Genomic DNA, 42,489 nt, shown 5'->3' with positions numbered 1-42,489 from the left:
TCCCGTGCGTCGCCGGCAGTCAATCACGACGGCGTCGGTGACGTTCGTCAACGAGTTGGAGGACTACACGGTCTCCGAGGCCGCGCTGGTCGACCCCGGGTTCTACGACGACCTCATCGCGCTCGGCCTCAATCCCAACTCGGGGCGCGGCACGGGGCAACTCCTCGCGTTGTCGCTGGACCTGCAGCACAACACGACGCCCAACCTGATCGACGCGCGTTCCGGGCATCTCTGGAGTGTTCGTGTCGAGCAGGCGGGCGGCTGGATGCCCGGCGACTTCGACTACCGGGAGTACATGGCGGAGGTGCGGCAGTACGCCACCATCGGCGGCGTGGTGCTGGCCGCACGTGCGCGCGCCGGCACGATCGACGCCGACGGTGTGCTCGCCAGGGGCGTGCCGTTCTTCAAGCGCTATTTCCTGGGTGGATCGTCGAGCCTGCGCGGCTGGGGCCGGTTCGAGGTGTCGCCGCTCACGGTGGCCGGCAATCCGATCGGCGGGCATTCGTTGTTGGAATCGTCGGCGGAGGTCCGTGTGCCGGCGTTCGGGCCGATCACGATCGTGGGCTTCGTCGACGCGGGCAACGTCTGGTACGACAGCTTCGACTTCGACCTGAGCGACCTGCGCGTCTCGGTCGGTCCTGGCCTGCGCTACCGCACGCCCATCGGTCCCATCAGGTTCGACATCGGTTACCAGTTGACGCCCATCGAAGGGCTGCTCGTGAGCGGTGAGCCGGAGCCGCGCCGCTGGCGTTTCCACTTCAGCATCGGACAGGCGTTCTGATGGTGCGACGTGGACGACGGGCGGTTCGCGCCCTCGCGGTGCTATTGGTGCTGCTGGTGGGGTTGGTCGTGGTGGGCGGCGTGCTCTCGCAGACCGCGTGGTTCCGGGAGCGCCTGCGGCGTCTCGCCATCCGGCAGGCCGACCGTGCGCTCGAAGGCTCGCTCCAGATCGGATCGATCGAGGGTACGCTCGTCGGCGGCGTCCGCCTGCGCGACGTGTCGGTGCAGCAGAACGGCCTCACCGTCGTGCGTGTCGGCACTGTGGAGTTGCGCTACTCCATCGGCGACCTGCTGTCGGACGGCCGCACCGTGCAGCACATCGCGATCGACGATGTGGCCGTCGAGGCGGTGCACACGGCTGACGGCTGGAACGTGGCGCACCTGCTGAAGCCTCGACCACCTGCCGACCCGAACGCCCCGCGCGCGACGTTCACGCTTCCCGACATCCGCGTCACGAATGTGCAGGTCACGGTGCGCGAGACGGGGGGGCAACAGACCGACGCGATTCCGCGCCGCATCGATGGCCTCGCCTTCGAAGGCGCCGTGGCGAGCAGTCCGCGCGAACTGAGCGTCGACGTCCGGCGCCTGACGTTCCGCGCGTCGCAACCCGACCTCGATCTCCGCTCGCTCGCCGGCCGCGTCGTCAGCATGCCGGCGGGATGGCGCTTCCAGTCGATTGCCGCGCGTACCGGCGAATCGGATGTGACGGTCGGCGGGACGATGACGCGCACGGGCGTTGACGCGCCGTGGACGTTCGACATGCGCGTTGCCGGGCGTCCCGTCTCGCTGCCCGAGATCGAACGGTTCGTCCCGACGGGCGGCATGGCGCTGCACCCGGAACTGACGGTCGGCGTGTCCGGCACGCTCGATGCACTTGCGCTCGACGTGGACGTCACCTCGTCCGAGGCCGGCGAGGCGAAGGGGACAGTCACGCTCGACGCCACAGGCCCGGAACGTGGCCTGTCGGGCACGGTGAGCGTGGCCGATCTCGATCTCGCGCCGATCGTCGGGTCGGACGAGGCGCACGGACGCATCACGGGCAACACGACGTTCGACCTGCGGTTTCCGTCGGCGACGGAGGGATTCCCGGTCGACGGCACCGCGACGTTCACGGGACCGCGCGCGAGTGCGTACGGCTACGACGCCACGGACGTCACGGCGAAGGTCAGGCTCGACGGTGCGCGCATCGGACTCGATGCGTCAGCCGTCGCCTACGGATCGCGAGCGACGACGAGAGGCACGATCACGCGTCCGGACGGCCGTCAGCGCGAGTGGTCGCTGGATCTCGCGGGTCGGATCGCGGGACTCGACCTCAGGAAGCTGCCCGCGCACCTCCAGGTACCCGAACTCGACTCGGACGTGACGGGCACCTACACGGCGACGGGGCCGTTGAGTGCGCTGACGGCGGATGTCACGCTCGCGGCATCGACAGTCGAAGGCGCGTCGCTCACTGATGGCACCATCGGCCGGTTCGCGCGCGCGCCGCGCGGCTTCACGTTCGGTGCGACGGGTACCGTGGCGGGCCTCGACGTCCAGCGGCTCGGCAAGGCACTCGACGTGCAGGCCATGACTGCCCCCGAACTCGCCGGCATCGTCAACGGGACGTTCGACGTGACTGGCGAGCAGCGCGGCAGCGAGGGGCTGCGCGTGGACGCAACCGGCACGTTGACCGACACCACCACGTACGGCGGCCGCATGCCTGACGTGGTCTACAGCGTGACGCTCGACAGGGATCGCGTCGACGTCACGGCGAAGGGCGCCATCGAGGGCTTCCCGCTCGAGACGCTCACGGGGACGCCGGTCGCGAGCGGCGTGCTGAGGGGACGCGTCGACGCGAAGGTCGGCATCCCCGACGTCGGCGCAATCTCGATCGACGCGATCGAGATCGACGGTAGCGTGGCCCTCGACGCGTCCTCGCTGTTCGGCGTGCCGTTCACGACGCTGACGGCGGACGTGGCAGTGGCAGACGGCAAGGCGACAGTGCGCCGGCTCGATGGTGCGGGCGATGGGTTCACCGTGTCTGCAAACGGCGTCGTCGGCCTTGCGCCGGACGTGGCATCCGACCTGCGCTACCGCATCGAAGCCGCGTCGCTCGTGCAGCCGGCGAAGGTGGCGGATCTGCCACTGACAGGTGCGGCGACCACCGAGGGGCGAGTCGCGGGAACACGCGCGGATGTCCTCGTCACGGGCACGATCGCAGGCGATCAGGTCGCGTACGAGGATCTCGTGGCGGCCGACACCGTCACGGCGCAGTACGCCGTGCGCGTGCCCGACTGGGATCCGGAGCGCGTCGACGTGCAGGCGTCCGTCGACGGGCAGCGCGTGCAGGTCGCCGGTCAGACGCTGCCGGAGGTGAAGGGCATCGTCGGCTACACCGATCGTCTCGTGCGATTCGACGTCACGGGCAACGACGCTGTGCGCGATCTCGCGGCCCGTGGTTCGCTCGCGCTCGAGGAGACGATGCAGCGACTGACGCTCGACGCCGCGGAGGTGTCGCGCAATGGCGTGTCGTGGTCGCTGACATCAGGGACCACCGCGCGCATGGACATCACGCCGGCGCAGGTGACGATCGGTGCGCTCGACATGTCGCGCGGCACGCAGCGCGTGCAGGTCGAAGGAACCATCGGGCTGGCGGCCGATGCCGAGTCTTCGGTTCGTGTCGAAACCGTGAACGTGGACATCGGCGATGCGCTCGTCCTCGCGGCGCAGGACGTCGATGCCGACGGCGTGCTCAACGTCTCGGCGACGCTGGCCGGAACGCGCGAGCGTCCCCTGGTGGATGGCCAGGTGATGGTCACCGAGGGGCGGGTGCGGAACATCGACGTGAAGAGCGCCGGCGGGCAGATCACGTTCGACGGAACGCTGGCGCACATCGATGTCGAGATCGACAAGGACGGCTTCGCGAAGGTGACGGCGAAGGGCGTGGTGCCGAGGACTGCGCTCGATGGACGCGCCGGGGAGCACGTGGCCCCGTCCGAGCAGGACAAGTTCGACGTCGCGATCGTGTCCACGCCGATCGACATCGCGCTGGCCGAGGGCGTGACGCCGCACGTGACGGGGCTCGGCGGGCAGGCGCAGGTCGACGTCCGCGTGACGGGCGCGGGTCGCGATCCGCATCTGCGGGGCGTGGTGTTCGTCTCCAACGGCGCGTTCACCGTGCCTGCGACGGGCGTGAGTTACAGGAAGCTCGACGCCATCATGACGTTCGAGGACGAGCGAGTGCTCATCTCCGAACTGGGCGTCGAGAGCGCGCGGGGGGATCGACTGTCGGCGCAGGGGGAGCTCGGGCTGAGCCGCGAGCAGGCCAACACCGTCACGCTGCGCCTGAAGGGCGAGGACTTCCGCGTGCTGAACAACGAGTTCGGCGTGCTCGACCTCACCACGGACCTGACGATCACCGGGACCGTCATCGCGCCGTCGATCGAGGGCACGATCTCGGTGTCGAGCGGACGCCTCGAGCTTGACGAAATCGTTCCGCAGGTGTCCGACACCGCGTACGCCACGCGCGCCGAGTACCAGGGCATTCCCTCCGACCGTCTGCGCGGCGCGATCGTACCGGATCTGCTCGACTCCGATGACAAACCGCTGGCGCTCGCGCCGGGCATGAACACGTTCAGTGTCGGTCGTCCGGCTGCGCCGGACCCTGACGTGCCGGCGCAGACGTCGGCCGCGGCGTCGGGAGCACCATCCACCGGGGAAGCCGCCGCCGAGCCTGCGAGTGTGTTCGAGAACCTGGCGCTCAACGTCCAGGTGCGCATCCCCGACAATCTCGTGCTGCGCGGGCAGAGCATCGAAGTGGCGCGCGCGTCGATCGGCGACATCAACGCGACGTTCGGCGGCGACTTCCGCGTGGCCAAGACGGCGGGCCAGCCCATCGTGCTGCTCGGCGCCGTCAAGACGGTGCGCGGCACGTATGCGTACCAGGGGCGTCGCTTCGACATCCTCTCGGACGGGCAGATTCTCTTCCGCGGGAACGAGGAAATCGATCCGCGCCTGGACATCACGGCGCAGCGCGTCATCCAGGGCGTGGAGGCTCGCGTGCGTATCCAGGGCACGGCGAGCCAGCCGGATCTGTCGCTGTCGTCGGACCCGCCGCTCGACAACGGCGACATTCTCGCGCTCATCGTGTTCAACCAGCCGCTCAACCAACTGGGGACCGGGCAGCAGAACTCCCTGTCGTCGCGCGCGGGCGGTATCGCCGCGGGCTTCGTGGTGTCGCCGCTCGCCGAGGCGCTCGGCAGCACGCTCTCACTCGACCAGTTCGAGGTCGAGACCACCGATCCCAACGGGCGCGTCAATCCCGCCGTCGTGATCGGCCAGCAGGTGACGCAGGATCTCTTCCTGCGCTTCCGTCAGCAGTTCGGCAACCAGCAGGTCTCCCAGTTCCTCCTGGAATACCGCCTGGCCGACTACCTGCGCCTGCAGGGTAACGTCGCCGAAGGCGACGGCCTGACAACAGGTAACCGATCGCTCACGCAAAGAATCGAGCAGTACGGCATCGACCTCGTCTTCTACTTCTCGTTCTGAGTCTCGACAGCTACGACTTCCGACGGGGTTTTGCGGGCGTTCTCTTCGTCGCCGTCGTATCTGACGGACGTGCCCTGGCGCTGCCCGCCTTCTGTGGTCCAGCCCGGCGAATGCTCTGTCCGTCCCCGGCGCCCCCCTGGAACGGCCTGGCCTCGGGCCGAGGCGTGTGTGGCGTGCGATTCAGCCGCTGGATCTCGAAGTTCCCGAGGTCCTGTGGGGCTGCCCCTCGATTCTCGTTCTTGTCCACCGTTTCGGTCCGCGTGGCCGCCGCCTTCGATGTCCCCTTGCTTCGCTTCGCAGCATCCTGAGTGGCGCCTGTCGCCGCAACGAACAGCGTGGTAGCCGCGAGGACGGTCAGCATCGATCGAATGTGCACGTGAAAGCCTCCTGTGAGACGAGACGGGATGGTCTCTCTTTCACTGGCGACATTCGGCGTGGCAACTGGTCATGACTCGCGACATCGCGGGCGGCCATCCTCTTTCGCTGCCGCGCAGCTACAGAGGGCAGGCAAGGGCCGCCCCTACATGGCAGGCGGGGGCTGGCGCGGCCCCGCGTTGATGTAGGGGCACCCCTTGTGGGTGCCCGTCCCGTTCACTCCCGCACGATGGCGTCGATGGGGGAGAGGCGGGCGGCGCGGATGGCGGGGTAGGTGCCAAAGACGAGACCGACTGCCAGCGCGGCGAGGGCGCTCACGAGCAGTGTGCTGACGCTCACGGAGGCATAGATCAAGGCTTCGGTGCGCGCCCTGATGATGGCGGTGACGAGGTAGGCGCCCGCAAGGCCGACCACCACGCCGATGACGCTGCCGGCGGCCGAGATCGCGATCGACTCGGTGAGGAACTGGGCGAGGATGTCGCGTCGTCGGGCGCCGACGGCCTTGCGAATGCCGATCTCGCGGGTGCGCTCGGCGACCGACGCGAGCAGCACGTTCATGATGCCCACGCCGCCGACCAGCAGCGAGATCGACGTGAAGGCGCCGAGCATCAGTTTCATCACGAGGATGCCTTGTGTGGCCTGCGCGAGCCGCTCGGGCCCGTGCGCCACGGTGCGCACCTGTCCGGCCCAATCGGCGCGCGTCTTCACGACGTCTTCCAGTCGCCGCCGCGCGTCGTGAGCCGCCTCGACGTTCGGCACCGTCACGCTGAGCGTCCGCGCGCGTGGCTGCGGCACGGCGACGAGCGCGGCGTCTATCGCCTCGAGCGGCACCGTGGCCATCAGGTCGCGCGCTCCCGGTCCGTCGGCCACGACACCGACGATGTCGTAGGATGCGCCACCCAGCGTCAGCGACTGCCCGATCGGCGCCGCGCCAGACGATGGCGTGACGAGCGCATCGCCAGTCTGCTTCGTGACGACGGCGACGTGCGCCGCCGACCGGATCTCCTCTTCGGTGAACCACCGGCCCTGCAGCATGGCTGGCGCCACGGTGCGTCCTGTCGCCCACACGCCGAGCAGGCGGACCGCGCGAACCGCAGGATCGGGAGCTGCCGGCAGTTCCAGGCACGATTGGCCTTCCTGACAGCCCGCCAGCGCGGTGCCCGTCACCTCGAGACGAACATCAGCGTCAGGGATCGCGGTTGCGACCTGAGTCGCGTCGGCGGGCGTGAAGATCGGGTAGTTCGCGCGCGGCACGCGATGGCCGTCGATCGAGTCGAACGTCTTCGCTTCGAGCGTGATGCGCTGCATGCCCTCGAACGCGATCCGCTCGCGCGTGAAGGATTCGGCGCCGTCGGCCAGCGACAGCACCGCCGCAAGCGATGCGGCCCCCATGACGACGCCGACGGTCGAGAGGAGTGTGCGGAGAGGATTGGCGCGCAGGGCGTCGAGCCCCGTAGCCACGGCAGCAGGCACGCGTTGAAAGACGTACGTGCATGTCGCCACGTTCCGCGTGTAGTGAGCGAGGTCCAGACGAGACCTGAGGTCTCGTCTGGAACGAGTCGAACTATTCGTAGTGCAGGGCTTTGACGGGATCCAGTCGCGCGGCCTTGCGGGCGGGGTAGACGCCGAACAGCAGGCCGACGGCCACCGACACCGTGAACGCGAGCACCACCGAGAACGGCGTGATCACCGTCGTCCAGCCGGCGAAGTAGGCGACCAGGCGCGAGATCAGGACGCCAACGACAACGCCGAGCACGCCGCCGAGGCCGGAGATGATCGTCGCTTCGATGAGGAACTGCCGCACGACCTCGGCCTGCGTCGCACCGACGGCGCGCCTGACGCCGATCTCGCGCGTCCGCTCCATCACGCTCGCGAGCATGATGTTCATGATGCCGATGCCGCCGACCAGCAGCGAGATCGACGCGATGGCCACCATCACCATCTGGAAGATGCGTTGCGTGCGCTGCTGTTCGGCGAGCAGTTCCGCCGGTACGACGAGGGAGTAGTCGCCGGATCGCTTGTGCGTCTCGTCGAGCAGGCCTCTGATCGCCTGCGCGGCCGCCGGCGACGTCGACGCCTCGTGCACCTGCACGTACATGCCGTCGATCTCGTCCTTGAAGCCGCTCGTCGTGTCTTCCAGACGCAGGATCGCCGTCCACACGGGCACGTAGATCAGGTTGTTGCGGTCGTCGGCCGGCAGGCCGCTCGTGCCGCGCGGCGCGGCCATCTGCGGGCGGATCACGCCCACGATGCGCAGCCACTGCTCGTTGACCTTCACGTGCTTGTCGATCGGCGTCGTGCCCGGGAAGAGCGCGTCGGCCACGCCGTCGCCGAGGACGGCCACGGGCGCCGCGGCCTGCGCTTCCTCGGCGTCGAAGAAGCGGCCTTCCGAGAGCGTGAGACCCGCGATGGCTTGATAGGCCGGGGCCACGCCGAACACCACGGGCATGTCGCGCGCGGGGCGCGGCAGCAGGGCCGTGGGCGTGAAGCGCTTGCGCGGCGAGATTGCCGACATCTCCGGCACGTTGGCGTCCACCAGCCGCACGTCGTTGAACGTCAGTCCAGGCGAGATGGCGCGCATCTTCTGCATGCTCTGCCAGTCAGTGGCCTCACGCGCCTCGACGATCAGGTTGCGCACGCCGAGATTCTCGATGAACGCCATGACCTGCTGCTGCGCGCCGGCGCCGATCGACAGCATGGCGACGACGGCGGCCACGCCGCAGATCATGCCGAGCATCGTGAGCAGGGAACGCAGCTTGTGCGCCAGCAGGTTCTCGAGTCCCATCCTGACGTCGGGCCCGAACCGCGACACCCATCCACGCTTCGGTGCGCGCGCGATCGCCTGTGCCTCGACGTTCATCGTGCGCCTCCCGCGGCGGATGCGGCGGCGGGCGCGTCGCCGTCGCGCACCGTGGGATCGCGCAGCGCGACGAGCGTGCCTTCCGTGAGCCCGTCGACGACCACGCGCGACTGCGTGCGCGCCACCACCTTGACTGGCGTTGGTGTGAAGCGACCATCGTCGGCGAGAAACACCGTTGGCGTGCCGTCGCGATCGAAGATGGCCTGACGCGGCAGCGACAGGACACCCTGAAGCGGCGTGCCTTCGATCGTCACGCGTGCGGTGCGTCCGGCGTCGACGGTGCCGTCGGCGCCCTCCATCCTGAACGTGACGTCGAACTCGCGTTGCGAGGACGCGCGCCACACGCCGCCGCGATCGGCCATGCCCGCCACCGTGGCGACAGTGGCGTCGATGGGGGCTCGCGTACTGCCATCGAGCTGGATCGATGCCTTCTGGCCGACCTTCACGCTGGCGGCGAGCGATTCCGGCACGCGCGCACGCACGTTGATGGCTGCCGGGTCGAGCACCATCAGCACGGGCCGGCCCGGGAACACCGTGTCGCCTTCGCGGTAGTCAGGCAGCGACATGCCGGGGAAGAACGCACCGCCGTTGGCATCCTGGTTCTGGCGGACGGCGACGATGCCGGCGAACGGCGCCGTGACACGCATCTGCTCGATGGCCAGCCTGGCGCGATCGCGCGAGAGGGTGGCCTTCTGCCGCTTCTCGTCGGCCACCGCGCGCGCGGCCTGGCTTGTCTGGGCGCGTGACTGGACGTCTTCTTCGATCTGCGCGAGCTTGCGGCGCGACTCCTCGAGCGTGAGCTGGTTCTTGCGCGCGTCGACCTCCGACAGCAGTTCGTTGGTCGTCACGTCGAGTTCCGCGCGCCTGACGTCGAAGCGGGCCTTCAGCAGGTTCACTTCGTCCTGTGCGGCCTGCACCTGCCTGTCGGCATCCAGCTTCTCGATTTCGAGCGTCGACTCGGCCACCTCGCTCTCGCTGATCTCGAGCGAGAACTCCTGCTCGGCGGTGTCGAAGCGCATCACCGTGGTGCCGGCTTCGACGCGCGCGCCCGTGGGCAGCACCTCCACGAGTCGCAGACTGCCGCCGACGGCTGGCGCGGTGACCAGTTGCGAACGGGTGGCGACGAACTCGCCCGCGGTGTAGACGTCGGCGCTGATGTCTCCGCGCTGCACTTGCGTGGTCGGCACCGATGCGTCGCCCGATGTCGTCGTGCAGGCCGTCGTCGTGAGGCCGAGTGCCGTCGTCATGAGCGTGGCGACGATCGCGCGGCCTGTCATCGTGTGCGTCCTTCCAGAGCGGTGAGGCGTTCTTCGGCGTCTGCCGGAGGTGCCACCGCCACGCGTTCCCCTGGTTCGAGACCCGCGGCCACGGCCGTCACATCGTCGTTCCTGTGCGCGATGCTCACGAGGCGCGGTTCGAATCCGCGTGACGTCACCACGTACGCCACGGTGCGGCCGCCGTGGGGGAACAGTGCCCGCGACGGCACGAGGATCTGGTTCTGGTGGCGCGCAACGGACACGCGCGCGACGGCGGTCATGCCAGGCCTGATGCGGGGGTCGTTGGCTGCCAGTTCGAGCACGAGCTCGAATCCGCGCTTCGGGGGCCAGCCGCCGCTCGTGTCCATCTTCGCAATCGTCCCGATCGACGCGAGCCGAGCCGGGATGTCGGCATCCGCCACGGCGTCGATGCGGATCGTGGCGTCCTGGCCGACGGTCAGGCGGCTGCGATCCACCTCGTCGACCATGGCCGTCATGCGCGCCGACGACAGGTCGGGCAGCTCGGCGATCTGTGCACCGGGCCACGCGGAATCCCCAACCTGGAACGCGCGCTGCCCCTGACCGAACTGTCCCGCGCGCCAGTTGTCGAGCACCACCATCAGGCCGTCTGTGGGCGCCTTGATGACGAGGGCCTCCAGGCCGCGCGACGTGCGTCCGACCTCGGCTTCAGCGCGTTCGAGCTTGCCGGTGAGCCCGCCGACGGTGGCTTTCGTCGCGGCACGTCCGCTGGCCAGCACCGTGTCGGTTTCGGTGAGCTTCTGTTCCTTGTCCGAGAGCAACAGGCGAGCCTTCTGTTCGTCGAACCGCGACTGCAGTTCGCCGGCCTTGACGTCGAGGCGTGCGCGCTCGACGTCGAACTCCGCCGTCACGCGGCCCGTGGTCAGGGCCTCGAGGTCGAGCCGGCCTTCGGCTTCGGCCCTGCTGATCTCGGCGCGCGACGCGCGCAGGTCGGACCGCTTCTCGTCGAGGCGCTGACGAAGGGACGTGGCGTCGAAGGCGATCACGACGTCGCCCTTGCGGACGGGTGCGCCGTTGGGCGCGAGTTCGAGGATGCGGAGCTCGCCGGCGTCCGACGGTGCCGTCAGGGCCTGCGAGCGGAGTGCGCGGATCTCGCCGCGGACGGTGGCCCTGTCGTCGAAGCGACCGCGCGTGACCTCCACCGTATCGACGCCGCTCATGTCGGCGCCACGGCCGAACACGTGCCAGCCACCGAAGCCGACGAGGGCGAGAGCGACGACCAGCGCCGCCGCGCGGCGCGAGGGCCGCGGTCTGGTCACGAGGGACCTCCCGCGAGCGCCACGCGGTCGCCGGCCGCGAGTCCCGACGCGATCACGGCATCCGATGGCGTGAGGGTCGTGAGCGTCACCGCCTGCCAGCGACCGTCGCGGATCACCCCGGGCCGGCCGTCCTTCCACGCGATCGCCTGTCGCGGCAGCGCCAGCACGCCTGACCACGACCCGAGACGGACGTCGACGGCTGCGGAGAGATCGGGCGTGAGGACGGCGTCGCGCCCGTCCACCGAGAACAGCGCCACGAGGCTGCGGACCTTCTCGGACATGCCGGGCGTGGCCACCGGCGCCAGGCGCTCCAGCCGTCCCTCGAAGCGCTTGTCGGGATACGCGTCGAGCGAGATGCTCGCGGGCAGGCCGACGGCGAGCCCAGCCACGTCTGCCTGATTCACCTTCACGCGCACGCGCACGGCCCCCTCGGCGACGATGTCGAGCAGGCCGAGCCCGGTCCTGACCTCTTCCCCCTCCTGTGGTTCGCCCATGCGGCCACCCTTCCACATCGAGCGCAGCACCACGAGGCCGTCGAGCGGGGCCCGCACCGACAGCCGCTCCGCGTTGGCCTCGGCGTGCTGCCACGCGCGGCGCGCCCTGTCGCGCCTGATTTCCAGTGTACGGATCTCGGCCCGCGCGGCCACCTGCTTGAGGGAGTACGTCTTGCGGAGCTGCGCCAGTTCGGCCTCGCTCGATTCGCGCAGGAGCAGGTTCTTCTCGGCGTCGATGCGCGGCAGCAGGGGATTCTTGTCCACCTCGAGGCGTGCGAGCGCCAGCGCGTTCTCGGCGGTCTTGATGGCCGTGTCGTCCCTGGCACGCGCCTCGGTCTGCTCGGCCACCTTGCGGTGGACCTGCTCTTCGAGATCGCGGAACTCCGCCTTCTTCTCGAGCGCCGTGTTCAGTTGCGCCTGGCGATCGAACTCGACGACCAGATCGCCGGCCTTCACGCGCGCGCCGTTGGGGGCGAGCCGCGTGACGACACGGGCGTTCAGGTTCTGTCCGAGGATGCGCGGCACGACCACGCCCACCGCGTTCTCGGCTTCGACCGTACCGTGCATGCGCACGACGTGCGAGACGTCGCGCTGCGCGACGGCCACGGTGGCCGGCGCGCGTGTCTCGGCGCGATCTGCCGGGACGTCGGCGCGGTTGGATACACAGGCAGCCGAACCTGACAGGCTCAGGATGACAAAGAGTGTGCGCACGGATCCGACGGCTTAGACGAGAGCTGCCGGGCAAAAGTTGGATGAATCAGTTCGCGGGGGCCCTGAGCGTCTTGATGAACTGCGCGAGAAGCTCCTGGTCGAAGTGCGACGCCATGTGCGTCGACATGAGGTGGAGGGCGTCGACGGGTTTCATGGCGCGCTGGTAGCTCCTGTCGCTGGTCATCGCATCGTACACGTCGGCGATGCCGGCGATGCGGCCGAACAGGTGGAGGTGTTGTGGCTCGAGGGCGCGTGGATAGCCATTGCCCGACAGGCGCTCGTGGTGCTGCGACACCACCACCATGCCCAGCGACCCCATGCGGCCGTCGTGCTGGAGGATGTGCTCGCCGCGCGTCACGTGGGTCCGCATCAGGGCCATTTCCTCGTCGGTATAGGCGCCGGGCTTCACGATCAGTTCGCGAGGCAGTTCGCTCTTGCCGATGTCGTGCAAGAGGCCGCCGAGGGCCAGGTCGCGCAGGTCCGTGGCGTTGCGGACGCCGGCGGCGTAGGCCAGGCCTGTGGCGAAGATGCTCACGTTCATCGAGTGGCGCACCGTGTCGTAATCGCGCGCCATCAGCGCCGCCATGTGGCCGAGCGCCTCCTGCTCCTTCACGAGCAGTTGCACGGTCTGCTGTGCCACGCGCCGCGTCCGGGGCACCGCCTCCGTGTGTCGCGGGTCTACCATCACCGACTCCAGCGTCGTCTGGGCGGCCGACTGGAGCAGTTCCACCTTGCGCGGCGTGGCGATCGCCGGGTTGGACAGGAGCGTTTCGAGATGCCGCTCGACGTAGTGCTCGTAGCGCCGCCGCTCGTCGCCCTTCAGCCAGAGGGTCTGGACGTTGTTGGCGAGCAGGCGCGCGTGATGCGTCGTGGTGAACTCGAGATCGGGCCCGCGAAAGAGGACGAAATGGCCGGGCGAGGTCTGCAGGTGCAGGTGGAAGTCGACCACGGAATCGACGACGAGGCCATCGAGCTGCACCGGGATGTACAGCGGCCGCACGTGGCCGAACGCCGCGCGTACCGACCCCTCGGGGGAGTCGGGTACTGAAACGCGCGCGCGGGCCGTCGCAGCCATGCCGGTCCCTGCATTGCAATTCCCGCACCAGGGAGCAAGGAGCACCGGCGCGCCAGAACACGTATCGCCCGCCAGCGGGATGACGGTTCTGCGGCCTCGACGACGAAAATGTGATCGCCGCTTCTGTTACGTTTGTGCGCATGGAGGAGGCCGCAGCATCGCTGAAGGGAGCCGGGGCGTTCACGGACACCTGGCGGCTCCCGCACCTGTCGGAACCCGACTACTCGCAGCCCCTGCTCGCGATCACCGACGCGCAGCGACAGCGGATGCTGGAGCTGCTCGTGCTGATGTACGGGCAGGAGGTGGCCGAGGAGACGATGCCGGATCTCGAGCGGCTGATGCGCGTGTACTACGCGCACAAGCCGCCGGCGCTGCTTGCGGCCGACGCGTCGTTCCACGCGGCCGAACGCTTCTCCGAGCGCGACATCGTCCTCATCACCTACGGCGATCTGCTCACGTCGCCGGGACGTCGGCCGCTGCAGGTGCTGGCAAGCTTCCTGCGGCGCTTCATGCGCAGTTCGATCAATACGGTTCACATCCTCCCGTTCTTCCCGTATTCCTCTGACCGCGGGTTCTCGATCGTCGACTACGAAGAGGTCGATCCGCGGCTGGGGTCGTGGGACGACATCGCTGCGCTCGCGTCGGAGTTCCGCCTGATGTTCGACGGTGTCTTCAACCACGCGTCGAGCCGCAGTCGCTGGTTCCAGCATTTCCTCAACGGCCGTCCGGGCTACGAGGACTTCTTTGTCGCCTTCAGCACGAAGGACGCCATCTCGCCGGACTACCTGCGGCTGATCCTCCGCCCGCGGACGTCCGATCTCCTCACGCCCTTCCGGACGATCAACGGCCAGCGCTACGTCTGGACGACGTTCAGTCCGGACCAGGTGGACCTGAACTTCCGCAACCCGCGTGTGCTGATGCGCGTGGTGGAGATCCTCCTGTCGTACGTCCAGCGCGGCGCCGACGTCATCCGTCTCGACGCGGTCACCTACATCTGGCGCGAGCTCGGGACCAGCTGCGCGCACCTGCGGCAGACGCACGCCGTGGTGCAGCTCTTTCGCGCGATCCTCGACGTGGTGGCGCCGCGCGTCGCGCTGATCACGGAGACCAACGTTCCGCACGCCGACAACATCGGCTACTTCGGCAACGGCTCCGACGAGGCGCAGCTCGTGTACAATTTCGCGCTGCCGCCGCTGGTGCTGCACTCGTTCCACACGGGGTCGTGCGACACGCTCTCGCGGTGGGCGCGCACCCTCACGCCGATCTCCGACACGGCCAACTACTTCAACTTCCTGTCGTCGCACGATGGGGTCGGCTTGCTCGGGGCGCGGGCGATCCTGACCGACGAGGACGTCGCGGCGCTCGTCGATCGCACGCTCGCGCACGGCGGGTTCGTGTCGTACCGCTCCAACGGAGACGGTACGCAGAGTCCCTACGAACTGAACATCGCGTGGTACAGCGCGCTCAACAAGGATGGCAACGGCGAGTCGCAGTCGCTGCAGGTGGCGCGTTTCCTCGCCGCGCGCTCGATCCCGTTCGCCATGCGCGGCGTGCCCGGCATCTATCTCCCGACGCTGTTCGGCGCCCGCAACGACACCGACGCCGTGCTGCACGGCGCCGAGAAGCGCAGCATCAACAGACGCACGTACGAAGAGGCGTCGCTGATGCGGCTGCTCGACGATCGGGAGTGCTGGGTGTCGCAGGTGGCGCGCGGCATGCGCCGCATGGTGCGGCGCCGCATCGCGCAGCCGGCGTTCCATCCCAATGCGTCGCAGGCGATCCTCGACGCGGGCACGGGCGTGTTCGCCCTGCTGCGTGAACGGCCCGGCGTGCAGCGGCTCATCGCACTCACCAACGTCACCGACCAGCGCGTGCGCGTGCGCCTGCGCGCCGAGGACATCGGTGACGACACCGTGTGGCGCGACGTGCTCGGGACGGCACGCTACCAGGTGGCCAACGGCGTGCTGTCTGTGGCTCTGCCGCCCTACGGCGTCGCCTGGTTGAGTGCGAGCTGACGGGCCGCTTACGGCGTACGGCGTACGCGGAAAGGTGAAAGGACGTCCCGGTGCCCGGTGCCCGGTCTGTTCGTGCTGTAATCGGACGATGGTTCGTGCGGTCGTCGTCGCCGTGTTGTTGACTGGCGCTGCCGTGGCAGGGGCGCAGCCGCGCCCCCCTGCATTTCTCGATTCGGCGCCACTCGGGCCCCGGCTGACCACGCCGCACCTGTTGGCCGAAGCGCGCGGGCCCGTACGAATCGGCGCTGACGGTCGTGGCTCCGTCACGATCGTCGTCACACCGAAACCGAAGATGCACGTCTACGCGCCAGACGAGAAGGGATACGTGCCCTTCAGCGCCACGCTGCAACCCGCGTCGAGGCTCACGCCGGGTAAGGTCGTGTATCCGAAGTCAGAGGTGTACGTGTTCCCGCCGACGGGCGAGTCGTCTCGCGCCTACATGAAACCGTTCACCGTCACGTACGCCTTCACGCTGACAGCGGAAGGCCAGGCGCGTCTCGCTGCCGACACGCAGATGCCCGGCGTCGTCAGTCTGCGCTACCAGGCCTGCGACGACACGGTGTGCTACCGCCCCACGACAGGGTCGTTCGTGTTCAGCATCGTGCCGTAGAGTCAGTGCACTTCGGTCGGCCGCGCGGGGACGTACACGCTGAGGTCGGCGTCGCCGAAGGCGGCGCCCACGATGCGCGCCACTTCGACGCGGGCGTCGTTGAAGCAGGCACCGCCCGAGTGGCGTTCGACGGTTGCCGGCGCCAGCGCGGTGGCCGTCTCGCCGTTCAGCGTGCTCTGCCGCCACAGGCCCTTCGGCAGGCTCACCACACCCCTGGCGATGCGATCGCTGACGTGCGCGATGCAATGGACGTCACCGAGCGCGTTGAAGACGCGGACGGAGTCGCCATCAGTGATGCCGCGCGGTTCGGCGTCGGCGCTGTGGATCAGCAGCCGCGCGACGTTGCGGCGCAACTGGCCGAACGTCGAGCTCACCGTCTTCCCGCTCGCGGGCGAGATCAGCGCGAGCGGATATGCCGGCGAGGCCGGATCGGCCTCGTAGCTGTAGAGTGGCCCGTCGGTGGCCAGTGCCTCCGGATACAGGTGAATCTTCGCGTCCGGCGTCAACGGGAACGCGTCGACCATCTGCACCGGACGCGGGCCGCACGGCGGCACGGCGGCACGCTGCTCCATCACGGCCGTCGCGATCGCTTCAGGTAGGCCTGCGCTCACGCGCAGCAGCGCGTCGGTTTCTTCTTCCTCGTCGCCCACGCCGAGTCGTGCGGCCAGTTCGCTGAACACGACGACATTGGGACGAGCGTCGCCGACGGGCTCGATCACGGGCTTCACGAGTTGCATGGCGTAGTTGCCGTAGCCGCGCGCGATGTCGTAGTGCTCGAGGAAGGTCGTGGCCGGCAGGATGACGTCGGCATAGCGCGACGTGTCCGTACGCACCTGATCGAACACGACGGTGAAGAGGTCTTCGCGCTGCAGGCCCTTGAGGATGCGGTTCTGGTCCGGCGACGTCGCGAGCGCGTTGCTGTTGTAGACGAACAGCACCTTGACGGGCGGCGTGGTCGCCGCATCGAGTGCTTCGCCGAGTCTGTTCATGTTGATGATGCGCGTCGGCGTTTCCGGAACGCGGCGCCATCGCTCCGCGTCGATGCCCCACGCGCCGCTGTTGCTCAGCGTGTAGCCGCCGCCCTGCACGCCGAACGCGTTGACCAGCGCCGGCAGCGCCAGAATCGCGAGCACGGCTTCGGTGCCGTTGCGGTTGCGCTCCAGCCCCCACCCACAGCGGACCAGAGACGGCCTGATCGTCGTGTAGAGGTCGACGAGGCGTGCGACGGCACGCTCGGGGATGCCGGTGATCGCGGCCACGCGATCGAGCGTCCATGGCTCCGTGCGCGCGCGGAACGCCTCCACGCCGGTCGCGTGCGCCGCGAGGAACGCGTCGTCGACGGCGTTGCGGGCGAAGAGTTCGCGCGCGAGACCGAGCGCGAGGACGAGATCGGTCCCCGGCCTGATGGGCAGGTGCAGATCCGCCAGCCGTGCCAATGGCGTCTGTCGCGGATCGATCACCACCAGCGTGGCGCCGTTGGCGCGCGCCGCCTTGATGAAGGGCACCAGGTGGATGCCCGACGCCGACGGATTGGCGCCCCACATCACGACGAGCTTCGCGTGTGCGTAGTCCTCATAGGCCACGCCGGGCATCCTGCCGTACATCGCCTGCGCCGCCGTCGTCGTCGGCGCGGCGCACACGGTGCGGGCGAGGCGTGACGCGCCGAGCGCCCGCCACAACTCGGCATCGTTCGTCTGGTGCGTGATCAGTCCGTTCGAACCACCGTACGAGTAGGGCAGGATCGACTCACCGCCGAACTCGTCGCGCGCCGCCTGCATGCGCTGCGCGATGAGCGCCATGGCCTCTTCCCACGTCGCCCGGCGGTAGGTTCCGAAGCCTTTGGCACCATCACGAATCTCGGGGTAGAGGAGTCGATGGTCGCCGTACAGGTGGTCGGTGAATCGGCGCACCTTGCCGCAGATGAAGCCGTTGGTCGTGGCACTGGCCGGTCCGGCATCGACCCCGACGACGCGTCCGTGCTCGACGCTGACAGACAGGCTGCACGAGTCAGGGCAGTCGAGCGGGCACGCCGTCTCGACCGTCGTCGCGTTTCGTCGTCGAGATTCGCCTGACATTCCCGGTATTCTGGCACACGATGCGCGTTTGCCTGTGCCCCGGATCGCTCCCGTTTCCCGGCTGCCACGTGTCCCGTCTTCGTGCTGTGGCTGTTGTCGCGCTGCTGCTCGGTGCGTGCGGCGGCACGCCGCCACCGCCCGCGTTCGACCTCGTCGTGCGCGGAGGCACGCTGCTCGATGGCACCGGCGCTCCGGCCGTGCGGGCAGACGTCGGGGTCAAGGGCGACAGGATCGTGGCCGTGGGCGACCTCGCGAGCCGCGGCGCTCACGAGACCATCGACGCGACGGGCCTCACCGTGGCGCCCGGGTTCATCGACACGCAGGGCCAGTCGGGGCGCCTGCTGCTCGAGGATGGAGCAGGGGCCAGCCACATCCTGCAGGGCATCACGTCGGAGATCATCGGCGAGGGCAGTACACCGGCGTTGTGGGACGCTGAGTCGGCGGACCACGACTTCCTCACGCGCCTCGGTCTCACCGTCGACTGGACCGGCGTCGATGGCTTCCTCGATCGACTCGCGTCGCGCGGCATCACCATCAACGTGGGCACGCTGGCGCCGCTGAACCAGCTGCGCGCCGACGTCGTCGGCATGGCGGACCGTCCGGCGACGCCAGACGAGATGGCCGAGATGCAACAGCGGCTGGAGCGCGCGATGCGCGAGGGCGCGTTCGGGTTGTCGAGCGCGCTCATCTATCCGCCTGGCTCCTACGCATCGACTGACGAGATCGTGACGCTCGCCAGGACCGCCGCCTCGCACGGCGGTCGCTACGTGTCGCACATCCGTGGCGAAGGCGACAGGCTCGACACGGCGCTCGACGAGGCCATCGCCATCGGCGAACGTGCGTCGATCCCCGTCGTTGTCTTCCACCTGAAGATCGCCACCAAGACGAAGTGGAAGACGATGCCGGCGGTCGTGGCGCGGATCGAGCGGTCGCGAGCGCGCGGCATAGACGTGTCGGCAACGGCGTACCCGTATCCCGTGGCGGGAACGAGCCTCGACGCGTGTCTGCCCGACTGGGTCCATGACGGCGGCGAAAAGGCGATGCTGGCGCGCCTCGCCAATCCGGCGATGCGCGCGCGGGTCCGGCGCGAGATCGAGCGCGGCCACGACGGCTGGGAGAACTTCCTGCGGGCAGCGGGCTTCGACGGCGTCACCATTGCCGCCGTGAGAGAGGGAGGAGACACGTCGGTCGTCGGCCTCTCGCTTGCCGAGATCGCGCGCCGACGCGGCCAGCCGGAGTGGGACGTCTTCTTCGATCTACTCATCGCGAACGAGGGGCGCGTCGCGGCCCTCTACGCGCTCATGGACGAAGACGATGTGCGGACGGCGCTGAAGCAGCCATGGGTGAGCATCGGCAGTGACTCCGGGGCGCAGCCGGACTCGGGTCCGCTCGCCGTCGGCCGGCCGCATCCGCGCGGGTTCGGCTCGTTTCCGCGGGTGCTCGGTCGCTACGTGCGCGACGAGGGACTGGTCCCGCTGCCCGAGATGGTGCGACGGATGACGAGCGGCGCGGCCGCGCAGATGGGCATCCGCGATCGCGGCACCGTGGCGCCGGGTGCCTTCGCGGACATCGTCGTGTTCGATCCGGCGACCATCGTCGATCGCGCAACATTCGACCAGCCGCGACGGTACCCTGATGGAGTGACGGCGGTGGTGGTGAACGGCGTGACAACGGTGCGCGACGGCGCGCTCACGGGCAAGCGTGGGGGGCGGCCGCTGCTGGGCCCCGGTGCGACGTCGATGCAGGAGCCATCGCGATGAGCGACGCGGCGCACGCTGACGCGCACGTCGCTGTCCGGACGACGCCAGGACGACGACGCGTGGTGATCGTCGGTGGCGGGTTCGGCGGGCTCCAGGCCGCGCGCGCATTCCGCTGGAGCGACGTGGACGTCGTCCTCGTCGACAGGCGCAACCATCACGTCTTCCAGCCGTTGCTGTATCAGGTCGCCACGGCGGGTCTGTCGCCCGGCGACATCGCGTCGCCGATCCGCTGGATCCTCCGCTGGCAGGATCACGTGCAGGTGTTGCTCGGCGAGGCGCACCGCGTCGATGCCGCGGCGCGCGTGCTGTACCTCGACATCGGCCGGATCACGTACGACGCGTTGATCATCGCCACGGGCGCGACGCACGCGTATTTCGGCCATGACGACTGGCAGTCGCACGCACCTGGCCTCAAGACGCTCGAGGATGCCGGCCTCATCAGACGCCGTCTGTTGCTGGCCTTCGAGGAGGCCGAGCGCACGACGGACCCTGCCGAACGCGCGAGTCGCCTGACGTTCGTGATCGTCGGTGGCGGCCCCACGGGCGTCGAACTGGCCGGTGCGCTTGCCGAACTCGCGAACCACTCGCTCGCGCACGACTTCCGCAATATCGATCCGAGCGCGGCGCGCGTGCTGCTCATCGAAGCCGGGCCGCACATCCTCGGGGCGTTTCCGGAGGACCTGCGCGCAAAGGCGCTGGCCTCGCTCGACCGTCTCGGCGTGAAGGTCCGCACCGAGACGCCGGTGGTCGGCATCGACGCGTCGGGTGTGGACCTTGCCGGTGGTGAGCGCATCGACGCGGCGACGGTGCTGTGGGCCGCTGGTGTGGCCGCATCGCCTCTTGGACGGATGCTCGGCGCCCCCGTCGACCGCGTGGGCCGCGTCATGGTCGAACCCGATCTGACGGTGCCCGGCTGTCCCGACGTGTACGTCGTGGGCGACCTCGCGCACGTCGAACAGGACGGCCGTCCGCTCCCGGGCGTGGCGCAGGTGGCCATGCAGGAAGGCGCGCATGCGGTCGAGAACATCCTCAGGCACTTCGGCAACCAGCCGCCGCGGCCGTTCCGCTATCACGATCTCGGCAACCTCGCCACGATCGGCAGGCATTCGGCGATCGCGGACTTCGGTGGGCGCTGGCGGTTCGCCGGAGCGTTCGCGTGGTGGCTGTGGCTCTTCATCCACGTTCTCAAGCTGACCGGCTTCCGCAACAGGATCGCGGTCCTCATCCAGTGGGCATGGGCCTACCTCACGCAGCAGCGGGGCATTCGCCTCATCACCGGCCAGGACCCCGCGGACGCGCCGCCGCGGTCCTGATCGCCGTCGCGACGCTCACGGCCGTCGTGCCGCTTCCCGTGCCGCTGCTGCGGCTCTGGCGAGCCGCGTACGTCGTCGTGCAGCCTGCCGTCTCGTGGGGGACGTCGTGGCTTCCGATTGCCGCGCTCGACGTCCTGATCGTCGCCGGGATGGCCTGGATGGCCTGGCGCCTGTTCGCGCGGCGCGGCCCGACGAGTCTCGCGGCGGCAGTCGTCACCGTGCTGTCGCTCGCAGCTGCCGGCTGGTTGTGGTTCCTGGCCAGTTGGGGATGGCACTACCAGGTGCCGACGCTCGAAGCGCGCCTCGACGTGTCGGCAGCCGCTGTGTCTCCAGAGCGCGGCGAGTCGTTCGCGCGCGCCATCGTCCAGCAGGCCAACGCCCTGCACGCCGAGGCGCATCGCATCGGCTGGCCCGATCGCGCAACCCTCGCCCGCACGCTGGCACCGCGTCTGGCTGCCGTGCTGCCGGTGCTTGGCGTGACGCGCCAGCCCTGGCTCCCTCGGCCGCGTCGGACGCTGCTCGATGGGTACTTTCGCGCGGCGGGCGTCGATGGCATGACCAACCCGTTCGGGCTCGAGGTGCTGCTCAACTCACGTGTGCTGCCGATGGAACTGCCGGCACTCGCGGCGCACGAGTACGCGCACCTCGCGGGTTTCGCCGATGAATCCGACGCCAGCGTGGTGGCGTGGCTGGCGTGTCAGACGGGTGAGGCGCCGCTGCGCTACAGCGCGGCGCTCGCCGTGCTTCCGCACGTGCTCGCCGGCTTGCCGCGCGAGCGACAGGCGACGGTGCTGACGACGGTGGGCGATGGTCCGCGCGCGGATCTGGAGGCGATTGGCCGTCGGCTCAGCGAGCAGCGGCCGTGGGTACACGCCTTCGCGTGGCAGTCCTACGATCGATTCCTGCGCGCCAACCGAGTGAGTGAGGGCGTGGCGCGCTACGACGCGGTGGCGCGTGTGCTCATCGCGGCCACCGACCCGGCTACGGGTTCTCTGTCGCGGCGTCCCCGTCCGCCGTTCGACGGGCGTTGACGGACACCCCGCCGTTGACCGTCTCGATCCGCAGCGTGGGACCACCGCCGTTGATGCGGCCCTCGTAGTGACGCCGGCGCCGCTCGCGGTCCTGTACCTGGCCGAATCCGTCGACGGAGATGCCGCCGTTCACCGTACGCACCGATACGTCTGCGGCGGTCGTCGACGGCATCGCCACGCCCACGCTGCCGTTGACGGTCTCGACCCGGGCACCCTGCGAGGGCAGGGCGGCGAGATCCAGATCGACACTGCCGTTGACGGTCTCGGCCTTGCGGAGCGTGGCGATTCCCCGAGCGATGATGCGACCGTTGACGGTCTCGAGTTCCGCCGGTCCCGCGACGCCGTCGACATCGACTCGACCGTTGACGTTGGTCAGCGTGACGGCCACGGTCGCCGGTACGAGCACGTCGTAGTCGATCGTGATGTGCTGGCCCATGGCGAGTCCGGAGTTCCTGGGCGTGACGAGCGTGACGCGTGTGGTCGACGCGCTTGCCTCGAGAGAGGTCCTGGCGAGCAGTTCCCGTGCGCCCTGTTCGCTGACGGCCCTGGCGGTACGCTGGGCCTTCACCGTGATGGTGGGGGCGGCGTGCGTGCGAACGTCGATGCGGCCGTTCGTGTTCCGGATCTCGAGTGTGGCGTCGGCGGCCACCTCGTAGGTCTTGTCCCACTGGTCGGAGACCTGAGCACGAGGCCCCGCGATCATCATGTCGCAGCCGCCAGACAGCAGACCGAGCGGCAGCAGCAGGGCGCCCGTGACGGGGCCGCGCGACAGTCTCATGGCATCACTCCTATCCAGTGCCGTACGTCGACAGGGCCCGGAGAGTTCCCGGCGGCGTACCGATCGACACCTGTAACCGTCCTGACGAAACTGTAAGAGCGCCGGGTGAGGCTCTGAACCGAAGCATCGCCATTTGCGCCCGTTTTCCCGGCGATTCTACCCGCGTCCGCGCGCCACGGCGATGAGGCACGGCCGTTGCCCTTGTCCAGGACATGATGTGTCCTGGCCGCGTCCGCCAGATTCGAGTCGCAATCCTGGCGGTGATCGTCGCATGCCTGGCACATGTCGGACCTGCTGTCGCGGGAACTGTCCGCCTGGCGTGGGATCCCAATACCGAGCCGACGCTGGCCGGCTACGCGCTCGTCTACGGTCCGAGTTCAGGCGTATACACCAGCACGGTGACTCTGCCGTCCTCCGCGCAGACGCACGAGCTCTCGCTGCCGGACGGCACGTACTTCTTCGCCATTCGCGCGTACGACACCGCCGGCGCGTACAGTGGATATTCCAACGAGGTCCGGGTCGATCTGGTCGGCACGCCCGGGCCCCCGGCTCAGCCGCGCATCACCACGCTGTCGCCGGCCGTCGGCCCGGCTGCCGGCGGCACGACGGTGACGATCGACGGCTCCGATTTCAGGAGCGGGGCGACCGTGCGGTTCGGCACTCAGGCAGCCACCGTGCAGAGTCTGACGAGCACGCGCATCGTTGCGCGCACGCCGGCCCACGTGCCGGGTGTCGTGGCACTGAGCGTGGTCAACAGCGACGGCCAGGGCGTCCAGCTCGCGCAGGCGTTCACGTACCAGGCTGCCGCACCGGTCATCACGTCGATCGCCCCGAGTCAGGGGCCGGTGGCCGGCAACACCGACATCACCATCACGGGCACCAACTTCCAGTCCGGCGTGAGCGTGTCGATGGACGGCCTCACGGCGCCGGTGGTCTCGGCCAGCGCCACGCACGTCGTCGTTCGCACACCGGCACGCCGGGCGGGCGTTGTCGGTCTCATGCTCACCAACCCCGACTCGCAGTCGGCGACCCGTGCGTCCGCGTACACGTATGTCGAGGGCGGGCCGGCGATCACGCACGTCCTGCCCCCGCGCGGCCCGATGACCGGTGGCAACACCATCACGATCGTCGGGAGCGGACTCGCCAGTGCGACAGTCTCGTTCGGTGGCACCGCGGCCACGGTCGTGTCGCGTACGGCCGGCATGATGGAGGTGGTCGTGCCGGCTCACGCGGCTGGCGAAGTGGACGTCGTCGTGAGCGCGGACGGCCTGTCGAGTACCGCCGCGCGCGCATACACGTTCGAGGACCCGGACGCGCCCTTCGCGCGGTACTTCGCCGAAGGCGCGACCGGTGGCTTCTTCGAGACGCGCTTCGCGCTCGCCAATCCGCACGCGGAGAACCTGCCCGTCACGGTGACCTTCACCGACACGATGGGGACGGCGACGCCGATGCAGGTGACGGTCCCGGCGATGTCGCGTGTGACGATCGACGGCAGCAACATGCCAACGCTCGCGAGCGACGCGTTCGCAACCGTGTTCGCGTCGCCGAAGGTGCTGGGGGTCGAGCGCACGATGCAGTGGGCCGGCGGAGGCATGGCGTACGGATCGCACAGCGACACGGGTGTCGCAGCGCCGCGCACCTTGTGGTTCCTGGCCGAGGGTGCGACCACCAGCAACTTCAACACCTTCTATCTGCTGCAGAACCCGACGACGACGCAGGCCGACGTCAGGGTGCAGTACCTGCTCGCGACGGGCGAACGCATCGAGAAGATGTATCCGCTGGCCCCGCTCTCGCGAGCCAACATCTGGGTGAACAAGGACGACCCGCGCCTGGCGTCGGCGGAGATGTCGGCGACGATCACGTCCCTCAACGACGTGCCCATCGTCGTCGAGCGGTCGATGTACCGCAACAACGGCAGCGAACTGTTCAGCGCGGGACACAACAGTGCCGCCGTCGACGCGCCTGCGCTGCGGTGGTTCCTGGCCGAGGGTGCCACGGGCGGCACGTTCGACGAGTTCGTCCTGGTCGCCAATCCGAACGCCGAGCCCGCCACGCTGCGCGTGAGCTACCTGCGCGGCGGCGAGACACCGCTGGTCAAGACGTACGTGGCGGCGCCGCACAGCCGGCTCACGATCTGGGTGGACAAGGAAGCCCCGGAACTGGCGGCGGCCGAGGTGTCGATCGTCATCGAGAGCACGACGCCCACGCCGGTCGTCGTGGAGCGGGCGATGTGGTGGCGGGCGGCGCCCGACGGTCCGTGGATCGAGGCGCACAACAGCAGCGGCGTGACAGCGACCGCCTCGCGCTGGCTGGTGGCCGACGGCGAGTCGGGCGGGCCCGGCAAGGCGGTCACGTACGTGCTCGTGGCCAACACCGGCGACGCGCCGGCGACGGTCAGCGTCACGCTGCTGTCGGAATCGGGTGCCGTGCGCACGGTGCAGGACGTCGTCTCGGCCAACAGCCGCTACACGATCGATGTGGCGGGAACGTTCCCCGAAGCGCGGGACACACGCTTCAGCGTGCTCGTGGAAGGCGCCAACGGGGCCGAACCGCTCGTCGTGGAGCGCGCGTCGTACACGAGCACGCCGTCGACGCCCTGGGCGGCCGGCACCAACAGTCTTGCCGTCGCGCTGCCGTGACGGCAGCGGGCGATCCCGCTCAGGATACGACGCCAGCCAGCCGCGGGTAGTGCGAGGCCACGTAGTCCTCGACCAGCCGCTGGAATTGCTCCGCCAGCTCTTCGTACGTGCCGCGCAGCGTCATCGCGTGGCGGCCGTCGATGAACACGGGGCAGTTGGGCGCCTCGCCGGTGCCGGGCAGGGAAATGCCGATGTTGGCGGCCTTCGATTCTCCGGGGCCGTTCACGACGCATCCCATCACCGCGAGCGTCATGGTCTCGACGCCGTCGTATTCGCGTTTCCAGTCAGGCATCCTGTCGCGGATGTAGCCCTGGATGCGCTCGGCGAGTTCCTGGAACGTGCTGCTCGTCGTGCGTCCGCATCCCGGACACGCCGTCACGCTGGGGCTGAACGCGCGCAGTCCCAGCGCCTGCAGCAGTTCGCACGCGGCGTAGACCTCTTCGCAGCGATCGCCGCCGGGACGTGGCGTGAGCGAGACGCGAATGGTATCGCCGATCCCTTCGTGCAGCAGCAGGCCCATGGCCGACGAGGACCACACCAGGCCCTTGATGCCCATCCCGGCTTCGGTAAGTCCGAGGTGCAGCGGTTGGCGCGTGGCCTTTGCCAGCTTCCTGTAGACGTCCACCAGATGCAGCGGACGCGAGACCTTGCACGAGATGATGACCTGGTCCTCGCGCAGGCCGGCATCGAGTGCCAGATCCGTCGACGTCACCGCCGATTCGACCATGCAGTCGTTGATGATGTCGTCCGACGACCGCCCGAGCCCCTGGTCGGTGTTCTCCTGCATCCGGCGCATCACGAGTTCCTGGTTCAGGGACCCGCCGTTGACGCCGATGCGCACCGGCTTGTCGTGCTCGCGCGCGACGGCGCAGATCATGGCGAACTGTTCGTCGCGCCGCGCGCCGGTGCCCACGTTCCCCGGGTTGATGCGGTACTTGTCGAGCGCTGCCGCGCACGCGGGGTAGCGTGTCAGGAGGATGTGGCCGTGGTAGTGGAAGTCGCCGACAACGGGCACGTCGCAGCCGCGGTCGAGGAGTCGCTGCTTGATCTCCGGGACCGCCTGCGCGGCTTCGGGCACGTTGACCGTCACGCGCACGATCTCCGAGCCGGCGGCGGCGAGCGCCACGATCTGATCGGTCGTCTTCCCGACGTCGGCCGTGTCGGTGCTCGTCATCGACTGCACGACGACGGGAGCCCCGCCTCCGACCTGGACGTGGCCGACCTTGACGCCGATGGTGCGATGCAGGCGCGCGTGACTCATGGGATGCGGTGTCCTGGCCGGACTCAGCGCGCCCCGCCTTCGAGACGGGTGCGGGCACTGCGGTGCAGGTCGAGGACGTGCGGCCCGAGCGGCTTGCTCAGGAACACCTTCGACTCCAGCACCTCGATCGGGTTGGCGACGTACTTGACGACATTGAAGTGGAGATTGGCGAGCGTGCTGCGCATCTCGTAGTGGCGGTTCTTCGTCTTGACCACCACTTCATCGAAGCCCGTGCTCACCGCCCACGCTTCCTGTTCCTCGGTGAGCGCGCGGAACTGGCCCTGTCCGCGCCAGTCGATGCGGGTGCCGCCGATCCAGCTGTAGAGCACGCGGCGTCCGTTGAAGTCCACCACGTCTTCGATCTGCGCGGCGAGGTCTGCCAGCCGCGGATCCGACTCGTTGGCGAACAGTTCGTGGCACACCTTGTACGCCACGGGTACGAGCGAACCGGGATCGTGCGACAGGGCCGCGACGGCCATGACGATGAGATGCTCACGGTCGGCGAGCCGGCCGGTGATCTCGGCCACCGTCTTGCGGCGCGGGAACTCGCCGAAGTACTCCTCGATGTACTCGATTTCGAGGGCACCCTGCTCGAGTCCGTAGTGTCGAATCAGATACTCCACGTGCGGTGCGCGCCTCGCTGCTGATGCCCAGGGGCGAATCGCGCCGCCCGGCAATCCCGTCATTCTACTCCGCACCCGTTTGCCGGGGGCTGAAACTCCTGGCCTCCATCCCACGGGACCTGAGTCTCCACGCTGGCGATGTGACGGCGAGAGTACGATCACCGGATGCGTCTCCGGAGATGGCCGTGGGTCGGCTGATGCTGCTCGTGGTGCTAGGTGTCGTGGCGGTGATGCTGGTCGCCTGGGCCCTTGGCCGCGCCCTCTTCTGGCTGCGCGCAACATTCCCGCCGCGCAGGCGATCGCGCTGACATGCGCTGACGAACGGGTTGCAGGAGCGTATGGCCGGGCGCGCAGAGCGGCCCTGCCACGAGCGGCGAACAAGGGGCGGTCCTACCCACTGCGGCGGTAGGTAGGGTCGGCCGTCCGGGCCCGACCCCAGGGGCGGACACGACCCCTACGATGCGGTGGGGTCGCTCGGTTCGGTGGTGGCGTCCGTGGGGCGGCGACGACGACGACGGCGGCGCTTGCGGGTATCCGCGGCAGCGTCGCCGCCACTGGTGGGCGAGTTGTCCGCGCCCGTATCCTCGCCAGCCGCCTCTTCGTCGGTGTCGATGGCTTCGCCGGCGGCTACGAGTTCCGCGTGGGCGTCCTCGAACAGCACGAGCCCGAACGCATCAGCGATCTCTTCCATGTCCTGACGTTCGTCGGGAGACACCAGCGTGATGGCGGTGCCCGTCGAACCGGCGCGGCCCGCGCGGCCGACGCGATGGACGTACGTCTCGCGGTTGAACGGCACTTCGACGTTGACGACAGTTTCGATCGCGTCGATGTCGAGCCCGCGCGCGGCGATGTCGGTGGCCACCAGCACGCGATGCGTGCCCGACTTGAATCCCTCGACAGCGCGCAACCGGTCCGCCTGCGTGCGATCCGCGTGAAGGGCGGCCGCGCGGATGCCCTGCGACTGGAGATCGCGTGCAAGTCGGTCGGCGCCACGCTTGGTGGCTGAAAATACGAGGGTCGGCCCCGGTGCGCGACGCAGGAAGCGCGAGAGCCACGCCGTCTTCTCGTGCCGGCCGAGCAGTTCCGCCTTGTGCGTGATCGTCGCGGCGGGCGCGTTGCGCACGCCGAGTTGCACCAGCCGCGGCGACTGCATGATCTCCAGCGCGAAGCCCATCACTTCCTCGGGCATCGTCGCGGAGAAGAGGAGCGTCTGGCGCGGGCGTCCGGCAGGCAGCTGCGACGCGATGAACTTCACGTCCGGCCAGAAGCCCATGTCGAGCATCCTGTCCGCCTCGTCGAGGACGAGCACGTCGAGTCCGCTGAACGTGGCAATGCCGGCGCGCAGGTGATCCATCAGCCGTCCCGGCGTGGCCACGACGATGTCGACGCCGGCCTTGAGGGCCTGTTCCTGACCGTCCATGCCGACGCCGCCGAACACGGCCGCGCACCGCATCGACGTGTGATACCCGAACCCCTGCACATCGTCTTCGATCTGCACGGCGAGTTCGCGCGTCGGGGCGAGCACGAGGATGCGCGCAGAGCCTTCCCGCTCCGCGTTGGCGAGCAGGAGGCGCTGCATCAGCGGCAGCAGGAACGCGGCGGTCTTGCCGGTACCCGTCTCCGCGCAGGCCACCAGGTCGTGACCCGCCGCAACGGTGTCGAACACGGCGCTCTGGATGGGCGTGGTGTGCTCGAACCGGCGATCCTCGACACCCATGAGGAGCTCGGGCACCGAGATGAGGTCGGTGAAGCGGCGCGGGTCGATCGACGGAGTGAGTGTCTCGAACCGGGCGAGCAGCTCGGCACGACGGGCGTTGCTGACCTGCGGGCGTGCGGCGGGGCGGCGTGGACCGGACCGGCCGTGGCCGGTCCGGGGACTGCGTTCGGGGCGAGGACTCACTCTTGGTCGTCCCCGAAGTCGGTGTCGGTGTCGACCTCGGTGGCGCTTCGGCTGGCCGGATCGTCGAATTCCACCGTCGGTTCCACCAGATCCTCGTCATCGTCATCGTAGAGACGGCTGACGGGCCGCTGCTTGATGGGACCGCGAGGCTTGTCGTAGGACTGCTTGCGCGCCGGCCCCTTGGCTGGACCACGTGCGCGGCGAGACTCGGGGCCCCCAGCCGGCGGCGGACCGCCAGGATCGCGTGGCATGAACGGTCGAGGTGGTCCGCCAGGCCGTGGACCACCGAAGCCGCCTCCCGGTCCTGAGGAGCCGCCCCCGTAGCCACCTGGCCGCGGCGCGCCGCCATATCCGCCCGGACGCGGCCCTGAAGGCCGTTCGTCGCGTGCGCGGGCCTCGCTCACCGCCAGCGGGCGACCGCTGTAGGGCTGGCCGTTGTGACGATTGATGACCTGCTCGGCGTGCTCACGCTCGGCGAAGTCCACGAAGGCGAATCCGCGTGGACGACCGGTTTCGCGGTCTGTCGGCAGCACCACCTGTTGCGGTTCCGCGATGTCCGAGAACAGGGCACGCAGATCGGCTTCAGTAGCACTGTAGGGCAGGTTTCCGATGAATAAACGAACGCTCACGACGTCCTCACGGGCTGGCCAGGCCTCCGTCTGGCATGAGACCGGAGCACCACGCACGCCTGCGTGCGCAACACCTCGGGCGACTCTAGTGGGTACGAAACGAGAAAGTTGGTGGGATCGATGCGGGGACTCCGCTGAAATGCGGCGCGTCAGCATCGCACATTTCTGGCCGGGCGTGCAACCGGTAGACTGGAACCGGTTCGATTCCAATGCCCAGACAGCCCTTCCCCTCACTACCGGACTCGGCGCGCCTCTGGGTGTTTGCCGCCTCGCGCCCGCTCGCGATTCATGAGCGGGACGCCCTCCTGACGGCGGTCGATGCGTTCCTCGACGAGTGGCACGCGCACCGCGTCCCGCTCGACTGTGCCTGCGAGCTCCGCTACGACCAGTTCCTGCTCGTGGGCGTGGATCAGGAAGCGGCAGGCGTCTCCGGATGTTCCGTCGACAGCCTCGTCAGGACGATGAAGGGGCTCGGACAGGAGCTGGGCGTGGAGCTCGTCGACCACGCGTCAGTGTTCTATCGCGTGGAGGATGCGGTCCGCCGCGTCTCGCGCGACGCGTTCGCCGAAGCGGCAGCGAGCGGCAGCGTCACGCCGGCCAGCATCGTGTTCGACAACACCGTGCAGTCGGTGGCGAGCGTGAGGAACGGCACATGGGAGGCCCCGGCCTCCAGCACCTGGCACGCCCGCGCGTTCTTCGACGCCTGACGACCGCCGGGCCGCCGAAATACCGGGAATGCCGGGAATGCCAGCGATGGAGCGAACGGGTTTCAACTCGTTCGTCAGGGGAACACGTCGCTGAAGAACTCGCGCAGTGCGGCGATGTAGCGGGCCGAGTCGTCGCGATTGAGATGGATGTGCCCGCCTGTCAGTGCCACGAGCCGGCGCGGCGGCCGGGCCCGTTCGAGCAGACGCTGGCCGTGCGCGAAGGGGATGACCGTGTCGTCGGTGGCGTGGAGCAGGAGTAGCGGACTGCCAATTGCCCCTATGCGGTCGCGTGAGGCGAAGCCGTTGCGGACCATCCACCTGATGGGCAGCCACGGATACAACTCGCTGGCGCGATCGTCGACGCCCGAGAACGCCCCCTCGAGGACGACGGCGCGTTCATCGACGTCCGCGGCGAGATTGGTGGCCACGCCCGACCCGAGCGACCACCCGTAGATGGCAATCGACGAGGCAGGGACGCCGGTCTCGCGCAGCCATCCCCACGCGTCGCGCGCGGCAACGCCGAGGGCTGCCTCCGACGGGGTGCCGGCGAGTCCACCGAACCCCGGATACTCGGGGGCAACGACCTGGAGTCCGAGATCCAGCAACTGCAGGTAGCGCTCGACGTTGGTTGGCGCGCTGACGGTGGCGGCATTGCCGTGGAGAAAGATCACCCATGGTGCGTCGGCGCGGTCCGGCTGTCGCAGCACCCAGAGCAGGCCTTCACCACCGCCAGGCAGCGCTCGCGAGATGTGTTCGATGCGCCGTGCGGCGTCGGCGGCAATCGGGTGAGCGGTCTGCTTCGGGACGAAGACCAGCGCGACCTCGTTGAACATCATCCACGCGACCGCCGTGCCGTACGCGAGCACGGTTGCCGCGAGTACCCCAATCAGACTCCACCGGAGGAAGCGCCGCGCCCCGTCCGTCGATACCTGTTCAGGGAACCCGCAGGGTCGTGACTTCGCTGGCCCGGACGTCCACCTGCTTGAACAGGCGGCCGATCATCACGTCGTGGCGGCCAGGGCGGAGGTCACCAATCGCGACGGGCGTGACGCCGCGCGGGCGCCCTTCCATCGTGACCGGCATGCCGGGTGGCGTCGATTCGATCAAGACGACACCCGACGTGGCCGTGACGGCGACGTCGGGTGGCAGTTGTGGTGGCGTCATCGGCGCGGATGCATCCGCTGCGGCGTCATCGACCGGCGCGAGTGTCGCGGGGATGCTGGACGTCGGCGTCAGCACGAGCACCGTGCGTCCCAGCCCCACTATCACGTCGTCTGCGCGCGCGGACGTGCCGTGCTGGCGGACCTCGATGCTGTAGGCGCCAGACGCGAGCGCCTGATCGACAGGCACCGATCCGATGACGTCGCCGTTGACGCGGACCTCGGCACCGACGGGAGTGTCGATGCGCAGACGGCCTTCCGCCGGTACGTCACGCCGGGTGTGCAGGCGCCAGATGTAGACGCCCTCGGCGATCGCCAGTCCCGCGAGGATCGCGGCGACGACCCACGGCCATGACGCGCGTGTCGACCGCTCGTCCGTGTACCCACGCAGGCGCAGTTCGGCCCAATCGGGCTTTGCGAAGCCTGGCCGTGCGTCGGGAGGCTCGCGCGGTGTCGCCTCGGGACTCTCGCTCGACACGGTATCGGCGGACGGGGAGGTCTCGCGGTTCCCGGGGCGTGCTGTCGTCGCAGGCGTGTCGGTTGCCACCGCGGGCGTCCCGTCCTGCGCGTCGACGACGTGGTAGCGATCGAGTTCGCGATCGGGCGGCGGCCACGTCATGTCCGCGGCGCCGGTGGCGCCCGTGGCGCGCTCCGCACGAAGCGAGTGCGTCCGTTTCAGCAGCGCTTCGAGGCGCGCGCTGATTTCCTCGGGCGTCGGCGTGCGTGGAGACGACTGCGGCGGAACGTCGGGATCGGTCATCGGCGGCTCAGCGAGGCTCACGGCTCAGGGCGTACGGCCTACTGCAGGAGACAAGGAGACAAGGAACAGTGACAGGGTTGAAGGCCGCGTCCATCACCGATACACGTTCAGGAACGCCGTGATGACGACGTTGTTCACGACGTCGATGAAGAACGCGCCGACCATCGGCACCACGAGGAAGGCGCGTGGGGCGGGTCCGTATCGCTCGGTGAGTGCCTCCATGTTGGCCATGGCGTTGGCGGTCGTGCCGAGCATGAAACCGATGAAGCCGCTCGACATCACCGCCGCGTCGTGGTCGCGCCCCATAAGCCGGAAGATGATCGGCGGCGCCAGGACGGCAACGAAGAGGACCTGCACGATGAGCAGCGCGGCGAGCGGGAGCGCAAGTCCGGCCAGTTGCCACAGACGCAGCGTCATCAGGGCAATCGAGATGAAGAACGCGAGCGCCACGGTGCCGATGTCGTCGATGATGGCCTGCGACACGCCGAACCATCCGGTGAGTTCGTCGACGTTGCGCAGCACGATGGCCGCGAGCATCGCGCCGATGTAGCGCGGGAGCACCACGCCCTGGGCGGAAATCCAGTCGCTGATGCCCGAGCCGACCCACATCGCGAACAGGATCAACGCGGTCGCCTTCATCAACGCGTACGCTTCGCGGTCTTCGCCGCGCGGCGTCCGGTCGTCGCCGGGCAGTACCGCTTCGACCACGTGCTGCGCGAGGTGGTCGGTCGGCGCGACCGTGCCTGCCGCGGCCAGCGCCGGGCGCACGCGCCGCTCGATGAGCCACGTGCCGACGGGTCCGCCGATCAGGCCACCGGTGACGATCCCGGCCATGGCGGCAGCGACGGCGATGGTCTCGGCGCCGGCCACGCCTGCCCGTTCAAACAGCGGCGCGAACGCAAGGCCCGTCGCGGGACCGCCGGCCAGCGTCACCGAACCCGCGAGGACGCCGAAGAGCGGCGGCTGGCCGAGCAACTGCGCCACGATCACACCAAGGACGTTCTGGAGGATCGTGAATGCCGATGACGCGGCGAGGAAGAGCAGGACGAGCGGGCCCCCGCGACGCAGCAGTCCCACGCTCGCGCCGAAGCCGACGCTCGTGAAGAACGCGATCATCAACGGGTCGCGCAGCGTGGTGTCGAACGCGAACGGTTCGCTCCCGCGAACGTGTCCGATCGTCATCACGATCGCGACGAGCAGCCCCCCCACGACGGGCGCGGGGATGTTGAGCCGATCGAGCCACGGCAGGCGTCGCCGGATGGCGTAGCCGGCAAACAGCACGACGCCGGCGAACGCCAGCGTGTGGATGGCATTGATCGCGAACACGCGGCGATGATACACAACGCCGTGATGCTCGGGAGCGCTCACGGGAGGACGGTCGTCTGTCGGCGACCGCCGACCATCGGTCACCGACCGCTGGTCATGGGCCTTCGGCCGTCGTGCGGTGCCCGACTCGATTCATGAGTCTCTCCATGCCTCACTCGAAGGTGCCGCTTTCGCGCGCGAAGACTCCCGCGCAACTGTCGCTGCCGTGGCGCGACTGCGGAGAGATGGTCATCGCGGTGCCGCCTGTGGCGGTGCCCGTGGCGGGCGCGCCCGTGTTCGTCCGCAACGGCCGCGCGCGCCGGTACATCCTGCGCGTGCTGCCCGACGCGTCGGTGCGCGTCACGATTCCGCGGCACGGATCCCGCCGGGAGGCCGAGGCGTTCGTGCGCACGCGCACGCGCTGGATTGCGGACCGACGTGAGGAACTCGAGGCGCGTCGCCGCGACAGGCGCTGGCCCGCGGGCACGACGGTCCTGTGGCGTGGCGTGCCCCATCCGATCGAGGTCGATCGCGGTGTCGGTGTGCAGGTCACAGTGCGGTGCGGCGATCTCGAAGTCAGGACGTCGCCGCGCGACGACTATCGTCCGGTGATCGAATTGTTGATGCGGACACGTGCGCACGAGGAGTTGCCGCCGCGACTGCTCGCGCTTGCGGCGTCGCATCGGCTCGACGTGTCACGCGTCACCGTCAGGAACCAGCGATCGCGCTGGGGATCGTGCTCGCGCGACGGGCGCATCGCCCTCAACTGGCGCCTGCTGCAGATGCCGGCGGCCGTGTGCGACTACGTGCTGCTGCACGAGTTGATGCACCTGCGCCAACCCAATCATTCCCCGCGGTTCTGGGCGGAGGTAGCTGCCGTTTGTCCCGACCACGCGCACGCGCGCGCGTGGCTGCGATCCGAAGGGCTGGCGCTCTGCTGATGGCGGACGCACCGCCCGAGGACGCGTCACTGGTCGACAGCACGGCACTGCTCGCCTCGCTGTACCAGGGCCCGCTGCGCGACTTCGTCGCCAGGCGGGCCTCGCTCGTCTCGCAACTGAAACGGACGGGTCACAAGGACGTGGCCGCGCGGTTGGCCTCATCGGGCAAGCCGTCGCGTGTCGCGCATCTCGTGAACCGGGTGTACTGGCGTGCGCGCGACGTCTACGAGGCGGTGCTCGACGCCGGCAGCGCCGCACGCGCCGCGCAGCAGGCGCGCCTGCTCGGCAACGTCGAGACGGCGTTGCCGGAGGTGATCGACAGGCGCGACGAGGCGATCCGCGCGGCGACGGATCGCGCGGTGGCACTGGCACGCAACGAGATGCCCGCGGCCGACACACTGCGCGGACAGGTCCGGACGTCGTTCGAGGCGCTGGCGGCACACGGATCCGACGCCCGGCTGCCGCACGGGCATTTCATCGACGACGTGGCGCTACCGGGACTCGCGGCGTTCGCCGGGCTCGTGTTGCCGCCCACGCCGGAGCCAGACGCACCTGTTCGGCGATTCGAAGTCGTCGCGCGACGAGCGACACCTCCGACGGCTGACGCCGGCACGCCGCCGGATCCGCGGCTGGCCGAGGCCGAGTCGCGTGCGGCCGCGTTGCGCGAGCGCGAAGCGGCCGTGGCCGACCGACTCGAAGCGCTTCGTCAGGGAACGGCAGCAGCCGAAGACGTGGCCGTTGCCGCCGAACGTGCAGCAACTGACGCCGCGCGGGTGGCGGCCGAGGCGCGCCAGGCGGTGGAGAAGGCCCAGGCGAGTGGCGCGGCGGTGCAGGCGGATCTGGATGCCGTGCGTGCCGCGCTCAGCGATGCGGAAACGGAGGTTCGGCAGTTGAGCGGGCCGGCGGCCGGCGCCGGCCCGCGCCCGGCCGGCTCCCGTCCGACGCCGGGGCGTGCCACGCCGCGCCCCTCAGGTCCAGGTCAGCCCGTCGAGTAGGGCATGACCACCAGCGACGATCGCCACCAGGCCACCCGCGTCCGGCGCGGCTTCCCAGCTGCTGCACCAATCGGCCCACGGCTGGCGGTCCAGGAGATGCAGGAGCAGCCAGTCGGCTGCACGTATCGAGTTGGTGAGATGACCGCGTGAGACGGGCGTACCACGGGGCGCGAGGCGGCTCAGCGCAAGAATCGCCAATCCATGGGCTGATACCAGGGATGCCAGCACTGACCTGAGTCCAGTCCCTTGGTACGCCACCCACGACCCCATCAGCCTTGTCCCGACGTACCGCGCCAGTGCGCACTCGGCCTCTGAACGGTGGAGCGGCGTGTCATCGAGCACCGGCTCCGTCAGGTCTTCAGGCCAGGCGCCGGGGCGGCTGTCCGGAGAGATGCGCGAAGTAAGCGGGCCCAGCAGGCGCTCGGACAAAGAAAAATCTGTCGTATGCCACAGAGACAACCATCTGTCGGTTCTCCGAACGGGCGGTCGGCTGAGGGTATGTAACAACGTACCGTCACCGGCCGACCATCGGCGCACGACATCCGTCCAGGCGAGCGCGCCAGCAAGCGCACAACTTGCTGACACTCCAATGCTGTGAACGGTATCAACGTATTCAACGAGTACTGTGCGTTCCCAGTGCGTGTATTCGTCGTGGCCGGCCAGCACACCCGGTCTCAACAGGGGCGGCCACGCGGCGGTCGCGTCGAGTCCTTCGATGTGCACCCGTGGGTCTGCCTCAACCATCCCGACCGTCGAGAACCCTGAAGCGCCGGTGACGATGAGGCGCGCAGCGGTAGGGCACCAGGCAGAAAATGAGAGACTCCAGCCTGTCGCGTCGTGGAGGAGCAGTCGCGGGAACTGACGACAACTGAACGGCATGGCCGCCGGGCCGAGCGACCGTTCGAGCCTGCAGCCACCTGTCGCATCGTCTGGCGCATGGAACACACACCGTGACGCGCCGACCACGGACTGATGAACCGTGCCGGCCACCCGCAACCGGCCGACAGCGGTGACGTGTTGTGTCGTTCGACCAAGAATCTGTCCGTCCGCCCATCGCCCCTCGGCGAGCGTGGTGAGGTGGCCCTCGGCGGCGGCGCGTTCGAGGAGCGCCAGCGGAGCGGGATCGATGGGGATCGGCCATCCTGCCCGACAGCAACTCCCGGCGTGTGCGCAAGCGTAGGGCGCCAGACCTGCCAGTGTGCGCAGGCGTTCACCACGAACGGGGGCGCCGGGGAGAAGCGGCAACACGTGAGCAGACCCTGTGACAGGCCCGGCGGCGGACCGCCTGGTTCAGTGATGGATGAGAGTGCTGGTGCCCGCTCTCGGACTCGAACCGAGATGCCCTTGCGGGCGGGGGATTTTGAGTCCCCTGCGTCTGCCGTTTCGCCAAGCGGGCAAGAAGGGACAGTGTAACAGGAGGTCAGGAAGAAGGAACGTGGCGCGAGGCCTACTTGATGGTCCAGAGGTAGAGCGTACGGCTCGTGCCATTGGCGTCGGTGAACGTCTCCACCTTGTCGGGCTGCCAGTCGCCCATGCCGAACTGGTGCGACACGATGCGGGAGCCGGGCTTCAATTCTGCCTGGAGGCGCGGGCGCAACTTCACGTTGGACGCAGACAGCAGGTAGAGCGTGACGACGGTGGCCTGTGAGAGATCGGCCTGGAGCGCGTCCTGCTGCCGGAACTCGACCCGGTCTTCCACCCCGGCCCTGGCGGCGTTGGCCTGACCCTCGGCGATGCGCGCCGGGTCGATATCGACGCCGATGCCCCGCGCGCCGAACTGCTTCGCGGCCGTGACGACGAGCCGGCCATCGCCGGACCCGAGGTCCACCACCGTGTCGTTCTGGCCGACCTGGGCCAGCCTGAGCATGCGCTCGACCACGTCCTGTGGTGTGGGGACGTACGGCGCCAGCGAGGGCTGACGTGTCACACCCGATTCGGCGGCGCGCACCCGGCCGTCTGTCCCGAACAGCAGGAGTCCCAGGACAGCGGCGGCCGTGGTGGCCACCATGACGCGCACCGTGCGAGTTCTCATCGTTCGATGTCCACGCCCGAGGCGGACCAGTGAGGCCTCAGGCGTCATTTGGACGCCATTGGACCATGCCTGGCCGGTATCAGGCGAGTCATCAGGCGAGTCATCAGGCGAGTCAACGGGCGCGCGCCGCGCGTTCTGCGGTATACTGGTGCGGATTTCTCGGACCACATCGCTGGAAGCTGCCGTTGCAACCATCCGAAGAGAGGGGTGCCCGTGACAGTTCAGGTCGGTGACAAGGTCATCTACCCGAATCATGGCCTTGGCGTCGTAGAGCGCATCGAGACCAAGACGATTCTGGGAACCGTGTGCGAGTTCTATCAACTCCGCATGGTGGCAAACGAGACGACGGTGCTCGTGCCCGTCAACAATGTCGACAGCGTGGGCCTGCGCCGCGCGGTCTGCGACGAGGAAATCAAGCGGCTGTACGGCTTGCTCTCCGATGGCAACATCGACAGTCATCAGAACTGGAAGGGCCGCTTCAAGGACAACTCGGATCGCATGCGAACGGGTTCGATCTACGACGTGGTCGAGGTGCTCAAGAGCCTCTGTTACCTCAGCAAGACGAAGAATCTCTCCTTTCGCGAAAAGCGCATGCTCGACAGGGCCCGCTTCCTTGTCATCTCCGAAATCTCAGAAGTGACGCATCAGACGATGACCGGCGTGGAGGTCATGGTGGACGAAGCGCTGTGCCAGTGCTTCAAGACCAAGGACGAGAGCGTGCCCGTACGCCGCTCCGTCGCTCCCGTTGCGGCCGTCGCCGCGCACGTGGCCGCGCCAAAGGTGGCGACTGCCTCGCGCGCGTCAGCACGACGCGCGCTCAACGCGAACTGAACTCGATCCAGCGTCCGACGAAACCACGATGGAGCCCGGCGGCCGAGAGGTCACCGGGCTCGATTCGTCTCTCGTCTCCGCGACTCCCTTCCCTGGTCCCGTGTCCACGCTCGTCTCCGCCATCCGCAGCTTCGCCGGCTACGCGTTCGTCATCGCTTACGTGATTCTGCTCGGCGGCCCAGGGCTCGTCTTCGCCATCGCGACGGGCCGGTACGCGCACCTGCTCGCTCTGGGCAACCACTGCATCAAGCTCGCGATGGTCATCCTCGGCCTGAGGACCATCGTGGTGGGCGACGAGCACATCCAGCGCCATCGCGCGGCGCTGTACACGGTCAACCATGCGAGCAACGTCGAGCCGCCCGTGATTGTCGCCGCCCTGAGCGACCTCGCGCCGCGCCTCAAGGTGGTCTACAAGGCCGTGTTGCGGAAGATCCCGATCCTCGGCCGTGGTTTCGACGCCGTGGGCTTCGTGCCGATCGAGCGCGAGAACCGCGAGCGCGCGACGCAAGCGATCGATCGCGCGGTCGCGAGCGTACGGTCGGGGAATTCGCTCCTCATGTTCCCGGAAGGGACGCGCAGCCGTACAGGCGCGTTGCTGCCGTTCAAGAAGGGGGCGTTCGTCCTCGCGATCAAGGCGCAGGCGCCCATCGTGCCGACAGCCATCCACGGTGCCGCGCGCGCCATGCGTCCCGGGAGCCCGCTCATCTGGCCGACGACGATCCGCGTCCACTTCGGCGCGCCCATCGAAACCGACGGCGTCCAGTTGTCCGAGCGCGACGCCCTGGCCGATCGCGTGCGCGATGAGGTGGCGCGACTCCTCGCCGAGGCGGCCGCAGCCGAGCGCGCCGCGGCGAGGACCTGACGCGAGGCGCGCCGGTCAGCTGCCCGTCGTGAAGCGGAGTTCGTAGGGCGCGAGCGGCTGTGCGTCGAACGCGGTGATACCGGGAAGCAGCCGGATCACCACCGTCCGCGCTCGCTCGAACGGCGTCGAGAACTTCAGTTCCAGCACGCGGCGCCCCTGGTCGTAACTGGTCGAGAACGCGGGTATCGCGATCGCGTCAGCGCCGTCGACAGGGGCGTACGCTGCCGTGACAGTGCCCTTGAACGTCTGGCTCGCCATGTCGCGCGAGAACTGCAGCCGCACGCGAACGTCGCCGGCCACGTCGGCATCGCCGTTGGTGGGCGTCGAGAAGATCACCTGTGGCGGCGGTTGCGGTGCGACCTGGGCGGCGGTGGTCTCGGCCGGCGGCTGATCGGTGACCGGCTGCGCGATGCGGATGTCGATGGCCTCGATCCATACCAGCCCCTTGGCCGTGTGTACGTCGCCGCGCACTTCGAGCCATCGTCCGGTGTCCACGCGCGCGTCGATGTTCAGGTCGAACCCCTTGCCGCGCGGACGCCTGCCCACCACCCAGACGCTGGCGTCGGCCAACTGGATCACGAAGTCGAACTTGCTGCGGCCGGGGCCCGCCGGTTGATCACCGAACAGGTTGCGTCCGCGGAATCGGCCGGCCACGGTGATGGTCTGTCCCGTGAAGCGTGCCGGGTCGAGTGCGAGGCCGCGCACGGACGGGGCGGCGAGCGGTTCGGCGTCGGTCACCGTCTCGGCCAGCAGGACGAGCAGTTCGCCCTGCGCCGGCCACTCGCGCCGGAGGACCTTCTCCGAGAGCGCCGCCAGGTCGTACGTCGCGACGCGCGGGTCGTCGCGCGTGAGCCGGCCGACGTCGAGGAACACGCCCGTCGCCTCCACGTCGCCCGCGCCGTGCGCGACAGCCTCGGTGCCGACGACGAGCAGGCGCGTGTCGCCGTGCAGCAGGGCCGTGCCGACCTGGTCTGTCACGAGTCGTGCGCGCACCCGCACGGGTTGCAGGTGATAGAAGCCCGGGTACGCGGCGAGCGTGTCGAGCGTCGTCACCCGGCGTGTACCTGTCGTCTCGGCCCGGATCTGCGCCGAGACGACTCCGGGCCAGGCCGCGAGGCACAGGGCGAGGACGAACAGTGCAGGAACGACCATACGATGTATCGACGCCTGAGCCGGCGTCTCAGTTGACACGCTGCCGGCCGACACGCGCCAGAATCACGCCCAGCAGCACGAACACCGCCGCGCCGATGAGGTGTCCGGGGAGTCCCTCGTGCAGCGCCGGAATCCGCCCCAGGCTCTCCTGGGCGTCTTCCACGCGCAGGAACGAAGGCATGTAGTCTCGCGATCCGTACAGGACGGCGTATGCGATGCCGGCGATCGACCCGCCGGCAATGAGGCCGGAACTGAAGAGCGTGCCGGAGCTGACGTCCGAGTCGTCGTGTCTGCCGGTCGACCGTTCCACCAGCCATCGCACGAGTCCGCCGGCGAAGATCGGCGCGGTGGTGGCGATCGGCAGATACGCGCCGACGGCGAACGACAGCGACCGCACGCCGCACAACTCCATCGTCACGGCGATGAACACGCCGGTCAGGACGAGCCCCCACGGCAGGTTCTGGCTCAGGAGCCCGCGGATGATGGTCGACATCAGCGTGGCCTGCGGGGCGGGCAGCGCGTTCGATCCGATCACCATCACCTTGTGCAGGTAGAGCGTCGTGACGCCGATGATGAGCGCCGACACGACGACGCCGATCACGAGGCCGATCTGCTGGTATCTCGGCGTGGCGCCGACGAGGAACCCGGTCTTCAGATCCTGCGATGTGGCTCCGGCGTTGGCGGCGGCGATGCACACGACGGCGCCGACCGTCAGCGCGATCGGCGCATAGAGATCGCCGGTCCATCCGAGACTCACGAAGATCGTGCACGTGAGGATCAGCGTGGCGATCGTCATACCTGACACGGGACTCGACGAGCTCCCGATCAAGCCGACGATGCGTGACGCGACGGTGACGAAGAAGAATCCGAAGATCACCACGAGGCCGGCGGCGAGCGGGTTGCCCTGCGTGGGCATGCCCGGCACGACGGCGAGTGCGAGCGCGAGCAGCAGCGTGCCTCCGAGGACCACGCCAGCCGGCAGATCGCGTTCGGTGCGGCGCTGCGCCTGCGTCGCGTTGTCTGCACGGAGGTCCTTCACGCTGTCGCGGAACGACGAGACGATCGTCGGGATCGTCCGGGCCAGCGTGATGAGGCCCGCGGCGAGGACCGCACCCGCACCGATGTAGCGGATGTACTGGCTCCAGACCTGACCGGGCGCCATGTCCACGATGCGCAGGCCGTCGGCTGGTGCGGGTGGGAACGGTGTTGGCATGTAGGCGCCGACGATCGTGAGTAGTGGCAGCAGCACCATCCACGAGAGCACGCCGCCTGCCACCATCTCGCCCGCGATGCGCGGTCCGATCACGTACCCCACGCCCATGTACTCGGGCGAGATGTCCACGTTCAGCGTGGCGTTGGGGAACGCGCTGGTCTTGGGCGTCGTGTAGCCGACCTCGGTGCGTACGAGTTGCAGGATCCACGGCAGCGCCTTGAACGCCGCGCCGACGCCAAGGCCCTTGAACACGAGGGACGCCAACTGGCCGCCTCGCTCGCCGGCCACCAGCACGTCGGCGCACGCGGTGCCTTCCGGATAGGGCAGGACGCCGTGCTCTTTCACGATGAGCGCGCGCCGCAGCGGCACCATCAGCAACACACCGAGGATGCCGCCGGCGAACGCGAGCATCGTGATCTGGAAGTAGTTGAAGTACGCGGGCCCGTACGGCGTGAGGAAGATCAGCGCGGGGATCGTGAAGACCACGCCGGCCGCCACGGACTCGCCGGCAGACCCGATCG

The 42,489-nt window shown here is 68.9% G+C and carries 32 protein-coding genes and 1 tRNA gene; 13 read left to right on the top strand and 20 right to left on the bottom strand.

The genetic code is table 11. The features are described from left to right. Together IT182_17120 and IT182_17115 are read left to right on the top strand one after the other, a co-directional pair. Window positions 1-781: outer membrane protein assembly factor (locus IT182_17120; GenBank protein MCC6165070.1), on the top strand; the 781-nt coding region annotated here is incomplete at its 5' end. Beyond that, the gene (locus IT182_17115; GenBank protein ID MCC6165069.1) at window positions 781-5,307 is read left to right on the top strand and encodes a translocation/assembly module TamB domain-containing protein; all 4,527 of its coding nucleotides are present in this window, start codon (window positions 781-783) and stop codon (window positions 5,305-5,307) included. The genes IT182_17120 and IT182_17115, both read left to right, overlap by 1 nt. A gap of 591 nt (window positions 5,308-5,898) precedes the next feature. On the opposite strand, the gene IT182_17110 is transcribed toward IT182_17115, so the two are convergent. The 6 genes from IT182_17110 to IT182_17085 form a co-directional block, all read right to left on the bottom strand. Continuing rightward, entirely contained in the window at window positions 5,899-7,185 is a 1,287-nt protein-coding gene (locus tag IT182_17110) for an ABC transporter permease (GenBank protein MCC6165068.1), read from the bottom strand. Between the two features lie 61 nt (window positions 7,186-7,246). Continuing rightward, a complete protein-coding gene (locus IT182_17105; GenBank protein ID MCC6165067.1) occupies window positions 7,247-8,542 on the bottom strand; it encodes an ABC transporter permease in 1,296 nt (431 codons plus the stop codon). Then, a complete protein-coding gene (locus IT182_17100) occupies window positions 8,539-9,819 on the bottom strand; it encodes an HlyD family efflux transporter periplasmic adaptor subunit (GenBank protein MCC6165066.1) in 1,281 nt (426 codons plus the stop codon). Before IT182_17100 ends, IT182_17105 begins: the two co-directional genes overlap by 4 nt. Beyond that, complete coding sequence (locus IT182_17095) at window positions 9,816-11,096, bottom strand: hypothetical protein (GenBank protein ID MCC6165065.1); 1,281 nt, start codon at window positions 11,094-11,096, stop codon at window positions 9,816-9,818. The genes IT182_17100 and IT182_17095 overlap by 4 nt, the downstream gene beginning before the upstream one ends. Beyond that, a complete protein-coding gene (locus IT182_17090; GenBank protein ID MCC6165064.1) occupies window positions 11,093-12,301 on the bottom strand; it encodes an efflux RND transporter periplasmic adaptor subunit in 1,209 nt (402 codons plus the stop codon). Before IT182_17090 ends, IT182_17095 begins: the two co-directional genes overlap by 4 nt. A gap of 46 nt (window positions 12,302-12,347) precedes the next feature. Beyond that, window positions 12,348-13,376 carry an HD domain-containing protein gene (locus IT182_17085; protein MCC6165063.1) on the bottom strand — a complete coding sequence of 343 codons (1,029 nt, stop codon included), beginning with the start codon at window positions 13,374-13,376 and terminating at the stop codon, window positions 12,348-12,350. A 140-nt stretch (window positions 13,377-13,516) separates the two neighbouring features. On the opposite strand from IT182_17085, the gene IT182_17080 reads away from it, so the two are divergent. After that, window positions 13,517-15,391 carry a sugar phosphorylase gene (locus tag IT182_17080; GenBank protein MCC6165062.1) on the top strand — a complete coding sequence of 625 codons (1,875 nt, stop codon included), beginning with the start codon at window positions 13,517-13,519 and terminating at the stop codon, window positions 15,389-15,391. A gap of 88 nt (window positions 15,392-15,479) precedes the next feature. Continuing rightward, on the top strand, window positions 15,480-16,001 hold the full coding sequence (locus IT182_17075) for a hypothetical protein (GenBank protein MCC6165061.1): 522 nt from the start codon (window positions 15,480-15,482) through the stop codon (window positions 15,999-16,001). Between the two features lie 2 nt (window positions 16,002-16,003). Here IT182_17075 and IT182_17070 read toward each other — a convergent pair whose 3' ends face one another. After that, window positions 16,004-18,076, bottom strand: coding sequence for a molybdopterin-dependent oxidoreductase (locus tag IT182_17070; protein MCC6165060.1), 2,073 nt, complete (start codon window positions 18,074-18,076; stop codon window positions 16,004-16,006). Window positions 18,077-18,144: 68 nt separating this feature from the next. On the opposite strand from IT182_17070, the gene IT182_17065 reads away from it, so the two are divergent. Genes IT182_17065 through IT182_17055 form a run of 3 tightly spaced genes read left to right on the top strand, consistent with a single transcriptional unit; the run spans window position 18,145 to window position 22,180 of the window. Continuing rightward, the gene (locus tag IT182_17065; protein MCC6165059.1) at window positions 18,145-19,836 is read left to right on the top strand and encodes a D-aminoacylase; all 1,692 of its coding nucleotides are present in this window, start codon (window positions 18,145-18,147) and stop codon (window positions 19,834-19,836) included. After that, window positions 19,833-21,149: an NAD(P)/FAD-dependent oxidoreductase gene (locus tag IT182_17060; GenBank protein ID MCC6165058.1), complete on the top strand. Its 1,317-nt coding sequence runs from the start codon at window positions 19,833-19,835 to the stop codon at window positions 21,147-21,149. Before IT182_17065 ends, IT182_17060 begins: the two co-directional genes overlap by 4 nt. Before the next feature lie 26 nt (window positions 21,150-21,175). Next, the gene (locus IT182_17055; protein ID MCC6165057.1) at window positions 21,176-22,180 is read left to right on the top strand and encodes a DUF3810 family protein; all 1,005 of its coding nucleotides are present in this window, start codon (window positions 21,176-21,178) and stop codon (window positions 22,178-22,180) included. Here the strand turns inward: IT182_17055 and IT182_17050 are convergent. Beyond that, window positions 22,131-22,958 carry a DUF4097 family beta strand repeat protein gene (locus IT182_17050; protein MCC6165056.1) on the bottom strand — a complete coding sequence of 276 codons (828 nt, stop codon included), beginning with the start codon at window positions 22,956-22,958 and terminating at the stop codon, window positions 22,131-22,133. The genes IT182_17055 and IT182_17050 overlap by 50 nt on opposite strands. Window positions 22,959-23,356: 398 nt before the next feature. On the opposite strand from IT182_17050, the gene IT182_17045 reads away from it, so the two are divergent. Beyond that, window positions 23,357-25,597 (top strand): IPT/TIG domain-containing protein, encoded by a 2,241-nt coding sequence (locus IT182_17045; GenBank protein MCC6165055.1) that lies wholly within the window; start codon window positions 23,357-23,359, stop codon window positions 25,595-25,597. A 19-nt stretch (window positions 25,598-25,616) separates the two neighbouring features. Here the strand turns inward: IT182_17045 and ispG are convergent, their stop codons facing one another. The 4 genes from ispG to IT182_17025 all read right to left on the bottom strand — a co-directional run bounded on the left by ispG (window position 25,617) and on the right by IT182_17025 (window position 30,166). Beyond that, window positions 25,617-26,858 carry a flavodoxin-dependent (E)-4-hydroxy-3-methylbut-2-enyl-diphosphate synthase gene (gene ispG / locus IT182_17040; GenBank protein MCC6165054.1) on the bottom strand — a complete coding sequence of 414 codons (1,242 nt, stop codon included), beginning with the start codon at window positions 26,856-26,858 and terminating at the stop codon, window positions 25,617-25,619. A 23-nt stretch (window positions 26,859-26,881) separates the two neighbouring features. Beyond that, on the bottom strand, window positions 26,882-27,481 hold the full coding sequence (locus tag IT182_17035) for a hypothetical protein (protein ID MCC6165053.1): 600 nt from the start codon (window positions 27,479-27,481) through the stop codon (window positions 26,882-26,884). 454 nt (window positions 27,482-27,935) lie between these two features. Further along, window positions 27,936-29,381: a DEAD/DEAH box helicase gene (locus IT182_17030; GenBank protein MCC6165052.1), complete on the bottom strand. Its 1,446-nt coding sequence runs from the start codon at window positions 29,379-29,381 to the stop codon at window positions 27,936-27,938. Next, entirely contained in the window at window positions 29,378-30,166 is a 789-nt protein-coding gene (locus IT182_17025) for an RNA-binding protein (GenBank protein MCC6165051.1), read from the bottom strand. Before IT182_17025 ends, IT182_17030 begins: the two co-directional genes overlap by 4 nt. Before the next feature lie 53 nt (window positions 30,167-30,219). Here IT182_17025 and IT182_17020 point away from each other — a divergent pair, with 53 nt between their 5' ends. Next, window positions 30,220-30,717, top strand: a complete 498-nt coding sequence (locus IT182_17020; protein MCC6165050.1) for a hypothetical protein — start codon at window positions 30,220-30,222, stop codon at window positions 30,715-30,717. A 74-nt stretch (window positions 30,718-30,791) separates the two neighbouring features. On the opposite strand, the gene IT182_17015 is transcribed toward IT182_17020, so the two are convergent. The 3 genes from IT182_17015 to gltS form a co-directional block, all read right to left on the bottom strand. Beyond that, on the bottom strand, window positions 30,792-31,583 hold the full coding sequence (locus IT182_17015) for a hypothetical protein (GenBank protein ID MCC6165049.1): 792 nt from the start codon (window positions 31,581-31,583) through the stop codon (window positions 30,792-30,794). A gap of 67 nt (window positions 31,584-31,650) precedes the next feature. Beyond that, window positions 31,651-32,658 carry a PEGA domain-containing protein gene (locus IT182_17010; GenBank protein ID MCC6165048.1) on the bottom strand — a complete coding sequence of 336 codons (1,008 nt, stop codon included), beginning with the start codon at window positions 32,656-32,658 and terminating at the stop codon, window positions 31,651-31,653. A gap of 72 nt (window positions 32,659-32,730) precedes the next feature. Continuing rightward, window positions 32,731-33,963, bottom strand: a complete 1,233-nt coding sequence (gltS, locus tag IT182_17005; protein ID MCC6165047.1) for a sodium/glutamate symporter — start codon at window positions 33,961-33,963, stop codon at window positions 32,731-32,733. Window positions 33,964-34,109: 146 nt separating this feature from the next. Between gltS and IT182_17000 the strand changes: the two genes are divergently transcribed. Then, a complete protein-coding gene (locus tag IT182_17000; protein MCC6165046.1) occupies window positions 34,110-34,883 on the top strand; it encodes a M48 family metallopeptidase in 774 nt (257 codons plus the stop codon). Then, the gene (locus IT182_16995; GenBank protein MCC6165045.1) at window positions 34,883-35,878 is read left to right on the top strand and encodes a hypothetical protein; all 996 of its coding nucleotides are present in this window, start codon (window positions 34,883-34,885) and stop codon (window positions 35,876-35,878) included. Before IT182_17000 ends, IT182_16995 begins: the two co-directional genes overlap by 1 nt. Here the strand turns inward: IT182_16995 and IT182_16990 are convergent. From IT182_16990 to IT182_16980, 3 genes are all read right to left on the bottom strand, one after another. Beyond that, window positions 35,852-37,126, bottom strand: coding sequence for a hypothetical protein (locus tag IT182_16990; protein MCC6165044.1), 1,275 nt, complete (start codon window positions 37,124-37,126; stop codon window positions 35,852-35,854). The two genes, IT182_16995 and IT182_16990, sit on opposite strands and share 27 nt — an antisense overlap. A gap of 62 nt (window positions 37,127-37,188) precedes the next feature. Next, a tRNA-Leu gene (locus IT182_16985) sits at window positions 37,189-37,274 on the bottom strand. Between the two features lie 51 nt (window positions 37,275-37,325). Next, window positions 37,326-37,910, bottom strand: coding sequence for a methyltransferase domain-containing protein (locus IT182_16980; protein MCC6165043.1), 585 nt, complete (start codon window positions 37,908-37,910; stop codon window positions 37,326-37,328). A gap of 213 nt (window positions 37,911-38,123) precedes the next feature. Here IT182_16980 and IT182_16975 point away from each other — a divergent pair, with 213 nt between their 5' ends. Next, on the top strand, window positions 38,124-38,741 hold the full coding sequence (locus IT182_16975) for a CarD family transcriptional regulator (protein ID MCC6165042.1): 618 nt from the start codon (window positions 38,124-38,126) through the stop codon (window positions 38,739-38,741). A 100-nt stretch (window positions 38,742-38,841) separates the two neighbouring features. Further along, a complete protein-coding gene (locus tag IT182_16970; protein ID MCC6165041.1) occupies window positions 38,842-39,603 on the top strand; it encodes a 1-acyl-sn-glycerol-3-phosphate acyltransferase in 762 nt (253 codons plus the stop codon). A 15-nt stretch (window positions 39,604-39,618) separates the two neighbouring features. Here the strand turns inward: IT182_16970 and IT182_16965 are convergent, their stop codons facing one another. Next, the gene (locus tag IT182_16965) at window positions 39,619-40,755 is read right to left on the bottom strand and encodes an Ig-like domain-containing protein (GenBank protein MCC6165040.1); all 1,137 of its coding nucleotides are present in this window, start codon (window positions 40,753-40,755) and stop codon (window positions 39,619-39,621) included. A 28-nt stretch (window positions 40,756-40,783) separates the two neighbouring features. Then, a partial coding sequence (locus tag IT182_16960; protein ID MCC6165039.1) for an oligopeptide transporter, OPT family occupies window positions 40,784-42,489 on the bottom strand: 1,706 nt, incomplete at its 5' end.

Source organism: Acidobacteriota bacterium (assembly GCA_020845575.1).
In the GTDB taxonomy this organism is placed as follows: domain Bacteria; phylum Acidobacteriota; class Vicinamibacteria; order Vicinamibacterales; family Vicinamibacteraceae; genus Luteitalea.
This window is presented reverse-complemented; position numbering and strand designations above follow the sequence as displayed.

Coding starts and splice junctions, on each gene's coding strand:
- IT182_17115 (MCC6165069.1), top strand. CDS start 781: ATGGTGCGACGTGGACGACGGGCGGTTCGCGCCCTCGCGGTGCTATTG.
- IT182_17105 (MCC6165067.1), bottom strand. CDS start 8,542: ATGAACGTCGAGGCACAGGCGATCGCGCGCGCACCGAAGCGTGGATGG.
- IT182_17100 (MCC6165066.1), bottom strand. CDS start 9,819: ATGACAGGCCGCGCGATCGTCGCCACGCTCATGACGACGGCACTCGGC.
- IT182_17085 (MCC6165063.1), bottom strand. CDS start 13,376: ATGGCTGCGACGGCCCGCGCGCGCGTTTCAGTACCCGACTCCCCCGAG.
- IT182_17080 (MCC6165062.1), top strand. CDS start 13,517: ATGGAGGAGGCCGCAGCATCGCTGAAGGGAGCCGGGGCGTTCACGGAC.
- IT182_17075 (MCC6165061.1), top strand. CDS start 15,480: ATGGTTCGTGCGGTCGTCGTCGCCGTGTTGTTGACTGGCGCTGCCGTG.
- IT182_17070 (MCC6165060.1), bottom strand. CDS start 18,076: ATGTCAGGCGAATCTCGACGACGAAACGCGACGACGGTCGAGACGGCG.
- IT182_17060 (MCC6165058.1), top strand. CDS start 19,833: ATGAGCGACGCGGCGCACGCTGACGCGCACGTCGCTGTCCGGACGACG.
- IT182_17050 (MCC6165056.1), bottom strand. CDS start 22,958: ATGAGACTGTCGCGCGGCCCCGTCACGGGCGCCCTGCTGCTGCCGCTC.
- ispG (MCC6165054.1), bottom strand. CDS start 26,858: ATGAGTCACGCGCGCCTGCATCGCACCATCGGCGTCAAGGTCGGCCAC.
- IT182_17025 (MCC6165051.1), bottom strand. CDS start 30,166: ATGCTGACGCGCCGCATTTCAGCGGAGTCCCCGCATCGATCCCACCAA.
- IT182_17020 (MCC6165050.1), top strand. CDS start 30,220: ATGCCCAGACAGCCCTTCCCCTCACTACCGGACTCGGCGCGCCTCTGG.
- IT182_17000 (MCC6165046.1), top strand. CDS start 34,110: ATGCCTCACTCGAAGGTGCCGCTTTCGCGCGCGAAGACTCCCGCGCAA.
- IT182_16995 (MCC6165045.1), top strand. CDS start 34,883: ATGGCGGACGCACCGCCCGAGGACGCGTCACTGGTCGACAGCACGGCA.
- IT182_16980 (MCC6165043.1), bottom strand. CDS start 37,910: ATGAGAACTCGCACGGTGCGCGTCATGGTGGCCACCACGGCCGCCGCT.
- IT182_16965 (MCC6165040.1), bottom strand. CDS start 40,755: ATGGTCGTTCCTGCACTGTTCGTCCTCGCCCTGTGCCTCGCGGCCTGG.